Raw genomic sequence first — 57,671 nt, forward strand, 5'->3', positions numbered from 1 at the left:
ACAAGGTTGGCGGGAAAATGAACAGTTCATCCAACGGTTTAAAGGCATTATTGATGACATAGATGAGCGGAACCGCCATAAATGCGCCAAATCCGCCAAGCAACAGGAACAGCAGAATATCGACCTGCCAGGATCGATTGATTTTTCGTTTCATAAGCAGGGCTATCTTCATCGGCTATTCCCCCACTCTCTTCAAAAGCTTTTGAACAAGCAGGTTGGAGCCCAGCATCAGACCAAACAGCACCGTTGCGATGGCCGATGCATAACCCATTTCAAAACGAATCGTTCCGTAATCCATTAAGTGCGTAACAATCGTATGTGCCCCATACTGCACACTCGGGAAACCGGCGAGTGCAGTGGCCACTTCGGCAACCGCCAGAGATGCAGTAATCTGAATAACGGCGCCAAACATAAGCTGAGGGCGCATCGAAGGAAGCGTAATATACCACAGCTCCTGCCAGCGATTCTGCACCCCATCGATGGCTCCCGCTTCATATAACGTACGATCCACCGTTTGCAGACCGGCAATAAATGCAAGGAAGCTCGTTCCCAGACTAAGCCATAGCTGCACAAGTATGATAATGGCAAGCATATATTTCGGATCCTGAAGCCACAGGATCGGCTCATACAGAATGCCCGTTTTCATTAGAAAACCGTTCATAATGCCGTAGGAGTCCCCGGAGAAAATAATCTGCCAAATAAAAAACACATTGCCCGAAATCGAAGGCGCAAAAAATATTAGTGTCATAAACGCTCTTACCTTCGGATTCAGCTCATTGATGAGCCACGCAAATACAAAGCAGGCTATGTAGCTGATCGGGCCAGTAACCACTGAGAAAATAATCGTATTTTTGAGACCTATCAAGAACACATCATCATTCCAGAGCAGCTTGGAATAGTTCTCCCAGCCGACCCATTGCGGAAACTCCAGCATGTTGAAGTTGGTAAAACTGAAAAAGATCGAAATGATGACTGGAAACACGGTGAATAGCAGAAATAACAGCATATATGGCGATAAAAGAATATAAAGATGTTTATCCCGCTTCATATCTCTGACAAAGAGTTCCCATCTTCCCGGCATGCCGGCAGGCGTGCGCTTGGGCTGAGAACCGGGTTTGGTCACGATGTTTACCTTCTGCAAAAGAGTCCCTCCCTAGCGCATTCCGTCCAATTTAAACTCTTTTCGTTTTTGCTGAATTTCGTAATTAATTTCCTGAACGTAATCATATAAAGCATCGGTTGAGTTCGTACCGTTATTGACGACCTCACGTAATGCGTTATCCAGATGGCGACCTGTAAAGTAACCTCCGGGAACCTCAGGTACCCCTTGTACCCACTCCCACTGTTCTTCCAGACTGCGATAATCACGGATCGGCCAAGGCAGCTCCTGTAAAGCTTCGATGTTCGCCGTTGGATAGCGCGCAGCAGCACCCATCAGACCTTCCATTTCCCGTCCAAAGCGAACCTGGGCATCCTTGCTTACCCACCACTTCATGAATTCCCATGCCGCATCTTTATGTTTCGACTGCTTGAGCATCACCGTCGCCGTACCACCGCTTGCCACATCACGTTTGATGCTTCCATCGGGCTGCTTGAGGCCTGGAACCGGGATGAATTCCCACAGACCTTTAATCTCTGGCGCAGATACAGACAAGTAGTTATAGAAGGTATAGTCCATGATGCCCACAGGCATTTCCCCCGTTCTGAAGCGCATGGGAAAATCAAAGGTCAGTGGCAGCTTGTAACTGGTATAGAAATCCGTCCATTCCTTGAACGCCTCCAGTCCAGTCTCCGTATCCATACCACTTCTGGCACCCTTGTCTAAGTAGAAGGAGCCGCCCATCTGATACAGCAGCATGGCATACGCCCGATTAACTTCCAACACGGGTACGCCAGTTGTCTGAGCCAACGGCAGCGCCATCTCCATGTTGTGCTTCTGCAGCACCGGGATCATGGCATACACGTCATCCCACGTCTGCGGCGGCTCCAGATCAAGCTGCTCCAGAATATCTTTACGATAAAACAACATGTTAAAAATCTGCTGTTCCGGAAGCGCGAATACCTGGTCTTCAAACTGATATGGAACCATTGCACTGTCCCTGAACTGCTTGATTAACTCGTTATAGCCTGGATATGTGGACAAATCCTCCGCCGCGTGTCGCATCCCGAAGTTCACCGGCACATCATTGCCAACCTGCATGGCTACATCCGGACCTTCTCCTGCAAGCGAGGCACGAAGCAACACGTCTGCATTAACCAGCTTGAGATTAACGCTAATGCCTGTCAGCGGTGTAAACGTATCATCAATCATCGCTTTCAGTACCTGTGCCTGGTCGCGGCCCGTTCCAATCCAGACGGTCACCGACTTGTCTTCATCGGCGGTGCTGCCAATGGTGTCATAATCTTCGAAAAAGGAATGAAGGAAGGATGACACCTCATGTCCTGTTTTACTGAACACAGACCCATTCGCTTTGGGCAGTTTCTCACCAGGTGAGGCAAGCAGTAGATAGTCAATCTCAAGCGGCTGCTCACGCACTTCAAGAAGCCAGGAGCCGACGCTGCCGACATTGATTTTGAATTGACCAAGCCGCTTCTGAACGGTTTCGGGTTTATCGGCCAGATCAGCAAGCTGATAGGCGGTTTTATTTAAAATGGCTGTTTTGTCGCTTTTCTCCCCTGTCAAACGAATTAACTCTTCAGAGACTGCAGTTAAAATATCACTCTGTTCCCGAAACACATCCACCATATCCGGAATCTGTTTGTCTAATTGATAATCACGATACGGGTCCGGTACATTGCCCGTGATCATCAGAATTTTTCGATACATCGCATTGATCTCGAGCACACTGGCTTCAACCTGACGAATTAGCGGTGCGATGGCCCCGAGACTGACCTCAAGCTGCAGTTCGTGTTGTCCCTTCGTTAAATAAAACAAATAAGGCTCTTCTTCATTGCCCAGCACATTCATCTGCCAATCGGCGTCATAGAAAAATGGAATTTGCATCATTTCCTGGAAAGGAACCTTGTCATCAATCTGCAATGAGCGAGTTGAATATATGCCTCTCAGCAGTTCTTGTCGGCCCTTGATCGCTATCTTGTATAAACCGTCTTCTGGTACATCCATCTCCCATGCAATCCATTGTCCTGGCACCCGCCAGTTGTTTCCACCAATCGTGTTCATTCTGATTTTGGAAACATCATACGGCTCTGTCGATGTACTGGAGCGATCTGTGATGGGATATAGTGTCGGCGATGACTTATATGAAGCCTTCTCCCCTTGAACCTTGATCAAATGCCCGGTTGTTTCCTTGTATCCTTTAGTCTCATACTCCTGCTTGAGTTCTGCATAGGATGGCGGAGCTTCGTAATGATGCAGTTTGATGGTATCAATCACCACCGGCTCACGTGTAGAGACCAACTTGATGGAATGATTCCCCTCTGAAAAATAAAACTGATAAGGCTCTTCATAATAGCCTTCTTTATCTCTCAGGATCGACTCCTGCCACATTGGCTCTTCAACCTGGCGCGGACGTAGGTCATTGCCTCTGTTGTCCTGTTCGATTTCCGGTTTTTCGTTGACCCATACCCGGTGAAAGCTCATGTTACGAGCACTGCTGAACGGCAGCTTTCCATCAATCCACAATTCCCGTTCGATAGCAGAGCTTTTCCCTTGAATTGGGTAATAGCGTAATGACATATGATACATTCCTGATTCAGGAACATTCACTTTCCACTCCACCGATCCACTTTCCTCTGTCCTTATGAACTCGCCTACCTCGCCGCCAAGCTCCGTGATCATCTGCGGGTTCATGCCTTCGGCAGCTGAGTAATCAGCCCCATGGATGACAATGTCCCTCGCAGGCCGCTTCTCGTTCTGAAATTGCTTCAGATACGTATCATAGCTATCCTCAGCAGCAGATTCAGATATCGGCATGACACGACTCGGATCTGATGATCGACTTCCGGTCTTGGCATTGCCACTCGCACCGGAACTGGATATCGCATACACCACGACGAGCATTAGTGTGACGACAACGATCGTCACTCGGGATAATGTGAACTTCACCCAATGCCCCCCTTTAGATGACTTTCGTGAAAGCAATGAGGTGCGGCCCGTATATTGTGCTTCGACTAACCCCACTCGAAAACAATCATCAGGCCGCCCTATTGCTGTTTAACTACCAAGCGTTATTTTTTCTTTTCCTGCTCTCCACTTAACACTTTTTTCACCGCAGCCTCAGCTTTGGAGATCACTTGAGCAACACCCGTGGAAGGCGTAATCTCACCTTTAACAAACTTCTCAGTCACGCTATCCAGTTGATCCTTGATACCCAGACCACCGAAGCGTCCGCCAAACAAACGCTGCACTTTGCCATCATCGTTCATGGCATTGGCAATGGACGTTTCATCCGGCAAAATATTTTCTAGGGAGAGTCTGCGATTATCCTGCCAGTTATCGAAGTCCTGCAGATCTTCCCAAATCTTTACGATGACATCTGCATCCTTCACCCCTTTTGGAATGACATAAGCTGCGGTCTGACCAAAAGGTTCATGGTAAGACTGGGCTTGTGGACCTTTTGGCATATACACATAACCCCACTCATCCTTGAGCTTATCGAGAATGCGGCCTTCAATCTCCCACAGCCCGCCTGGATACATCGCAATCGTGCCCTCCCCAAAATATTTGGCGGGATCTTCCCAGTCGTTTCCTCCATTCGCTTTAACTACTTTATGCTCCGTGTACAAGCTGTGCAGAAAGTTAAGCGCTTCCATAGCTTCCGGTGAATTAAACGTGACTTTACCCGTCTGCTCATCATATAACTTGCCGCCATTACTCGCGATCAGCATCTCAGACAGCACATAATGCGCGCCAGCGAGGCCGTATTGATCCATTTTGCCATCACCATTGTTGTCTACGGTCAGCTTTTTTGCCGCGTCCAGCATCGAATTCCAGTTCCAGTTATCCTCATCCATCAATTGCTGAGGGTCCTTCAATCCAGCTTCCTTAAAAATCCGTTTGTTATAGAACATGCCGCTATCATTTGGCGAATACCAGCTCTCCAGGCCATAGATTTTGTCACCCCCAAAGCGCATCGAATCAATAACATCCTGCTCTACCCGTGTATCCTTGAGATATTCGTCCAGCGGTGTCAGAAACCCGCCATGCATGAGTCCCCAGATGAATCCATCCGGAATTCGGACAATCTCCGCAAAAGGCTCGTTAGCGAGCACGGAGGAAGACAGCTTTTCAGAAGTGGACCAGTATTCTGTGTTCAGATATTTGATCTTCACGTTATACTTTTCTTCCACCATTTTGATCCGTTCCCGCGCAAGCTCATCGGATTCCGAATCACCTTTTGGTGTCGCATCCCACCAGTGAGAGATTCGAATGACACGTCCGTTCAGGTTCGGGGCTGGCTCAACCTCCTCCACTTGTTCTTCCTTCGCTGGTGTTGTGCTCGTCTCGATTTCAGCTGGCTGAGCAACCGGCTCGGCTGGCTTCTCACTTGTACCCGTGCATGCAGACAAAAGAGTAATGAATGCGGCAAACAAAACAAACAACATGATTTTGCTGATCATCATTTTTTTCAACATGGGCTGCCTCCCTCAAGTAAATGATCCTGCTTTGCTTACGCCTTACTTGCTCTTCTCTCCCTTTAACACCTTCTGGATGCCAGCCTGTGCAGGTCCAATAATCTGTGCAACGCCTGTGGATGGTGTAACCTCACCTTTCACAAACTTTTCAGTTACACTGCCAAGAGCTTCCTTCACACCCAATCCCCCGGCACGTGCGCCATAAACCCGTTCAACCTCTCCGTTGTCATTCATGGCATTAGCAATAGAAGCTTCATCTGGCAAAATGTTCTCCAGCCATAGACGATGATTCTCCTGCCAGTTATCGAAGTCCTGAAGCTCCTCCCAAATTTTCACAATGACGTCTGCATCCTTAACACCTTTGGGGATTACAAAGCTCTCTGTGCTATTTACCGTATCGAGATAAGTAGATGCTTTGGGCCCTTTAGGCATGTATACATACCCCCAGTCATCCTTTAACTTGTCAAGAATGCGCCCTTCCACTTCCCATAAACCGCCAGGATACATCGCAATGTTGCCCTCTGAGAAATATTTGGACGGGTCCTCCCAGTCATTGCCTGCGTTAGCCTTCACGACTTTGTGATCGTTATACAGGCTGTACAGAAAGTTAAGCGCTTCCAAAGATTCGGGTGAGTCAAACGCTGCCTTCTGCGTTGCCTCATCGTACATCTTGCCGCCATTGCTTCCGATGAGCATTTCATGCAGCACATAATACGCACCTGACAGACCATACTGATCCATCTTGCCATCCCCGTTTTTGTCTACGGTCAGCTTCTTGGCCGCTTCAAGCATCGTATCCCAGTTCCAGTTATCCTCTTCCATTAGCTGTTGCGGGTCCTTCAATCCAGCTTCTTTAAACAAACGTTTGTTATAAAACATGCCGCTGTCATTCGGGGTATACCACCCTGTCAAACCAAATACGTTATCACTGCCAAACCGCATGGAATCAATGACATCCGGCTGGATTTTCGTATCCTTCAAATAGTCATCCAGCGGTGTCAGAAATCCGCCTTGCATCAACCCCCAGATATAGCCGTCAGGCACACGCACAATTTCAGCGAAAGGCTCATTCGCCATCACGGATGAAGATATTTTCTCCGACGTTGCCCCATAGTCTGTATTTAGATAAGAGATTTTGACGTTGTATTTCTTCTCTACATTTTGGATTCGTTCACGGGCACGTTCATCTGCCTCCGAGTCTCCTTTGGGGGCCGCATCCCACCAATTGGATATTCGAACAGCTCTGCCCTTCAGATCGATGGCCGGCTCCTGCTTCTCTTCAGCAGGCTCAGCTGCGACTTGCTTGTTTTCTTCTGCTGGCGACTTGTTAACAACCTCAGCTGGTGTACCCGCTCCACCGCTACAGCCAGCGATTACGGTTACCACCAAGGTAAGCATCACCAAAAAGGTAAACCGCTTCTGTCTCATAAACTTCATCTTACACACACTCCCCCTTAAAGTTAGATAAAGATGAATCGGGAACTTGAAAACCTGCAAGCACGCTTCAAATAGAAAGCGCTTACTAAGTTGTCTGAGTGATAATGAAACGGCTTTCATGAAACCCATTTCATTATAGTATTGGGAAAAGCCTATGGTCAATACTATTTATGTTATTATTTAGTTTAATTTGATTATTAAGGTTAATATAATTACAACTTAAAGATATTAAACCATTTATAGGAGGTTAATATTAAAACCCTATGCTATAAAATTGAATTTTATTGCATAGGGCTCCAGATGGGATATTAAATTCTATTTTTCGAAGGCTAAGCTTCTTAATTCCTATGCAGAAGTGGAAATTGCATCCTGTTCCTCCTAGATTAGCAATGACTCAACTTCATTAACCCAATCTCCTTCTTCGTCAGCCAGTAGAGTCTTCCAACCAAGTAGCTTAGCCGAATGTAAATTTTTCTCTTGATCATCTACAAATAGAACCTCTTCTCCAGCTGCCAGGAAGGTTTGGACCCGTTGGTATATCTCAATCTCAGGTTTGCATAAACCCACTTGATTAGAGATGGTTACACTTGTGGTGAATGAGCTTAAACGGCTAAGATTCGGCTCAATCCACTCCTTACAATGATTGCTAAGCAGATGGATATCGGCAAACTCACTCCATCGCTCAAGGTATTGAGCCGCTGGTAAAGGAACAATTGAGCTATACAAGATCTCCTTCGCTCGGCTTATTGATAATTCTGGATACATCTCCTTCAACGATTGCCAGAACTCTTCTTCTCGCATTATTCCTGTCCAGAGCTGTCGCTTGATTCCTGTAAAATGTACTTTCAGGGATTCTACGGATAGGTTGGTTTCCTGAATCATATCTCTCCAGCACGTCAATGACATATTACTTAACAAAACACCTGCGATATCTAGAACGATCTGTGGTCTGCCTCTCATTTTATCGACTCCCAAGTTCATCTAATACGACGTATGACAGACTTCAAGTTATTGAAAAGCATCATGGGAAAGGATAGCATGCACACCCTTCACGCCATTCACAATTTGAGTGATACGCAGGTCGATTACCGCGCTTCCAAGTGCAATCGCTTCCACTCGATCTAGTCCGTACAACTCACCCATCAGATTTAACATGCCGTCTAATGCTTGAACGGTAGCCTCATTCAGATCTTCATGAAAACCGAAGGTAATCCAGCCGGATGGCGTATGTGCACGAGGATTGGTCAGAGCTAGATTATCAATTACGTTGATGGTGATATCCACAAGTTCCATTGGACATTCAATCGCCTGACAGCTGACTTCACCATCTCCCTGGCGTGCATGACCATCACCAATCGCGAGATAACCTCCGTCTACGGGGATAGGTACGTATAATTTGCTTCCCTGCACCAGTTCCTTGCAGTCGATGTTCCCTCCACAATAACGAGGCGGCCAAGTCGTATGAATTCCTTTTGACTCTGGTGGCATGCCCACGACTCCCATGAACGGTGAGAGAGATACCGTGAAGGGTTTCCCATTTATTTCACAGGTTCCACTCATCGTGTGGCGATCAAGTGTCCAATTTAGCGACAGTTCTTCAACCTCTGTTAGATGTAATTTCTGGTTCTGCCAGTTCGGATATCCGCCGGCGGAAGTAAACCCGTATTGACCGGGTACAATCTCATTGAAAACAATCTCCAACGTCTGTCCTTTCTTGGCATCATCGATATAGATCGGACCGATTAAGGCATGCCCTCCATCTTTTTCACCTTGTCGATCAAAAGGTTTCATGCGTTCCGCATAACTCACACCCGTTCCCCAGCCCGCATCCAGTGTCTGAAACCGAATGGAATCCCCAGATTTCACGCTCAACATGGGAGTTACCTCATCGGTAAATGAACCGATTAGATTTCCCTGAGTTAATTCAATCTTATAAATGGTCATCATGTCCCTCCCTGGTTTGGGATACATATTATATTCAAAGCACGCCACATGCTATATTCCATGCCGCCCACCGCTTGCTAAATCCTTTACGCTTCAAGGCTGGCAACATACTTTTTCAACGGTTCCATATGATGCTGGTCATGCCATATAAAATCTTTAAGATATTGGGGAATATAAAATACGTTACCCTCTGCATCCAAATACGTCTGATGAAGCTGTTCCTCCGATAACCCTCGAATGTCATTCATAATTTTATAGCGGTACGTGATAGCCTTATTTACGATTTCAGATGTCTCTGTGCGTTTCCCGTACTCAATAGCTTTACGATTAAACTCATCAAAATCCAGATGTTTCAACATAACAGGCTGCCTCAGAGCAATCTTCTCAATCGCTTCCTTGTAAAAATATCGATCCCATAACATGATATGACTTACGATTGATTTTATCGTCCACTTCCCTTCTTCCAAGCTGGAATTCCAGATCTTTTCTTCAAGATTAGTCAACGTTCTGACAAAGAGCGTCCATTCTTCAAAAGTTTGAAGCAAAAGTTCAATCTCTTTGGTCATGATTACATTTCCCCCTTCTTCAAATAATCAAAAAGCTGGAACACCATGCTCATGAATGTCCAGCCTTGTAATAGCATCTTTACATATTTTTCAATGGTTCATGATGGGACTTGAACAACGCTGCAATAATTTTCTCTGCACATTCTTCCGGTGTGTTCATACTTGTATCAATGGAGTACCTGTAGTTAATGTTTTTGGCCATGATCTGATGCTGCTCATCCGATTGCTCTTCTCTGCGATCCCCACGTTCGATGTTCCGCTGACGGCAGATGTCGAGGGGGCAATATAACTCCACAATATCCAGTGGATAGCCTTCAAATATCTGTTTGACTTGTTCATAATGCGGCGCGAGCTCCGGTCTTTCCACAAGTATGCCATCGATCAGAACATGCTTGCCATGGTCTGAGAATACTTTTGCCGTATGATACATCATTACAATCGCTTCACTCAGATACTTCCAGTAATCCGTCTGAAGATGTTTATCACCGATCGTATTTTCAAAAAGATCATTAGCGACAACATAAAAAAACGGATCATCGTATGATTGCATCGCCTCTACAATTGAAGTTTTACCAGAGCTGGTTACACCGTTCAAAAATATAATTTTGCCTTTTTCCATGATAGTCATCTTCCTTTGCTTAAGTATAATTTTATAAATGTAATACAGCGTGTATTATGTGTGTTTCATTGATTTTTTGAGCAGCATGATCTGACCAATATGATAGGCATTATGAATACATAGATTCGATACAACTCCCCACCATGGCGCGTTAAAATAGGAAGGGATTTCACGTGTCAGTTTATGTTCTTCGCTATCTTCGAGTGCCCTGTTCCAATCACCAAAGACGGTTTTCAGTCTATGTAATGTCTTGCGCCACTCCGCATCGTTCAGGTTAGACGGATCTATGTCAAATGTATCCTCATTATTCACTGAATGCTGCCCGTCGACCTGTTTGGCAATATATCTCTCAAGCCACCTCTCATTCCAGAAAATAAGATGATTGACGATCGCCCAAATGGAATGCTCTCCCTCATTCTTTGAATAAGTGGCCTCCGCCGCATTGAGGTCTGTCAATATATCATGAAGCGGAATAAACCAGCTCTTGTCATGATAACAGGCGTTCATTTGGTCTATGAGAATAGCTTTGTAACTCATCACTTCACCTCATTCAGATTAAACTTTGAATCAGCAGTTGTGTAAGAACTATTTTCGTGAATTAAAGCATTTAATTGCATTCCATAGGCACATCCACCATCAATGCCTATTTTATCTTCACCAAACCAAACATCCGAAGTTTCATGAATGTCTATTGTCCTTGTATGTCCAAAGATGATCTTTTGGTGTAGATTTGTGAACGTATGATCAATAAATTTATCTTTGATATACATAAAATCATGCTCTGGTTGATTCCTCCATTCTATGTAATCAGGGTTTAATCCGGCATGAACGTAAATATGTGTCTCATCCTCATGGTATAGAGGTAATTCACTCAAAAAATTAATATGATGACCATAGTCCATTTTTATTGTCTCTCTGGCTAGTTCCAACATTTCATCAGAAATTGCGCCTTCAATATTACAATAGCTCTGAAGTGTTTGAAGCCCTCCATGTTCAATAAACTTGGCTTTAATTAATGAACTTCCCTCAATTATAAAATCAACGAATCGTTGATCGTGATTGCCTCTTAATGCGATCGCATGATGTTCTTTTACTAATTGGATAACCTCTTTGACCACTTCTTTACTATTAGGACCTCGATCCACATAGTCACCAAGCAAAATTAGTTGATCATATTTCGAATTGTAATTGATATCATGCAATAACTGATTAAATGGATCAATGCAGCCATGGATATCGCTAACCATTATCGTCCGATTCATAGAAACTCCTTTTAGAAAAACTTTAATATAAAATTTATCCGTTCATTGATTTCGCAATCTTCATCACAAGATCTTCTGACATATTTCTTCCATTGATTTCGTATTGTAATGCCTTCCCCTGCACATCCTCTTCGATCCATATCAATTGGGAAGTTTCGTTATTGACAATAAAAAATGCTTGGACGCCACGTATGGCTGCTTGTTTAACCGTAGCACCACCATGATCAGGCAATGCGATTCGGCTCTTTGTAGTCCCGAAAATATTAAGTGTATAACCACCGTATTCTTGATACGTGATGCTGATGCCCACAACCCTCTTATTGGGTTTCAAATCTCGTATCACTACATTGCTACCTGACCTGTTACTTTCCTCAACCATTTCTTCGATTTCTTGCGGAGTTAGATTATCAAACCCATAAAATACATGAATGGCATCGATATCAGAATCAAACGGAAATTTCGGCTGCCATGGAGAATAAAGTTTCTTCAATTGTTCCAACCCGTCTTCCCATGGAATGGCTGCATAATTGGTCTGTTGCGTGAATTGGTTCTCTGAAGCATCTGCGGTATAAATCGCCTTCCCCTCACCAGGCTTTAAGTCAATGACGATCCGGTCAATCGCACGATCTTTGCGTAAGGATTCAATTTGAATTTTTCCAAGCACATCTCCGCTTTTGTTTTTGATATCCATTGGTCTTTCACTCCTTTTCTTTCAAAATACTTTTCGATCTTCACACAATAGAAGCTAAGCCCTGCAGAAGATAAAGCGATCATGAGGACTCCAAATATGCAAATGGTCCGCAAGATATCCTCGTAACCATAACTTGTCGTTTATTCGTCTGAGATAAAAACCTTTTGGAAAATCTATATCCTCCGTAAGGGCTTCAGAGGCTATGGTAAGGGAGCCAGACGGAGCCTTTTTCTCCTCTGAAATGTTGGTAGAACCTATCTCGGGCTGATCCAAATATTGCAGTCTTAGATAAGGTCCTAACTCAACCGGACAAGATTCCAATCCAAGTTCATTTGCTATTCGAAATAACTGGAGAGTTGTAGCACCCTCCGAAAATCCAAGTTGTCTGACGGTCAACTCAACCGTTTGCAAGCTTTGCTTTACACTCGAAACTATAAATCTCTCATCATGTAACAACTGTTCTCCATATTTATTCAATAAAATAGAGTGTTGGTCCAGTTTCTGAATAAGCTGTGGCTTTGTTAAGCCGCCAACTTCTACTATTCTTATTTCAACTGAACAGTCAGGATATATTTTCTCGTCTTCAATCAACATTCGTATCCCCCAAATCCCTCGGTTAATGATAGCAGCTGACCAAAGTTCCTCATTAAAAATTCAATTCACAATCATGGTGTTCCCACACATCAAATAAGTTGCCGTCCAGATCTTCTAACACAAAAAACTTCCCATAGTGTCCCTCATCACTAATAGCCCCTACTTTCACATTCTCTGATGTTAGATAGTTATGTAAAGAACCGATGTCATCAGTGAAAAATGTAATGACCCATCTCTTTTTCTGATGCACTTCAAATGTCGCTCGTGTTTCATGATCGCTTTGGATCAAATCCAATATTGGGCGACTCCCCCGAAATAAACTCAAATATCCTTCACGTTGGTGGCGAATGTTAAATCCAAAATGTTTTACAAACCAAGCGGCTGATACATCAAGGTCTTTCACTGGTAACACGTTGTAGGCAATACCCAAAATCCTTCCATTTCCCATATGTCACCTCCACACTGAGATATGTATAAGACCCTACCACCCTTGCGATGTTATACAAGATTTAATTTGAGCAATATGATGCTGCCCGTGCCATACAAATCTTTGAATCGCGATATCCAGTGTAATTGTACCTAACACTTCTGTTCCGAGTTTTCGTCTAAACTGATCCCGATGTAAACCATACAGTAGAGCGAGAAATCGCTTGTGCAGTATCTCCATCAGCAAAATTGATTCTTCGATGGGCGTACTCCTGTAATCATGTAATGATGCCCATAAATCCTCTCGATACGAGCTTGCCATCGGTTCCTCTTCAGTTAATGCTCTCTTGAACCTGATATAAGCGTTCATGTCATTGTCCGCAAGGTGGTGCACAATCTGTGTGATTGTCCAACCGCCTTCACGATAAGGAGTACAGAGTTGATCATCATTGAGATGTTGTGTAATCTCTTTTAAGGTCTTCGTAATTCCGGGAATTTGACCTATGATGTGAATTCGGTCCTCATTAGAGAAGTTAAGACTTGGCTCAAAGTGTCCTATCGGAAAGCGTATATTTTCATCCAAAGTTGAGTACCTCCAATTTCCTACTACAGAACCAAATCATATCCAATATAACCCACAATGTTCCATTTGCGAAGTGTAAAAGCGAAAAAGAAGCAACCCTTATTATCAGGCTGCTTCTTCTATTGAACTTCTCTCATATCTGTACCCTTAACCATTTCACCTGATACGAAGAGTTCCAAACTCAGTTCAAATTCGATGGCATTTCAAGCTCTTTGATAAACTTATAGTCTGCTGTATAGGTACCTTTAGCGAGCACTTTTAAAAGTGTACCTTGATTGAGTCTGGTACTAGTGCTGAATACCACTCGTTTCATCTCACCACTTTCGGTGACCCCCTGCTCCTTATACTTATATCTGCCGTCATCATCTACAGGTTCAGCTTGGACCTTAACATATACATATTCCTCTTTCATCATTGGATTAAAACGATCAAATGGCTCACGCATGAAGAAATAGAGACCAGTAATCATAACAATAGCAACGAAACATGAAATAAGAATTCTTTTTTTCATCAATCTCTTCCTTTCTATAGAGCATGGATAACCATATTTTTATAATACCGAATCGTAACAATCATAAACACTAAATAGATGACGATATACGCTGCCATACTGAGGAGGATTGGGTTAAGCATGCTTGCAGCAATGAGTATAGTACCCACCTTCAAGGCAAAAGCAGCATGAGTTAGCCCAATGACCAGAGGGATCAAATAAACAAAGAGCTGTTTACGGATGATGCCTTTCATGATGTCGTCGATTTGAAAACCGAGTTGTCGCAATGTTCTGTACTGAGGTTTCTCTTGCTCGGCCTCGGTCATTTGTTTAAAGTACAAAATACTTCCTGTTGAAAGGATAAATACCAAACCTAAAAATCCAGCAATAAAAATGAGCAGCCCGAAGTTTTGACGTGATCCCTCGTATGTTGAATAAAAGTCCCTGAGTAACAGATCACTGTCTACGCTCGTTCGAAAGATATTCGACGCGATATCTGTTTTCTCCGTATCCAATACGTTAAACACCTCAAATGTCACTAATTCTTTGGACTCATTCTCCTGAATGCTGTCTCTCATTCGCGCGAAGGTATCTTCAGAGACAACTAATTGGTCGCCATGAAGGATGTAATTCATCACATTATTAAGCTCAGACTTGGAGACAGGTAGCAGATTGGTTTCATCATTTGATGCGTACTGTACTTCCCAGGGAGATGAAATCTCCATTCCTTCTAAAATGGCTCGCTTGCTATGATAGATGGCTTCACCGTCTTGGGGACGTTCCAGATCTAATCCAGCCTGTGCCATCTGCTCTGCTGAGAAAAGCAAAAATGGTCTGTTACGATGGCTCGGTTTTGAATTCTGATTCTGATCCACCCATGCGCCATCAAATCGAATGGCATGTACTTGATGAGACTCAAATTCAATCTGCGCATCTTCTAACTTATTTGTGATCACAGCGGCTTCCTCCGGCATATTTTCCATTGCAAAATCAAAAGGCATCGCCAATCTTACATCCTTTTCCATGGAATAATATAAGGAATAGGACAGGGAAATCATCGTAATGGTCATCGCTGACAAGATTGTGATTAACGTTAATGAATTGGCGTGACCTTTCATTCTGTGCATTAGAGATGCTACCGAAAGGCTATTCATTAAGCCCAGGTTCCCCTTCTGCCTTTTCCGATAGACATAGAATATCCAGCTTATGGTTGTATGGAAGACCAAATAGGTTCCAAGTATGGTACTGACGAGAACAATTAACATTATCAAAATTAGCGCATCTGCATTGTATCCAATAAAGGTGGACACATAATAACCAAACGCGATCAGAACTATTCCCGCTCCCCCTAAAATGGCTGACACACTGCTTGGACGTTTGACAAAACTTTCATTTTGATGATTAGCCTGAAACAATTGCAGCAATGTACTGCGATATACTGTCCATATATTTTGTAAGGTTGTAACCACCAGCAAGCAGGTAAATACAGCAATCGTTTGAATAAGAGCCTGGCCTGAGAATGTTAAGCCAAACTTGGCATCTAGCCCCAACAGGTTCATTAATAGCAAGAGAAAGAGTCGTGAGAGCATAGTTCCAACGAATGTTCCGATCAAGAGAGCTCCTAGGCCAAGTATAGTGTGCTCCAAGATGAGTACTCGAGCGACCCAAGCCTTGGACAAGCCAATGAACTGATACAATCCAATTTCTTGACTTCGCCTTCTGATAAAGATATGTGTCGTATACATCGTAAAAACAATGGTGATGAGGATAAGCAGTATGCCTGCGATCTGAAAAGCCGTTGAGAAGTTTACACTGGTTTGAACGGTTTCCATAACGGTTTGATCATTTTGCAGAGTAGAAAAAATAAAATACAAGCTGATGCTGAAAATCATCGCAAAAAAATAAAGATAATACATCTTGATGTTTTTCCGCATGCTGCGCATCACCAGTTTCCGTATGTTCATTTCGGGCTACCCCCTCCAAGGACAGCCTGCATATCCAGAATGTCTTTGAAGAAAGATTCTCTCGTTTTCTCTCCCCGGTACAATTCAGCAAAAACCTTGCCATCCTTCAGAAAAACGACCCGGCTACAATAGCTTGATGCCAGCGGGTCATGTGTAACCATAACAATGGTCACCTGCCGTAACTGGTTGATCTCATGTAAATTCTCTAATAGATTAGAGGCTGCTTTGGAATCCAGAGCACCGGTAGGCTCATCCGCAAAAACAAGCGAAGGCGAATGAATCAACGCTCGTGCCGCAGAGGTACGCTGCTTTTGACCGCCTGAGATTTCAGTAGGATACTTATCCGCTAATTCCTTAATGCCTAAAATCTCTGCAATCTCATTAAACTCATGTTCAGCTTCCATTTTACTGATTTTGGTTAAAGACACCGGCAGTAATATATTTTCTTTGACCGTTAACGTATCAAGCAAATTGTAATCCTGAAAGATAAAACCTAAATGCTGACGACGAATATCTGAAAGCTGTCTGTCCTTCATTTTGGAAATCTCGTACGCTTGTATGAAAATTTCGCCATCCGTGGGACGGTCAATAGTAGCCAATGTATTGAGAAGCGTGGTTTTGCCTGAGCCAGATGGTCCCATAATGCCAACAAACTCTCCTTCTATCACGCGAAGGTTGATGCCTTGTAACACCTGTTGAGCATTTCCTTTTGAACCATATGATTTACGTAGTCCCTCAGCAAGTAAAACGGTCTTCGGTGTGATCTGATCTTTCATTCCATACACTCCAATCCAGTTGTTCTATACACAGTGTAATTCTTTTATGTCTCTTGGTCGTAAGCTTTAGGTGATAAAATAAGATCTAATGTGATATTTTTGTCACTTTGCCAAAATAAAAAGCAGTCAGGTTTACATCTCCTAACTGCTTCATTGCTTATTAAATCGGTGATCGTCTAATTCGTTCGAATGGATTGTCACTAGAGAATACCATCCCAATCGACGTACCTTCGCCAACAGCCGTAGCAACCTCAAGTCGAATGCGTAACTTCTTGCTTATTTCTTTGGCAAGATAGAGCCCCATACCGGTGGCTGTGTGCTGAACCCTTCCATTTTCTCCAGTAAAGCCTTTATCAAATATACGTGGCAGGTCATGTACTTGAATGCCGGGCCCTTCATCTTTAACGGAGACAGTGACATATTTATTATCTTGGAAATCAATATGGATAGATACTTTTCCATCGGTTGGACTGTATTTAATCGCATTTGTTAAAAGCTGCCTCATCACAAATCCGCACCACTTTTTATCCGTATACACGGCAGCACCGGTATTCCCCATAACCTCGATGGTTATATTTTTTTCCATACACCATGTGGATAGCTCACGCACCTCTTCTCTTATCAAATCTTGCACTTTCAACTTGTCCGGGAGCAAGTCTGAGTCCAAGTTAGCTAATCGTGAAATATATAGCTGCCGGTCGATCAATAAATGCATTCTCAACCAGGGTGAATTTAACCTTTGTGCTAACTCATTAGAACGGTGGCCATCAAGGATAATCTTCATTGCGGTAAGCGGCGTTTTCACTTCATGAACCCATGAGGAAAGGTCATCATGTTCCATTCGTTGGGTTAACTGATCCGCACGACGTTTGTTCAGATCATGCTCATGAATATTTTGCAGAAAGGTATACATCACCTCGTCAGGAAAACGACTTTGGGGTTGGGGAATGTTTTCAAACCAGTCATCTCCCACATCGTTAGTAAGGGTATGTAAAGACTTATAGTAGGCTGTTTCCTTCTTATATCTCCAGATCAAAAAAACAATACAGATGGTTAGAAACAACGTATTCAAATAGATAAGTGAATGCGGCTCCACATCTATACCGGCGTCAAATTGTATCAAAGCATTGGTGAGCAGCAGCAGTAAACCAATTAAGCCGATCCAACTTTTTTTATAAACAAGATAAGCGATGAACAATGAGAAACCTCCTAAAGCGTAACGGCCATATACCCCAGACCTTTTTTAGTTACAATCCCTTCGGCTAAATGGAGAGAAGCGAGCTGTTGCCGTAATCTTGTGATGTTGGCAGTGAGTGTATTGTCATTCACATATTGATCATCATCCCAGAGCCTTTTCATCAGTTCATGACGTGAGATGATCTTATTATTGGACCTTACTAGAATCGAAAGAATAAAAAACTCATTTCTTGTCAGGCCAATCGTCTTCCCATCCTTATGTATTTCACAACTTTTCAAATCAATAATTGCTTGGTTCCATTCCATTACATCGGAGGACACTTCTTCATACGTATACGCTCGACGAAGAATAGCCTGAACCTTGGCTAGAAGTACATCCATATGAAAAGGCTTCTGAACGTAATCGTCCGCCCCTAGGTTCATGGCCATCACCATATCTGTCGGATGATCTCTGGATGAAAGAAAGATAATCGGAACTTTGGACACGGCACGTATTTCTCTACACCAATGAAAACCGTCAAACTTGGGAAGCTATATATCAATAATCACTAAGTGTGGCGAATGATCAACAAAGGAATCCATCACATGAGAAAAATCACTTGGGTAACTTACTTCATATGACCACTGATTTAACGCTTCTCGAAGTGCTTCCAGGAGAAGAAGGTCATCCTCAATAATGAAGATATTCATATTCATGTATTACCTCCTTATCTTATATCGCAGTAGCCCCGATCTTGGGTCAAATGGTGTTTATCTAAAACATCACCGACCAAGAAAGGAGCGAGTTTAAGGTGAGTCTTTACGTCAGCTCTCACAACCTATAATTGAATGTCACATCCATCAAGAGGTTTGCCACTTTCAATACGGTTTACCGTTTCAATAATAGCATTCTTTTGACTATCATTAAGATTCTCTTCATTCCCATCCCAATTGGTAAGCCACCAAAAGAAGGAACTAATATTTCTATATTCCATAAACAAAGGGATCCTCTGGATCCATTCTTGCTCTATGTTATTCTGTTTGATATAACCTTCTAGAAACTCATTTAAGAAATGCTTTGCAAATTCATCTTTCGATCTCCAAGCCTTGAAATGAGAACCCCACCAAACAGCGTGAGTAGCGGCGATTCCAATATCAAGTGCAAACCATCCATACAACGAATCATCAAAATCAAAAACAGTTATTTCTCCTTGATCGATAAGAAAATTATAAGGATGAAAATCATAATGGATCAGACCATATGATTCTTTGTCCTTAGGCAGATTTTTCATTTCTGTTTCAATTGTTCTGAGTTTGTTGAGGAGTACTTGATAATTACCAAAATGTAAATGTGGATTGTTTATTTCCGCTACATCCCATTCCATCCTTTTGTATTTCAAATCGCCAGGATCATAAGATTTGGTCAACCGATGCATTGCCCCCATTGTTTCGCCCCATGTTTTAAACAAGCTTGGTCCCCATAATTCTGGATTGCTATCGAAAAAAATGCCAGGGGCTCCCTCGAACACAGTCGCAATATAGCACTTTTCATAGTGCTTACATACAGCAGTTAATTCACCTTCAAAAGTCTGGATTGGCAAAGATGCATGAATGCCTCTTTCAACTAAATACCGTACCCAATGGACTTCTGCCTTAATATTAAGTTCAAATTCAACTGGTTTTTCTGATAAACGTAAAAAATATTCCTTATCCCCTTTATTAAACCTGTATACTTCATTACAAGAATTGCTTACGAACTTTAACGAATTAGTATCAAATCCAAATGAATTAGCTGCTTGAGAAAGTATTTCATTACCGAGCAAAATGATTCTCCTTTTCTATTGCCGGACCGAGGGAGCAAACCCGATACGTTTAATGTATTGAGATCTAATGAGTGCCCTTATTCTGAAAATTCAATCAAAAATGGATGGCTTTTCTCATCTAATGCATTATGAATTCTGTCATAGAAATTTCCCCATGTTATCATTTGCCCAGCTTCTTCTAAAGTAAAGTAACCCACCTCTTCACTTTCATCACTCGTAGTTAAAGCTCCACCAATCGGTTTTCCAGTAAATATATTGTTGCATACGCCACGCGTTATGTTCTGATACAACCCACAAAATTTAATTAATTCAATTTCAATCCCTGTCTCCTCTTTCACTTCGCGAACTGCTGCCTGCCTAATAGTCTCTCCTTCTTCAACACAACCTTGAGGCATTTCCCAGCCTCTTCGACCTTTCATGAGTAAAATCTCATTATGTTCATTGAGAACGATTACACTTGCAGACACGATAAATTTCATTCTAATTCCTCCTATCAAATTCATCTTTTAAAATACTCATACAAATAACATCCCAATATTTACCTTTCTTATATATCTTATTTCTAGATCTCCCTTCTTCCTTAAACCCACATTTAACATAACTTTTATATGCTCTCTCGTTATATTCGTATACCTCAAGCTCTAACCTATTTAAGTTTAATTCCTCGAAGACAAATTTCTGTAGTACTTTTATTGCTTCACTACCATAACCTTTTCCCAATTGATCTTTTTTCCCTATAACGATAGCCAAATATGCAAATCGATTCTTCCAATCTATCCTATATAGATCTATTTGACCCAAATATTCGAGTGATTCTCTAAACGCTATAATAAAACTTCTATTACTCGACTTACCTTCAACCATTGTTCTAAAAAAGGACTCCGTCTCATTCCTCGAATGAGGATATAAAAATTGATCAGATAAGGTATGGGTAATATCCGGATCGTTTACCCATCCTCGAATATGTTCTAAGTCTTCATTTTGATAATCTCTAAGTGTTATCCTGTCACCAAAAATATATGACAACATTAATCATCCTTTCCATGATTTTCTGTTGTAGATGGACTTCTGCGAATTACTTACATTATCCTTGATTTAAAAAGCCCATCGATGCTCCTCTGGCAAACACTCATCACAGAGTAATTGTCCTTCAATAACTGCTCCATTATTAAGTTCATCCATATGATTTGGTTTTTCCCTATCCGTTGCCCATGAATTACATTTTGCACACCTTCCACAATTCATTACTTCTGGGTCGAGATACACAGAGGAACTACTCTCCCATTGTAATTTCAGATCTTTCCTTATTGTAATTTCTTTCTCTAGTACAGGAGTCAAATCCCCATCGATTTCTTTATATTCTTCCTCAGTTAAGTCAATTAGATAAGCTATATTTACAAGATATGTCTTCTTATTCATTACTTTCGTCCTTTGATTTTCATGGTTGATACGTTTCTTTGCCTTTGGCATAACGTTGTGCACACACCACGCGTCACTATCTTAAGGCCGCATTTTTAACTATCGGTCTGTTAGTAAGTCCCGCTGACTGATTGGGTGATGCAACTACTTTACGAGGAGTCATCTAACCGCCTGGTAGCAGAGACCAATAGCTCCCGACTTGAAAGTTTTATTTTCAATAAGCTTAAGATTGGTCTTCTCTTGGAGTCCTTGAAACAATGGCAACCCGCTACCGATCAGGACAGGAGACACTGTGATTTTGTACTCATCGATTAGATCAAGCCCCATCACGTGATGCGCAAACCTGGGACTGCCGAGGATAACCATATCCTTGCCTGGCTGCTGTTTGAGGTTCCTAATCTCTTCCTCGACATCTTCTTTCACCAGTCTGGAATTGTTCCATTCCACTTTCTCCAGCGTTGTGGAAAATACGATTTTGGCTGTCTTTTCGATCCATTCAGCATGATTCCGTTCATACGGTGAAGCTGATGGGTCTGAAGACACAGATGGCCAGTAATTATACATCATCTGATAAGTTCCACGTCCCCAAAGGACAGTGTCGGCAGTACTCAAAACTTCTTGTGCGTGTTTCTCCAAATCAGCATCGTAGGAAACCCAGCCAATGTCCATTTCACCGTTCGGCCCTTCTACAAACCCATCAAGTGAAGCGTGCAGAAATAAAACGAGTTTTCTCATTTTCAGATCTCCTTTATTAATATGATGTAATGTATTGAATACAAGATACCATGTTTTTTTATTCTTGTACTGATTTCATCTAACATTCCTGCATTCACGACCCAAGCCGACTTAGATAGCTCTTATCTTAGGGGAATAGATGTATATATACCTCATTCATCTTCAATATACTTCTGCCAGATCAAGAACCCAATGGCTTGTAGTGCGAATGTTGTGTTAGATGATGATACCTAGAGTTTCGGTTTCTCACACAATCCTTCTAAGATTATTGCTACTCCATCGTTATCATTAGTTTCTGTTATTTCATCTGCAATATCTTTCAATTCAACTACTGCATTCCCCATTGCTATTGAATATGCAGCTGACTTGAACAATCCTACATCATTGTGATCATCACCAAATACAATCAATGAATCCAGTTCTTCATTGTATATATTGCAAAGCCTAGTAATTGCTAACTCTTTCGATGCTTGAATTGGCATTATTTGAATCAGTTGATTTTTATCCGTAATCAGTATATTTACTTGCTGTCCAAACTTAGAAATAAGTCCTGGAATCTGATGTTTGCCTGAGAGCAATATCTTTGTAGCTTCATATTGTTTTAATTCTCTCAATGATTTAACTATTGGGTTAGACCTTGCATTCATTGTGGTAGTATAGTCATATTGGCGTAAGCCAAACCATTCATCTTTTACTTCCATTGTCATATCGAGTTGCGGATAATGATGTAAGCAATAATCGATGATTTCGGAAGTTAAATCAGATGGAATTGATTCATAAAATTCGGTCCTGGATTTATTACATATTGTTTGTGCTCCGTTATAATACACAAACGCTCCAATATCCAACAACTCTTTAGGAAGAAAAAACTTTACAGCTCTAGGAGGGCGTGCTGTTGCAAAGATTATTCTCATCCCGCTCTCATAACAGGAAAGTACGGCTTCAAAGTTTCTTTCAGAGACTTGATTTTTAGAATTTAAAAATGTACCATCCAAATCTAAGACAACTGTAGAATAATTCAATGAAACGCCTCCTCTACATAATTCATCGGGTTTTCATCTAATGTTTGTGCATTCCTGACGTTCAAGCGGCTTAAAAAACTCAAGGGAACGGGTAGATAGACTTAGCCCGTTGAATGTTATCGCCTATACCGATTTCTTTGAACTTCTTATAAATGATCGAGGGCAAATGCAAAGTGTTTCTTATACCCATGACTCATGAACTACCTACAAATTCTTTCCACATTCATTAAGTACTTTATTTACAAATTCGGTCTTCCCAGCCGTATAAGACTGACGATTTTCTCTATATTTAATAGCAAGTTCTTTCTTTAGGTTGGCATATTCGACTACAAATTCGGAATTGCTAGTCAATGCATCTCTGAATGAAATATGTCTTAATAACTCTTTGCTCTCTTTATTACAAACATATAGATGATGTTCAGGTTTCTTTATTTTCACTATACTATAGGGAACATTTGCATCTTTCCTTGCAAAAGCTTCTCTGTTCTCAACGCCCAAATTTCCTTCATGATCGTAACCTAAACTTTCTAATCCTTGAATTACATCTGGGAGCAAAGCCATAGAATCAATTACCACATCAATATCTAAAATAGGTTTTGCCGCTAGTCCAGGTACTGCAGTACTACCAACGTGCTCGATTCTAAGTACTAGATCCCCGAGTTTATGTTCTAAGATAGATTTCAGATCAAAAAACATTACAGGCCATTCATTGTTGTATTCTTCAATAATTATTGACTATATACGCATCCTTGAGATCCCCCCCGCAAAAAACGAATGTTTACGATAATGTTCCCATTAATCATAATAATCAAATGATCACTCCTTCTGGTTTAGTTTTACGTTTTGTGCGGAGCACTAGCGACGATGCTTAAACATTCAGTTAGGCAATGTCGTTGCCCTCCATGATTACCCTTACATACTCATCCCAATCCTTACCGTCTGTATTGATTTCTTGTGTTGGCACTCTTGAGATTTGAGCTTGATGTCTTAATACATTTTGGACTTTTAATAATTCATTTACCGACGATCTTACTTCTTCTTCTGTTTTATAGATCCATTCTTCGGGTTGTCTGCTTTTGATTCTTTCTTCTACGACTTCGGGCGAGATTGTAAGCAAAATACACTTGGCGTTTAAAGACTCGAGCTGTTCTTCTATTTCATTGATCTCATCCACATCCGAATCTGCAAATGCAGCTCTATGATTTAAGTGAAATCTCTCCAGCACATAAAATAGTCCCCTAGATGCTCTAGATGCAGGACCAAGTTGAATTGCCCAATCGTTAAGTTTCTTTAACATTTCAACCCGCTCTTTAAGTAACTCAATGTGTTCTTCTCGCGTTAGACTCACATATTCTCCATGTTTATTATTCAAAATTTGAGAATAATGTTCTCCAAGAATAACTACGCTCCGTTCTGAGGTTTCTTCTTGTGATTGATATCGTTTAATCGCTTTTAATACTGAAGTCTTCCCGGCATTTGAGTACCCCTCAAGAATTACTCCTCTAATATGCATTTCATTCTCCTCTCACTAACCATTATTTCACTAACGTTCCTGTATTCATAACGTTCAACATTAGTTGAATGGGTTTGATAAAGCGCTTTCAAAATATACATATAGCAGACCAAGGCTCCGTGAGGAGCCGCTGCTTGAATATTTATACGACGAAATCGCCTCTCAGAGTGACCAATATCGTCAAAATGTTGTTAATCCGAGGAAGCCCTGGAAGCAGCCATTGTATTTAATGCATTCTCAAAGTAGCTATATACTTCATCTGCAATTTCCAGAAACTCTTTAACAGATACATCGCTATCCAAGTAACAAGCATACAGATACTCAACTAAAGCTCCGTCAATCGAGCAATATTTTATTATGGCATCCTTCATCTTAAAGATTTCATCTTCCCATATCCCGGTATCTTCTAAAATCAAAGAGTATAATGCACGAATTAATCTTTTAGAGTAACCTTTAATATATCTAGTTTTCAATGAGTGATCACTAACATTAGAAAGTGAACGACGTACACGATCTACTTCATCCTTGGTATCTGTATTCAAGTCTACAATGAATTCTGGAGAAATTATGATCGGGGGTACTTTTTCACCAATGTCCTCCCCATGTATGCAAACACAAATGATCTTAATCCAAAACCCCCAATCATTTGGTCTTCTTAATACATCATCAATCGAGCAAATGATCGTATCCATCTTAGTGACGAATGGATATTCTTCCAAAAGCCTGTCTTTGATCATTGACAATCTTTCGTAATCAATATCTTCGGGATTTGCACATACAATAGTAAAGTCTGCATCTGACTTAAAAGGTTGAGCTGTTCCTTTGGGAATCGAGCCACACATATAAATGCTATGAATCTTATCTTTGAATTCGTTAAGGATATGATCCACATACTTATCAACCAAGTCCTTATATTCACTTTGTATTTCAATTCTATTGATAACTTTTTCTAATATCATATAGACTCCTCCTAAACAATGGGCTCCTTCGAGCTACTTATATTGAATTTACGACTTTCAATGTTCTTATTTTATTAAGATTGAGATATATTCTTCATCTTTAAGCCTTGTCACCTTACAGTTCTCATTGGCTTCAAATTCTACTATTCTCTCTTCAATTGTTTTATTAGTACTATCTTTAAATAGGTCATCTCGATCATAGTGAGGAAAAATAAGCTTGTCGGTTACTCCTAATGCCTTCAAATCCGTTAAATTCATTGTGTTCATCTGTGGAGTAAAGCAATCCACTAACTTAATATTCGGCCCCAATAATAGCGTTCCTGCACTTACTCCAACGATAATTACATTCTGTGCGGCCAGTGTTCTGATAATTTCATCAGCACCACTTTTCTTAGCGTAATACAATAATGTATATGGATTTCCACCATTGATATATATAACATCGCTATGTAGGAGAATTTGTGGATCATCAAATTCAATATCTACAAAATGGATATGCTGAAATCCCATGTCCTTAAACTCTTGCATTGCTCTTTGTGCATATCTATTAGTTTCTTTTGAAGGGGATGCTGTTGTAATAATTGAGACTCTTAATTTAGAAATATCTCCATCAATAAACTCCAAAAATTGATTTTTAATATCTTCAGTATAAAAACCACAAGAGGTTAGTAACAATATACTCATAGAAATCCCCGTCCTTAACTAATAGTTTATCCTACTGATTAAATTCTTATGTAAGGTACATCAGAGGATATAATATCAACAATATGATTTAATCCAGCAACTCCATAATGTTTATATGGACCTGGGTATTCACTTTCATTCCTTATTGAAAATCCTATATAAGAATCAATCAGTGGAACTCTTTTATCCTCTTGGTTAATCAGCCCTTAGGGATACGTTCAATATCTTCTAGATTTGGAACTTAAATCTCCAGGATTGTATATAACGTTCCTGTATTCACGATCCGGCGAATGCCGGATCAAGGGCAAGGACAGACAGCGTCAATACTGTGTTATAAAATGAAGGTGCCTTCTTTGAAACTATAAACAAATATTCCTTAATAAAGTCTCTTCTCGTAACTTTCTTGTAGTCCTTTCCTGATTACTTCTACTGTAAATCCAGTGGAATTTACATGATCTGATAGTATTGTTGGAATTAACGGTAGTGTATCCCCTTCTGGCCAAGACTTGCTTTCCCATACCCCAGACCGCTTAAATGCTTTTGCACAATGAATAAAGCATTCTTCAACTTTCACTCCAATTCCTAAGGTCGGTTTTTTACCTTTTGCTTTCATAAGATCTAGAATTTTTTCATCTTTAATCACAAAAGCTTGTCCATTAATCCTCAGCGTTTCTTCTAGTCCTGGAATGATAAATATAATACCTACTCTTGGGTTAGATAAGATATTTCTTAGTGAATCAATTCTACGATTACCTGGTCTTTCTGGAATAACTAAATGCTTATCATCTATAACTATCACTGATCCAGGTGCATCTCCTCGTGGTGATACATCGCAAAATCCTTGCTCATCCGATGTAGCTAAAAATAATAAGGGTGACAAAGAAATGAAGTTTCGACAATGGATATCTAAATACTTTATCACTTTCTTCTTTACAAGTTCACTTGGATAACCTAGGAGATCTCTAATTTCATCTTCTGAAGTCAAGATTTCTTTAAAGGGATTGTTCATATGGTTTCCTCAGTTCTTATTGTTTTAAATAATATTAAATCATTATTGCACTGGATTTCAGCTAACGTTCCTGTATTCATGTCGTTCCACCGACTTAAGTGACCACCGGGAGCAACCGCGGTGCGGATATAATGTTAGATGATGTTAACAGACTACTCCGAAATTACCCACGGAACGGCCCCTTCGAATTCGATTTGTAATATTGGCTCTGGAAATCCATCACGCACTAAATTTAATTCTTTCGTAAATCCAAATCTGAAGTTATCGATTTCATATAAATCTTTGTCTAATGAAGTTATTGTTCCTGATTCATCATTTTCGTTCCATATCTCAGGTCCACTAATCAATCTACCAACTATATGAAAGAACCCACCATATAAATGGGTTCCATCTTCATTCTCACAGTATTCAGATACTTCTCCTTCTTTTCTTGGATCTATTCCTAAACTATTAAAAAAGGTTACAACATTCTTCGGAAAGAATGGAATCGCCTCAACAAAATTCTTACAATTTAAACAATCACACCCCTCAGTAATTAATTGATAAGATTGATAGAACTCTTTAGTTTTATTGAAATCATATTCAATTATCCATTTGTGTATTCGAATCCTTTTCATGGGTTCACATCACTTTCTCTGGTAATTTCATCTAGCGTTGTTGTATTCCCGACTTTCAAGCAGCTTATCTTAGGGAACGGGTCAGTAGACTTAGCTTGATTGAATGTCGCCTTAATCAACTTTCTTCGATATGCTTCTTGGGACCGAGAAGTAAGTGCGACATTCTATGAATGTACTGTGATTATTATTTCTCTATTCTTTACGGATATCTCTCACTTCCTTAATTAACACATCTAATTTTTCAATAATTCTTTCATCATTTTCAAGTTTCTTTTTTAGTCTTCCTTCTATAATTGCTATTCCGATAACAATAATTATAAGCAGGATCAAAATTAGCAAGTTATCAATTCCCCCTCTAGCAACAGAACGTTGCAATTGAATTAACTCTATAATTAGAAAGAGCGCCTTAGCTCGTGCAGGGTTGTCCGGCTGTCCCCACTTCCCCGAGGTGAAATGCCCCTGCCGGACCGTGAGCCGGATGGAACGATGCGTGAACATGTTTTTACACATCACCCTCTTCTACGAGCAAACTATTCGCTATCTGTTTTTTAGCTTATCCGATAATTCTACCTCCTCTTCCTCTGAAAGTTGTTCTTCCTCTCTTGTTTTTGTTTCATCTATCTTTCGTACTTTTAATCCTCTTTTGATGAGCCATTCTTCACCAGGATTCATTGTAGTTGCTGGATGTGGGTATACATCCTCACTTGTAACTTCCTCATCAATTATATAAATGTATCCACATAACTTACCATTATGAAGTCTTGTGCCATTCTCATCCAAAGCAACCATAGATGGTTTGTGTGAAAAGATTCTTGCTAACTCTCGATCCTGAGTTATTGTGCTTCCGACTAGTAGTTCATCTAAGAGCATTGGAGAACCATGGAACCAAGGCTTACTGTAGTCCCATTCTTTGATAATTATCACCTTCAATTAAGTTTTATTATCTTTCTTCTTTATACTTCTTCTTTAATTTCTTCGGTTTTGACTTTTAGGGTGATGTCAATTTCTTATACCGCACTCCTCATTAATCCCTTTTTACATAATTCGAAAGAATATTTACTTATTGTTTTTAAAATAATCATCTACTAGCTTTATATATTTAGCATACATATTTTCGATTTGAGTATTTACCTTTATAAATTCTGGTGAAGTTTGATCTAACAGTTCTTCTTTTACTTCATCTTGCATATTTACTATGTCTTTACTAATCAGCATGACGGCGTTATTCATATCGGTTATCAATTTTGAAGCTTCTTCTTTATTTAAAGTACTTTGGCCAAGTGATAAATCGGCAAACAACGGATCATAAGCAAGTGCCAGAAGATTTTTCAAGTCTTTTGATAAGAGAGTTGAAACATTGTGAGTTGTTTGATTGACCAATAATCGATATTTACTAGCTTCTCGGAAATCATTTTTTATATAGTATTGGTCTATTGTTTTACATAAATTATAGATTTCATTGTATTCAGTAGTCAGATTTTGTACAGCATCTTTCTTTAACTCATTGATATGCTTGTATAAAAAAACATTATGCACTCCAAGAATAAGCGCTATAAACTCACAAATATAAATAAAAATTCCAATTTTCTATTTTTCAGTTTCTCCATCAATCTCCCTCCAAATATACAAAAAACTATACTTCCAAAAAAATTATTGAAATACTTTATTGCTTGTAGTGATTTAATCTTTATACAATGATACTACCTTCTTCGATTCCACTAATAATATCTCTTACTTCTTTTAGATCTCTACATATAAAGTTGGGTTCTGCAATATCTGTTTTAATCTTATTTAATCGATTTAACCAGACTGTGGCTATTCCTAAATTACCTGCTCCACCGACATCACTCATTAAAGAATCCCCGATATGTAACACCTCTTTAGGAGACAGATTGTGTCTTTCTAGGGCTTCAATAAATAATTCTGGTCTTGGTTTATATGATTTAACGTCTTCACTTGTAATTATTTCATTTACCTTTATGCCATGATAAGCTATTGCGGCTTTTACATCAGCTGTGTCAATATTCGATAAAATGTAGACTTCATATCCTTGAAGAGATTCTAGTAATGGAAATGTATCACTAAATATTTTAGGCTTAATCCAGTGATCGAATTGCTTCTGGATGATCTCATTTACATCACAGGTTGAACTATATTTAGAAATCGTCTCATATAAAGATAGGATCCCGAGTTCGCGCTGAGATTTAAATGTCTTACCATAGCTGTTTTTAAACATACTCGAAAACATCTTCCACCAGTACTTCCCTATATCACTGACTTCACATTCTTCCACACTATTTTCTTGTATTTCCTTACAGATCAATGGGATGATATCGTCATCCTCATGAACCAAGGTTCCATAAAAGTCCAAAAATATTGCTTTAATACTCATCAGCTCATCTCCTTTGGTTAAACTCTCTAAGCCTATTCTGTAGTATTATTGTCGTGTAATGTTCCTGTATTCACGACCCGACGAATGCCGGGCCAAGGACGAATGTCCGCAACGTGAATATCATATTATGTTATGCAATGGTACTGCCTTCGAAAGATATCTACAAATGAGTTTCTTTATTCAACCAATCATCAATAGATCTATGTCTCCCTAATTGAACTGTATCAAATTCATCTTTTTCTTTCAGTCTCATTACTCCTAGTATTTCTAGTGACTTATTGATTGCATTATTGCTAAGGTCTCTTCAAAAATCACTTCTCCTATTTCCTAAACAATACCATTTTGCGACCCGACTCCACCAAAATATTCTGCTTCAACATAGGCTGTCCTACTAGACTGTGATATTTTGTAGAAGTTTCCTATTTACGTTCCTGTATTAATGACGTCTCACCGACTTAAGGCTGCACCAGCAACCGGTGACGTTTGCGCAGTTAATCGGTGCTGATGTGTCTGGCTGATTCTGCTTCCTCGCTGATGAATTTCCTCTCCGAATCTTCTTCTAACTTCGTGCCGGACCGGGGGCGAATGCCCAATGCGTGAATACGTTGTTATGTGGAGTATGACTCTTCATGGAGTTGCTGACGAAAATGTTTGAATCGGTCCTTCCCAATCATCATCTCTTATTTCCAAGTAGTTTCCATTCGTATATCTTTCAATGGTCTTTCTCCAAAATGCCTGAGCTGGCGTATTTGCTTCTATCTGAGCGACCTTCCAATGACCATTGAAGTTATCAAATAATTCATAGGCAACAATCTGTCCGACTTTCATTCTTCTATATTTCTTCATAACAAAAAACTCTGCCATCCAGTATACAGTTTGATCAGATTCATTTTTCCCAATATCTCTAACAAGAACAAAACCAGATAATTTATCATCTACTTTGATTAAAAATGGATATCTTCCGTCTTCTGTCCAATAATGATCTAAGTACTTGTACTCATAAAGTCCATTTGGGTTTAAATCATCATCAGGATCAAACTCACTAAAATCATATTTATATAATTCAAGAAGATTCCGTAAAATAGATTTTTGTTCGTATTCAACTTTATGAATTGTAATCATCAAAGTTTTCTCCTTTTGTAGCCTTTAGTCATATTTCAAATAACGTCCCTGTATTCACGACCACGTTTTGCAACTTCCTCAAAAGGCTCCATTCCCAAACTTTTCAAACGCCATTCAGTTCCCAATTTCATAATTCGCTCTTCTTCGGTGGTGCCTTCAATTTGACCACAGTAAATTTCTCTTAACCGGTAATCAGTAGTTACCGAAGTTATTCCTAATGCATTACTAATAACTTCAGCTGTTTGCAAAGCCCTTATTAAGTCACTCGAGTAAATAAAATCCCATTGTTCACTATAAACTCTTTTAGCAGTTGCTATAGCTTGTGCCTTACCGAGAGAGTTCCATTCAGTTATTCCATGCCTTATTAATCCAATGGTTCTCGTCGAACGACTACGCGACCGCGGTTGGGTGGTAGGATGTGTCGCCTGAATCCACTTCTCTGACTTATCTCCTGGCGACCGAGGCGGCTTGTCCGCCAATGCGTAAACACATTGTTATATGATGGGTACGCCTTCCTCGACTACGCTAACTTAGAAAATCGATCTTTTATTAAATCATTAATTAATTTGTGTTTGACTTTACTTGTATATAGTATTGTAAGATTCTGACCATCATTAAAATGAATAAAGTAATTTTCCTTGTCACTTCTGATAGCTAGTTCCCCAATCTTCCTCAGTAAATTAAAGTCAATCCAATCACTTTCAAAATGTATTTCCCATTCATATTTCTGATCATCTAAAATAAACGATACTTTAGCATCTTCATTATCAAAATCTATATGGCTTTTTACCTGTTGTATTTGCAACTTACCACGAGTTAAACTTACGAGTTCATTAATGATTGTCGAATAAATCTCTTCGTTCTCAACGCATTCGGTATCAAAGCTCCAAACATCCTTCGACAATCTAACTTCATTGTCATTTTCATCAATAAGATCTGAACCCATCATCGAAAGTAAGAGAGAATAGGGATCGTCTTCGTAAGTTTCTCGATCAAAATGATGCAACAACTCTTTAACAACACCACCATCATCAGTTGTGAAAGATATACCAATATCTTTGAGAACCTCTATTTGGTTTTCTAGTGAGATCTTTGTTTCTTTCGATTTCTTACGAAAAAAATTAAACATCCTTGATCCCCCTTAATATTAGCTAGCGTCCCTTTCGCATAACGTTCCCGTATTCACGACCCGACGCATGTCGGGTGGCCGGCGAATGCCGGGCCAAGGGCGTATGCCCGCAGCGTGAATATTATGTTATAAGATGTTGGCGCCTTCTTGAATTACTCACACGTACTATAAATTAAATTCATCTTTAATTAATCTTGCGACTTCATCTGCACTTAAATTTGTATTATTGATTCTCAAATAGTTCTCTCTAGTAATTTCTCCCTCTTTAGAATTGAGTCGATGTTCTTCCATCGTTTTGATTAAGTCCATTTCAGAATATTCAATATTTCTTTTTGTTGGTTTTTGATCAAGTCTAAACGCCGTTTTATTTCGTTTTAATCGTTCTTCTATATCTGACTCTAATTCAACAAAATAAATTTCTGCCCCTTTCGATTCAAACAAGTCACATGTTTGCTTGACGAATTCCCAGTCCTTCTGAAGATCAAACCCCCAAAGGTAAGTAAAAATAAGTCCATACTGGTTGCTGCTTGCGAACGATTCAAAAAGCTCTCTTCTTACGATACTTGATAACCTCCAAGTTTCACTACCAAAACCAAAAAAGGGATGAAATAGCTCTATCGACATGTGATTGTGAAACAATTTCAATTCCGTTATTTTCGTTAATTCATGACCAACCGTCATCTTTCCAACGGCCTGTGGGCCAAATATCAATATGAACTTCATAGGTATCACCCCGGTTCTTAATATCTTGCGCCAATGTCTTATAACGTTACTGTATCCACGACGTCCCACCGACTTAAGCCCCGCCAGGGGCGGCCGCGATGCGGTTAGTCGGTTCGGATGTGTCCGCTGATTCTACTTCTCTGACAATCTCCTCGGACGGGCCGAGGAGCCGCAAAGCTCCGATGCGTGGATATGATGTTATAAGATGTCGGTGGCTTCCTTGAATTACTCAAAACGCTTCTTCTTATCTATCTTCGAACCATGCCTTATCTATTAACTCGTCCCATTCAATTATTAGTTTCTTGTACTTTATGATCCAATATCCAAAATCCGCATTGTACTTAAGTGAAGTTGATCCATCAAATCTATGAATATAAATATTTTCCTGAGTTTGTATTTCTTCATTCTTCAGCACTTCAAAATCAACCAATAATTCTGATATGTCTAATACTTTTTCCTGCGCATCATCTTCAACAACAATTCTCTTCTTACTCTTAATTTCGGAAGTATCATATAAAACTGATTCCAAGATTTCAAAATTAATGAACTTTAGAACTGCTTTCCCTGAATACATTGCCTTTCCATTACTGTTTCTTGGATGAGTGGACAAGACATCTATATGTTCAAAGAAAACAGACAAACTCTGCGTATCATTTGAAATTGAGTCAATAACACAATCATGCAATGATATATGTTCTAATGTGTTTTCAGAAGTGAATTTAATAACTTGTCACCTCAATTTCAGTTTTTGTTTGATTGGTATTCGCCGATTTCTTATAACATCATATCTACGTACTTCGTAAATGCCTCTCTTTTTAACGAATATCCGAACTACATATAATATAACCCATAATAATCCATCTGCGAAGTCACCAACGTACTCAAAAAAGCAGCCCGAGTAAACTGTCCCACATGTTAGCCATAACTAACATGTGGGATGCAGTTTAACATTTGGGCTGCTCTTTCCTCACTCAACAATAGAAGAATTAACGATATTCTTCAGTGATCTGAGTTTGCTCCTTTTGCTCCCCTTCACCTAAAACCTTTACTTCGTTCCGCTACTCCACACCACGCGCTCGCTCATCGCTTTATGTTGTGCAATCAGGCAGAGTTCTGCCGCTTTGAAGGCATGTTCCTGCGTCATGGCTGTCTCGGTGCGATCCAGGCAATCGCGAATGAGTTGGCCGAAGAACGGGTAACCGACCTTTCCTTTTACATTGTAGCGGTACTCTCCTTCATGATTGACCAAGTACACTTGATCCCCCTGAGATTCCCTTGCGATGTCGATATACTTCCGCAGCTCGATATAACCGTCCGTTCCCAGAATAACGGTACGTCCATCGCCCCATGTGCCCAGACCATCCGGTGTGAACCAGTCCACTCGGAAGTAACCGGAAGCACCGTTATCCCCGATCAGCGAAGCTTCGCCGAAGTCTTCCAATTCCGGGAACTGTGGGTGATTGAAGTTATGCACCCGGCTGAACCCTACCTCAGCGTCCGTACATGATGCAAACGTCAGAAATTGTTCGATCTGGTGACTTCCTATATCGCAGAGAATGCCGCCGTACTGCTCATGCTTGAAGAACCAGTCAGGTCTTCCTCCTGCATTCAGTCGATGCGGGCCTGTACCCATAACTTGCACGACTTTGCCGATTGCCCCTTGTTCAATGAGTTGTCCGGCATAGATCGCACTTTCTACATGCAGTCGTTCACTGTAATACACCATGTACTTTTTGCCTGTTCGCTTCACTTCTTCTCGTGCAAGCTTTAATTGCTCCAGCGTGGTGAATGGGGCTTTGTCTGTAAAATAATCCTTGCCTGCGGCCAGCACTCTCATGCCAAGCGGCGCACGATCTGAAGTGATCGCTGCACTTGCCACCAATAACACCTCATCATCTGCAAGCACTTCTGCCTCAGATCCAGCGGCTTGAGCCTGCGGGAACTGCTTTTGAAATGCCTCTACCTTCTTCGGGTCCGGATCATATACCCACTTGAGGGTAGCCCCTGCCTCCAACAATCCCCCAACCATGCCGTAGATGTGTCCATGATCCAGCGCAACAGCAGCAATCGTGAACTCACCCGGACCACATACGACCTCTTTGGTAACACTTTTCGGTGCATAGAACATTCCGTCTTTAGCCATGTCATCCCATCCTTATTATAAAATGTTGTTTACAATGAACTCGCCTATATAAGCTGAACTAAAGATTATCTACACTGATACTACAACGACAGAATTACCTTCCAATCGCTGTTATCCCCAGATTTTTCGATTCTCTTTTCCAGAGGGGAAAATTCGGGGATAAGCGTATGCTTCCGATGTAGCTTTCTTTCAGAAAGCTTTTAGGCGAACGCTTCGCTTTTCCAGGTATTTTCTGTCCTCTCCGTTACGTGTAAATGATTAGTTCAACTTATATAACAAATCTTCTTCATTTAAACGTCTGACTCAAATCAGCAGGTTGACTGCCGCTTATTGCTTTGTCTTTCTTCGTCGTTGAACTAGCAATGCGTTCCTGCAGATGCTCGTAGAACAGATCCTCATCGATCGGCAGATCCACCCAGTTATCCGTCCAGGTAGACAGCAGCATTGCATTCGATAATGTTAATCCGTGAATACCATCCTCACCTGGAGCAATAAGGGGTGCGCCTGTACGAATCGCATCCACCCAGTTACGAATCAGACCCGGGTGCCCCGTTTCCACACCTGTAATTGGAATCTCGCATTTCCAGCATTCCGGCTGTCCAAAACCTCCGGTAAACCGCTGATTGAATTCCGGCTCAGATTCACGAAGTCGCCAGAACGTAAGCTTTCCATCTTCGATGACGATTTTACCCCGGTCTCCGTTAACCTCAAATCGGTTCGTACCTGGTGCTTCGCCCGTAGTCGTTACGAAGACACCTGTTGCTCCATTTTCATACTCCACATAAGCGGTTACATCATCTTCCACTTCAATGTTCCGATACTTGCCAAACGAACAGAACGCACGCATTCTTACCGGCATCATGCCGATGGTCCACTGCCACAGATCCAGTTGGTGCGGGTCCTGATTAATCAGTACACCTCCACCTTCGCCTGCCCAAGTTGCCCGCCAGCCGCCGGAATCATAGTAACTCTGGGATCGGTACCAGTTCGTAATAATCCAGTTGGTACGCCGTACCTCACCCAGCTCCCCCGAAGCGATCAAATCTCTTAGTTTAATGTAGAGTGGGTTGGTCCGCTGGTTGTACATCATGGAAAAGACTTTACCGCTGGCTGCGGCCGCTTCATTCATCTTGCGTACCTGTTTCGTATACACACCGGCTGGCTTCTCGATCATGACATGCAAGCCATGCTGGAAAGCCTGAATCGCCTGTTCGGGATGATCGTAGTGCGGCGTTGCAATAATGACCGCATCAATCGTACCCGAAGCCATCATCTGCTCTGCATCCTGCCAATAGGTGACCGTAGCCGGAAGATGACTGGATACCCAGCTCTCCATTTCTCTTCTTACATCACATACAGCAACCAATTCTGCACCCGGTACTTCTCCGGCAACCAATGTTCTGGCATGAGCTGCCCCCATGTTGCCTATACCAATCACCGCTACTCGTACGATACTCATGACTGCTCCTCCTCGTCCACACGACGCTCAATTTCGGCAAAAACGTCTGCAAAATGCTGTAACATCGCCTTGGATTTCAAGGCCCCACTAAAGTCTTCAATTCCGTAATATCCGTCATACCCGACTGCACGAAGATCCCGCACCATCTGTACCCAATCGACCATGCCTTCAGTCAGGGGGGTCCATTGACATTTCCATGCTGTATTCAGAGCCAATCCGCTATTCTTCTCAGTCACATTATCCTTTTGCGTATCCTTAACTTCGGGTTCAAACCACCCGGCATTCTTCACATGCACATGAGCGAGATACGGACCTAGCAACTCAAGCCCCATCCGATGATTCTCATAGCCTTCATGCACCATGTTGCCTGGATCGTACAGCACACCCACATGCTGCGGGTCGAGCGACTCAACAAGACGATAGGCAAGCGATGCCGTCGGTGCAATCGTCTGATGATGTGTCTCTACAATTGCCTTGATGTTGTACTGTTTGGCCAAATCCTGTACTTCAGTCAGGTAATCAACGGCTTTGCGATACAACTCAGAATAATGGGTCTTGCGATCATATCCAGGAACACCCACACGCATCATGGATGCTCCCAACCCAGCCGCAGCCTGAAACGCCTGCTCGGTGGCAGAAATATCTCCGCAGTTCAGATACGGTACAAGTGCAATGGATTTCCGACCTTGCCCTGACGCTGCTTCACGAAAAACAGGAACCTGTTCCTGCCAGCGGCTCGGATCTACCGAACATCGATTATTTCTCCAATAAGACGGCTCTTCCGACATTGCCTCTTCAGGAATTCCGCGGAAACGCCACTCTATTCCATCAATCCCCGCTGCTGCCGCAGCAGATGCCAGTTCTTCTGCATTCAGATCAGGGGTAGCCACAGTGAATACAGACAGTTTCATCATGCTCCATCTCCTTATGTAAACGTATTCATTTTATGTCGTAAAGGCATTGTATCACTCCACTGAACGTCACCATAGGGGAAAACCGCAACAGATGAATGACAGATAACGAACAGAGCACATTCCCCATTCAGAGATAACTTCCAAGAGAATGATGTGATCGCATATCAAAAAGACATCCCTGAAACAGAATTCAATTCTGTTCAAAGATGCCTTGTACCATAACTATATATAGGATGAAATCATCTCTCTCTAATCCCGATCAAAAAAAACGTGCTCAGCCTGTATTTTACCCTGATCTATTGTCATGATGCCAAATGAGTATTGCTTCTGAAAACGTTTATCCGTAGGCGACCCCGGATTAAATACTAGTGTGTTGTCCACGGTATGCATCACTGGGATGTGTGAGTGTCCGTAGATCACAGCATCCACATGCTGACCTGCAAAGGTATGAATTGCATTCTGCTCCGTACCCTTGGATCCCAGATGCCCATGCACAAGACCCAGACGAAGACCTTCCACTTCAACAATACGGGAATACCCCAGTTTTTCAGCAATTTCAGACGGGTCCGTATTGCCAGCTACCCCTTCAACAGGCGCATACTCGCTAAGCAATGGGTATACGCTCCAATCCGACCAGTCACCCGCATGAAGAATGAGATCGGCACTCGCAAGTACATCAACGAGCCTGGCAGGTAACTTCTGTGATTTACGTGAACAATGCGTATCAGAAATGACAACAATTTTTTTCATATCACAACCCACCTTCCTTTAAGAGGTTGTTCAAAAAGTCCGCTTTTGATTACGTAGGATGCCTAATAACATCGTAGCATCGAATATGGAATTCAGCCGAAATGTCCGTTCCTCACGTGGTTTCCTACGCTCCGCTACTCCATTTCTAGCTTCATCCCATCTTCACGGTACTGAAAACGCCCTTTTCGAACATGTACTTTAAGTCCTGATTACAATCTACTCTGACTGCGATGACACAGCTTGCATCTGGGAACTGGAACGTTCCATATCTTCAAGTGTAATCGATGCAAAGAATTGCTCCACCTTCTCCTCGGCAACCTGATACAGATTGGTCAGCAAGCTGTCTATATGCAAGCCCACTTCACAATCCGGGTTACAGTTGCCGTGAATCGGAAATAATGGACCTTCGTCCTTGGCAGCCTGGTAGATCATGGCTAACGTAATTTCACTTGCCGGCTTGGCCAGATAGAAACCTCTTGTTCCAGGAGAAGAGTTCACTAATCCCGCCTTTTTCAGCCCGCCCAGAATACGTCTGACGACGACCGGGTTGGTATTCACGCTACCTGCAATATGTGCAGACGTGATTCGTTCAGGCGCGCTGAGTGACAATAACAACAAACAATGCACACTGACCGAAAAATGAGTACTCATGATTAACCACCTTTATTTAATATAATCCTAGAGTTGCTGAGCTTATTCAGAGAACAGATCCTTCTCGGGACGTGCTCTGATCTTGAGCTGCCGCACACTGTATTCCAGTTGTTTCACAATATCATCCAGCTGTTTGCGATCAATCTTGGTTGGATCTTCCACCGGCTTCGCGGATGATTTGAGATCTCGAATCGTTAACTGCTGTTCTTGCCATTTGTCCATCAGATCTGCAATATTGGCATAAAAACGTTCGTAATCTTTGATGACCAAGTCGAGATAAGCATCTACCTCATCCGGATCATAACCACGAAGTTTATAATTAAATTGTTTTTCATGAATAGATAACGCATCAAGCTGTACTCCCAATTGTTTGAACAATTGTTTCTGTTTATCCAATCTTCGTTTCATATGTTCATCCATATTGACAACCTCCATTATAAGCCAAGCCGTGGTTCCTTTATCCAGTGAAGAACATGCGGCATTTTCTCTCTCTATTTTTTATAACACATTATTCGTCAGATATAAAACGCTACGGCCCTATTCCTCACGAAAATGATTGCTTTTCATGCAATTGGGGTAAAGACTCACTACACCCCACAACGGGAAAAGGAGCGTGTTTTTTATGAGTACATTAACCAAAGATCAACACCAAGAATTGAAAAAGGCCCTTTTGGAGCAACGTGAAAACTTGCAGCGCCATTTTGAATCCAGCATGGAAGACGGTGCTCCGGCCCAGTCGCTGAAAGATTCAACTGGTGAGCTGTCCTCCTATGATAATCATCCGGCAGATGCCGGTACGGAAACATTTGAACGCAGCCGTGATCTGGCGATCGACGATACATTAACAGACGAATTCAATCAAGTGAACGATGCATTGGAACGTATGGAACAAGGTACATACGGAACCTGTGTAACGTGCGGAGAAGATATTCCTTTTGAACGCCTTGAAGCTATCCCATATACCGCTTACTGTATTGATGACACGCCTAACCGGGAGATCAGCAACGATCGGCCCGTTGAAGAAGAAGTCATGACCATGCCTCCGAGTGGTGCTGGCGAAGGAAGACAGCAGAACGCCGGCAAGTTCGACAATGCAGATGCTTGGGAAGCGGTCGAAGAATACGGTACTTCCAATTCACCCGCAACCGCTGCCAAACGTGATGTAAAAGACTATGATGAGAACATGTAACATGATAGCGAACTGAAACGGTTATGCTTCTTCATGAAATTAATGTTGTAATGAATTCAATACAATACACAACATACGACCGTTTCTCCCTCGTATCATGCGATAAAAAGCCGCCTATGGCGGCTTTTTCTTGTTATCTCCAACATGTCTGACACATAAGCCTTACTTGTCTTCAAGGTATAACTAACACTTAACTCATGCATACCGTCTGTTTATTCTTCTGACTCACGATCAGATGATGCAGATTTCTGCCCCTTAGCAACAGAGCGAGACGTTTTCGAAGTTGATTTGCCCTTACTCGACGCAGATTTCTTATTCTGTTTCGCATCTGTCTTGGAAGCAGGTGTCTGCATTATAGGTTTAGAGAGGGCAGAAAATAATTGAAAGACCTCTTGTTCCCCTTGTTGATTCTCTTTCGTTGTATAGGGTTGACAGAGTTTTATGATGTTGTTATATAACTCCTCTACTTCCTCACGAGTTGCATACAGCGTCATGTCCGAGAGAAACATCCGATCTTCGTTTTCCGCCTGATGCATGAATCGCTGACGACTCTGTTCGAACATCTCATTTAATAATTTGAGTGTTTCAGACCGAAACACCTGTTTCAGTGGTGAGCTCTCATTGTCTTCATCTTCATGACGAAGATGGATTTCTCCGGAGAATGGTTCGTAGTATTTTGCGATAATGCCATTAATCTCACGCGTGGAAACGATCGTCAGCAGACCAATTTTCTCCAGCTTTTTTACATGATAATGAACTTTGGCTGGAACCTCACCCATCTGGTCGGCAATTTCTTTGACAGTGGATGGTCTGCCCTGCCTGTTAAACATATTCATAATCTGTATCCGATACGGATCGGAGTAGATCTTAATTTCTTCAATGGTTGAAAGAACCTTGTGCTCCATTCCTGTATCCTCATTTCCGGGGTACCTATTGTCCATCGATATCTCTATTATACCGCTGCGTCAGGACTTCGGTCAAAGCAAGCCGGCGATGACATGTTATCACATAATCAGATCAGGTTCTTTCTAAATATCCTTCACATCGCACTCCGAAAGCTTTTGCTAAATAACAGCATACCTGCGGACATGGCAAGCATAATCCCAAAGACGATAAACAGAACAGGCATGCTCATCCAATCTGCAAGTGCTCCCGAAACCAGACTCCCAAGTGGTGCGACACTCACGACGAGCATACTCTGAAGAGCATACACTCTGCCTAGCATCTCCGAAGGAGTAACTTCCATTAGATAGGTACCTAGAGGGGTCGTAGCCAGTGGAATCCCCATCCCCATCAGAAGACAAAAGGCAGCCGCAACGGGCAATTGGAAGGACGTCATATAGGCGGGTAGTGCCGTCATGGCATAACTGAGACCCAGCATGACAATACCGCTGATCACAAGCACACTTTTACGATAATGTGCCCCTTTTTGGGTCAACCACACACCACTTAACAGCATGCCTCCCACCATTAGCCCACTAAGCAGACTTAATCCCCAAGCGCCAGCGTGCAACGTTTCAATTACATAGGGTGTACGGAGAACATTGAATGGCATCAGACAGAAATTAACGAATGCAAACAGGAAGGAAACGATTAACAATAAGGTATGTTTACGGAGAAAATGAAAAGCTTCCGCCATTTCGGAGAATATACTACGTTTATTGGATGGAACAGAATCCTTTTCAGATAATAATTTATCTTCATTGTTAGCAGATGATGAACCTTGAGGATAGCCCACTCGGCTCATTATTAACGCACTTAGCGCAAACAACCCCGCATCAATCAGGATCGTCCAAGCAATACCTATTGTGGCAATTAGCGCACCAGCCAATGCAAGTCCTGCAAGTTCAGCCACTCTGGTTGCGGAAGAGGACATGGCATTACCCGAGAGCAACATCGATTTGGGAAGCAATCTGGGGACACTGGACACTTCTGCAGGAACAGTGAAGCATTCCAGCAAAGAATTAAGAATGGTTATTACAAACAGATGCCAGACTTCAAGTTGGCCCAATCCAAACAACAGCGCTGTAATCCCTACGAACAACCCGCGACCGCTATTCGTAATCACGATTACTCTTTTGAGAGACATGCGATCTACCAAAGCCCCGGCGAACAGACCCAGAAAGATACTCGGCAAAAAATTCACCGCCAGCAATGTCCCCATCAGCACTTTTGAACCGGTCAGAATATACACCATCCAGCTGTATGCAATCGAATCAATGGAATCACCAAATCTGGATACTACTTTACTAAGCATAAACTGCATATACGGTCTGATTCGTATTAACTCACCCATACCTTGTTTGCCAACTGCTGTGTTATCGTTCATGACTTCCCACTCCCTAACGTTAAAATATTTTTCATGTTAATTTTATTTTAACGTAAGTTATGCAGAAATCAATACCTCCGTGAAAATAATTTTAACGTTAGGTGAGCAAAGTAACATCTCACTCAGCTTTCAGATCAATCGTAATCAACACAAGGGCTTTTTGAACAACCTTTTTGAACAATCTGCTACAACACAAAAAACAGACCACATGTGGTCTGCCTGCTGGAATGAATGTATCTGAAACTCCTTTATTTGCTGCTACTTCTCAACACGCAATATAAATCCAGACTGTTCCGCCTGTACCTCCATCATCAGATCACGCACCTGTCCTGCTTCATACTCCATGCGTTCCTCGCTGATTCGGTAGTTGGTCCATCCTCAATTCAGAATCACGGTGTTCACGACTGCTCCTTCCTCTATTTCATGCGTGTGAATGATGCATAGTGATCTGTCGTTTTGTAGATGAGTCCATCATTGGAGTACACAATCCGATCGGAATTACGGAAGCCGGATGTGTAGTTAATATCCGCTTCACGCCATGTACGTCCACTGGCCGCTGGCAGTAGCCCTTCCCGATTGCCGAATACGTCTCCGCCGATGCTTTTCCCAGGAGCCACTACAGCCAAGTTGCCTTGTGACGCTACCCAGCCGAGTCCTGTGGCCTGTGATTTGGTAATAAAGTTACATGGCAACGTTCCGTTTGCACTCAAATAGTTGGCCACACCGGTAAACGTATTGATGATGGTACATGTTGCAGCAGATGCTTTCTGCTGTGGGGCTGGGGTGAACTGTGAACCTGTGAAGAAAACAAACGTTAACAAGAATGCCAGTAAAGCGGTCGATAACAACTTTTTCATAATCTGGCCTCCCAAACCTTCAAAGTAGATGAACATTGTCTCGATATGCTTACTGCAAACGGTAACTGTCTAGTTGCACGTTCTGCTAGATTATAGTAAACAAGTCATCTCATGACTATTTATATCACATCAATTTGGTAGAAATATCAAATCCGAACGTTTAAATTGTAAAATATTATAATTATAACATTTTGTGACACAAAAAAAAGACTCTCATCCCTCAAGATGGAGCCTGCACGTTCTGATATATTTAAACGGACCTGACCTAATCGATCAGTTGAACACGTTGACGAGTCCGAGCCGATTCCAGGCACGCATCAATTACCCGCATGTTTTGAATGGTATTTTCCGGACTGAAAGGTAGGGCCGCTCCTTCAAGCACAGCCGTTGCAAACGTCTCCACCTGAAGCACATAGGAATTAGATACCGATACACGTTCCTCACGGCTGACCGAATCGGTGTGCACAATAATCTGAGGTGGAATATCACTGTTCTCCCAGCCAAATACTTTGGGCAGTTCAATCCGCCCCTCCGTCCCGAGAATCTCCATCTCCGCTCGTCCTGAAGCCCACATGCCACAGTCAAAAGTTAAAGCGACCGAATTCGGAAATTCTACCAGTCCCGACGCCATCATATCGACTCCATCATGTTCGTCCGAGAATAGAGCGTGCACCGTCACCGCTTCGGGTTCCTGTCCCAGATACATCCGGGCTGCAGAGATCGGATATACGCCTAGATCGAATAAGGATCCGCCGCCCATCTCTCTTTTGAACCTTACATTTTCCTTGTCATCAGCGGTATTACAGGTAAAGTTGCCATGGATGGCTCTGACGATACCAATCTCTCCACTGGCTATAATCTCTTGCACACGTCTGTGCTTGGGATGATATCGATACATAATCGCTTCTGCAAAAAGAACGCCATGCTGCTCACACGCCTCAATCATTTCTGCCGATTCATCAGCATTCAGGGCAGCTGGTTTCTCACACAACACGTGTTTGCCAGCCTGTGCCGCTTTGATGGTCCATTCTTTGTGCATATGGTTAGGCAAAGGAATATAGACGGCTTCAATGTCCGGATCAGCGATGAGCTCTTCATAACTGCCATACGATCTGGCAATGTCAAGTTCTTCGGCAAGGGACTCCGCCTTTTCTTTGCTGCGGCTGGCAATCGCTAACACCTCACCGCGTTCGGACTGCTGGATCGCCGGAATGACTGCATTTTTGGCAATGGTTGACGTACCGAGTACCCCCCACTGTAACTGTCTGTTCATGCTCATCTTCCTTTCGTACCGTAATTGTCCTCTTCTGCCTTGTGTAACATGCCGAGACAACGATCCAGATCCGTTTTGACCTGTTTCTTGTATAACTCAGCTTTCTCCGCACCATCATCCGTGAAATGATATAGAACGATTTCCTGAAAATCGACCTTCGGATCATTGCCCTTCAGCTTCTTCGTTCGATAAAATACCCCCTGCTGTACCAGTTCATGCAGTGCCCGATATACCTCGCTCTGGGGTGGAACATAACCGTAGTCTTTGAACTCCTGCTTCATCGCCTCCAGCATCTCATAACCATATCCCCTGTGCTGTTCAACCATCGTAATTAAATACAGCTTGATAAATGCCCGCTGTGCAATCATAAAGGCCACGTTCATTTCCCTCCTATCAGAACCTATATATCTAGTATTATAAAACTTATGTTCGGGTTCTGCCATCTTTCTCCGCTTGGTCTCCCCTTTATCCATCTTCATAGAGGACGAGCAAGAAATCGTGAGAATACGGAATGACTTGTGGGAGCAGGAAAAAAGGTTTTCTATTGTGAATTTTTCATGCATTGAAATTTTAATTCATACTCAAAAGTTTGTTTTATTTCAGGAACTTAGCGATTCGTTCAATCGAATTTTAATCATAAGACTGAGCAAAGGCTGTTACATACATAGTTACTCCTGAATCCTTTATCCTGCATACGTGAATCCTGAGTGGCCTGTATTACTGAGTTTCTCTGTTGTCTTTATTATTGAATCCTGTGTAGCCTGCATTAATGGGTTCTCTGTTGCCTATATTACTGAGTTCTTTATTTCTGTACCGGCATATATCCTGTACAATCTGTACTGCTGCGATTCTGTTGAGAATTTTTCATATGATGATATATTCATTTTTTGTGGACAGATTTTGGCACGGCTCCCACAATCCATTTCCCCCAGCTTACGCGAGAGATGAGCCATGTCAGTACACAGGATAATGCAAGAGCGAGCAACCAAGTAATGATCATGCGAACGACAGGGTTCCAGCCCATCGCAACATAGAACAATTCATCTGGAATATAGCTAAACCGAAGCATCAACATATGCATCAGATAACCGCCATACGACACACCACCAATCCACCCTAGCAATCGTGTAGCCCTAAGGTTGTGCAGTTTCCCGGCTAGCTGGTACATGACCATAATGGACGCAATCAGAAAGAGTGCCATATCAGGGCGGATCAGGCTGACCGTGTAAAACGTAATTTTGATGCCCTCCGGCTTTTGAAACTCCAGCATTAATAAATAAGTAAACCGAAGACCCAGAACAATAAACACAGTCCAGTATATCCAGCGCAATCGATAAATCCATTCATTCCAGTGCTGAACGGATAACCCCGCTGCTGCACCGAGCACAAAATAAATAAAGAAATAGAGGAAATTGCGATCTGCATACGTTGTAAAAGCATCTGTCAGTACCGGGATATTCAGTCGTTCCATGAACTTGGCGATGTTTCTTAATTGATCCGCAAGCACAAGATACACCACACCCGAAATCAATAATGCGATCATGCGTCCCTTGGCCTCATATCGGTTATATACATAACGAATTGCACGCAAGAAGAGCGGAAATAACAGATAAAACTGGATCAGCATAATGATGTACCAGAAGTGTGAAGTCGTTTTGCCCGTAATCAGCTTCAATCCTAGATCGGGGATATCATTCCATCCGAAACCGGTCCAGCCTCGTGGTGCAAGTGTAAAGTAAATGAGTGACCAGATCAGGTAAGGCACGATAACGTCATTTACTCTTTTTCTCATAAACCTGCCATAATGCAGCTTGTCTCCCGTGTTATAAAAAAGCACCATACCTGTTATGAATATGAATAAAGGAACTGCAAATTTGGAGAGCATCAGCAGTATGGCCAGCAACACGCCATCCTCCAGTCTCGTTTCCGGGACCAAAGAGTAATGTGCAATGGAGTGCTGGAGAACCACCGCTCCAAAGGCGATTCCCCGCAAGCTCTCTATTTCTGTAATTCGTTCTTTGCGAGGCATACATTCAGCCGTCCTTTCTTGCTTGGTTTTACAATAAAAACAAAGTACAATGAAGCCGTATATCTTAATGAGCGGGGTGATTCACATTTCTAGAACAGACACAGACGTAACCATAACCACCATCGATTCCAAATATGTCCAACAGCACCTGGCTAACGAGCGAACTTTTCTGGCCTGGGTACGCACGGGTATTGCCATGGCAGGTATCGGCTTTCTTGCAGCTGGATTCGGCTTCAATTCCTCGGCGTATGATCGACTAGCACATATTGCCGCGATTATTACAGGTATCACATCTCTGATTGGCGGTATATCCATCATTCTCTATTCGGCAGCAGCCTACCATCGGAAGCGTACTCAAATTAATGAGCAGACGTTTGAGGCTTCGACCGGCTTAATTCGGTTTCTCACATTGATGCTACTGGTCATAGGACTCGCTTTGGCTGTACTGTTATATGTATTGTTATTCCCTGCTTGAATGGGTAAAAACACCAACCGCCATTATTGACTCAAACATGCAACACAGGGACAAAAGCCGGCTTCCCTTAAGGAAACCGGCTAATGACCATCTTGTGGATCATCTATTTCATTCCATTTTGCAGGTATTAAGTCATTAGGTTAACCAGCTCAGCCGGAAGATTACAAGAATGTATTGTTACCCAATCGAGCGGCCTTGCTCTGGGCATCCAATCTGCGTTCTTCCATATCCAGATCTGGACGTTCAGCAGGTACTTCTGTACCATGAACTTGAGCTCTGTCCCGATTAAGTTGGCTGTTGCTGCTAAACACATCGTACACATCGGTGTCCCGATCCGTGGAGTCTACGAGAAGCAGAATTTTGCCGTTCTGTACATACTCCTCATACTGTTTAGCGTCCTCTTCCGGGATACCAAGACCTACCAGGCCACCAACCAGTCCTCCAGCTCCTGCACCCACAGCTGCACCGGTAAATGCTGCTGCGATAGGGCCTGCGGCCAGAATGGGTCCTATGCCGGGTATGGCTAGTGCACCGATACCTGCGAGCAGACCGGCTACGCCACCAAGTACACCACCTGTTGCTGCACCCGCAGCCACGCCCTCAGGGGCTTTTGTACCTGTCTCTTCCCGAATCGCCTTCAGTTCATCCCGATCCTGAGTAACAACGGAGATTTCGTCTGAAGTAAATCCTTGTGCTTTCAGACCCTCGATAGCCTGCGATGCTTCACGTTCTGTATTAAACACACCTACGATTTTCTTTTGCATAATGAATCCCTCCTCATCTGATTGAGTGGTTCGCTATGTTATTACCCGCCTTATTTTCTTTCAAACGCTTGCAAGGCAATATAGTATGTGTTAATAGCAATGAACGGCTCGTTATTCAACCAACTATAGAGTGTCAACGATAGCGAGTTTCAGATTCCTTAGAATGTTGCGGGCGCTTCAAATCACTGAATAAAATGTCACAGGTTCATTAGCGCTCCAATCCATGTTCTGGTGATACATTGCAGGATATGTCCGGGACCAAAACATCTTGAAGTAGAGGCTGTGTAACTCTGGTGAATCTAAAGACAATTTTTCTGGAGATTTTCTAAGAAGATCTCCAAAGGGATGTTCCAAGAGATGTTCTACGGAAATTTTCTAAGGAACTGAGGGCGTCTTATTTGGCCTTTTGGTCCACATTCTATTTTGTAACGAACTTGAGACACGTTATTTATCAAAATCACCTGGAAAAGACGCTCTAAATGGCTTGTTGTTCAACTATAACGTGTTTCAGATTCCTTAGAATGTTGCGGGCGCTTCAAATCACTGAATAAGACGTCACAGGTTCGTTAGCCTCCGATTCATGGTCGATCGATCATAGGTTGAAGGATGGCGGTTCCAAAACATCTTACTATCCAGTTCTTCCCGACTTTCCCTAGGGTTGAAGACACGCTCTGGGACGTGCCCTTAACCTCTAAAAAAGCAGATTTTGCCCGAATCTCGTTCTATGCCGGAAGTTTGCCACAAGCGAACCGAGGGCACGCCAAGCCTAAAAACGCAGCAGTCGAAAATGCAAAGTGACGCAACATGGGTTCAAAAGGCAAAGTGACGCAGCAAGTGGCGAAAAGGAAAATTGACGCAGCAAGTGGCGAAAAGGAAAATTGACGTAACACGGTACGAAAAGACAGTTCACTATGCGGTCAGCGAGTTTGGAGACACATCCTGATTAGAAGGTGATTACTTAGTTAAAGTAGAGTATGATTCGATCAGTTACAATACGGATTGTTGTGGTTCATCCGAATCTAAGCCTGATGTAATGCACCCTTCGGGAACCCGGTGTTGATATCTAAAAAAACGAAATCATTCATCTATTTCCCCCGTGGTTTGGCCCGATTAGTGGCCACCGCTTCAAGGGGATTATCCGGCCAGTAATGCTTCGGATAACGTCCTTTCAGATCTTTTTTGACGTCAAAGTAGGTCTCACGCCAGAAATTGGCCAAATCTCGTGTGACCTGTACAGGTCGCTGAGCCGGCGATAACAAATGAATGGTCACTGGGACTCGCCCACCAGCTATACGCGGTGTCTCCTGTTGTCCAAACATCTCCTGTAATCTCACCGCCAGAGCAGGAGCCTCGGGACGGCTGTAGTCCACGGGAATACGCGATCCACTGGGCACCTGTATATGCGTCGGAGCTTCATCGTCCAGTTGTTGTCGTTGCCCCCAGCTCAGACCACCAAGCAATACATCTTGCATCGACAATCTCTTGAGATCGGCTGCCGATCGCATGCCTGTCAGATAAGGTGTAAGATGCTCAGCCAGCTCTTCGGTCAGATCATCTTCGATCAGGTCGGGCCACTCAGGTAGATGGAGATGCAGGAACCGCAGCCTGTCCGCAAGTTGTCTGGACGTTTTAGTCCATGGCAGACAATCCAGCCCTTCCATCCGTATTCCGGCCAACAGTGCTTCCAGCACCTGATCTTCAGGTGGCTGTGCAATACTGCTCTCTTTCATCACAAGGGCTCCAATACGAAGTCTCTTATGCGCTCGCACGCTGCGAGTATTGGAATCCCAGGCCACTTGCACTTCATCGTGCAGCAGGTGCTGAGCTGCCTGTAACAATGTCTGCTCCTGCAACGGCGCAGCCAGCAGGATGCGCGCATCTGCGCCCTGGTCGTCTGCCTCGGCTGCGACCAGATACGCTGAACGGCTCAGCGATTCTGTCGCTGCGAGCCGTACGCCGCGGCCGCTGCTCAGCAGATAGCGGCCGTCTTCCCGGCGTTGCCCGATCCGGTCCGGATAGGCGAAGGACAGCAGCAATCCGCAGCTGTCTTCATCCGGCCGTACCGGATCGGCCGCCGGGCCGAGCGCCGAGCGCAGCTGGCGGCTCTCCTGGAGCATGCGCCGCACGGCCGCGCCGTCTAGGGCAGCCGCTGCCGCTTGCGGCTTGCCGCTGCTGTCCGCAGTCAGCAGCGCCTCTACGCGCGGGCGCAGGTCCGTGCCCGCGCCTGCACTGCCACTGCTGCGGAGGCCCGCAGGCTCCTGCAGCAGTGCCGCCAGCATGCTGGCGTAGCTGGCCAGCCCAAGCTCCGCCGCGCGGAGCAACATGCTGGCCAGTCGCGGATGCACGCCGAGCGTGTTCATCCGCCGCCCGAAGGGCGTGATGCGGCCTGCGTCATCCAGGCCGCCCAGCTGGCGCAGCAGCGCCTGTGCCTGGCCGTAGGCGGCGTCAGGCGGGGTGTCCAGCCATTGCAGCTCTGCTGGGGACTGGACACCCCAGACGGCAAGCTCCAGCGCCAGCGGCGCAAGATCCGCGGAGGTGATCTCCGGGCGAGCTGCCTCAGGCAGGCCCCCATGAACCTCTTCGCTCCATAGCCGGTAACACACCCCCGGGGCAATTCGCCCCGCACGACCCCGCCGTTGATCGGCTGACGCCTTGGACACCGGCAGGGTGACAAGCCGGCTCATACCCGTGCGCGGCGAGAATGCCGATGCTCTGCTCAGCCCTGCATCCACCACAATCTTCACTCCAGCGAGAGTAAGGCTAGATTCCGCAATCGAGGTGGACAAGACCACCTTGCGTGAACCCTCAGCCGCAGGACGTATGGCCTCATCCTGTTGTTCCACGGGCATGCTGCCGTAAAGAGAATAGACGTTCACATGTGCAGGCAGAGAAGCATTCGATAGCTCCCGTTCTGTACGATGTATCTCTTTTGCGCCAGGAAGGAAGACAAGCACATCCCCCTCCTGTTCGGCTAATGCTCTCTTGACCGTCTGAGCTGTGAACTGTTCCAGTGGCATAGATACCGGTCTTGGCACATATCGTGTATCCACCGGAAACGTACGTCCCGGACAATGAATCGATCTTGTACCTTCGCCCAGTAATGCACAGACAGGATCTGGATCTAAAGTAGCCGACATGACTAGCAATTTCAGATCCGGACGTAACATCGCTCGGGATTCCAGTGCCAGAGCCAAACCCAAATCTCCATGTAAGTGACGCTCATGGAATTCATCGAATATAATCATGGCCGTATCCTCAAGACCCTGGTCCTGCTGCAACATTCGGGTCAATACCCCTTCCGTCACAACTTCGATACGTGTCCCTTGGCTCACCCGGGTATCCATGCGCACACGATATCCTACAGTCTGCCCCGCTTTTTCCCCAAGCGTAGCTGCCAGTCTTGATGCAGCCAAACGCGCGGCGAGTCTTCGGGGTTCCAGCATGATGATTTTCCGTCCCGCGACCCATGGCTCCTCCAGCAAAGCCAGCGGTACAACAGTTGTTTTTCCCGCTCCGGGCTCTGCAATTAACACCCCTGTATCTTGATCCCGAAATAATTGTCTTAACTCCGGAATAACCTCTTGTATCGGTAACTCTATATGCATATAATCGCTCCTAATGAATGTACCCTACTGCTTTTCAGTATCTCTATTCGAATGTTAGCATTATAACAAAAAAAGCCGTTCCAGAGGAACGACTATCGCAGACACACCATAAGACACGCCTTAGTAAAAATGAAATTTATCCCGTATGCTCACTTAGCTGAGCAATGACTCTGCACCATCAATGACGATCTCTGCTCCGGTAATATGTCTGGATTCGGACGATGCGAGGAAACTTACCAGATCGGCAACATGTTCCGGCTGACCCGGTCCGTCCGCAAGCGGCTGCTGTCCTTCCGGGAACTCCATCGGGATAATGATCTGTTGCAGATCATCCGTTTTGACCGTACTTTGATCAATATTCGTCGCAATCGCTCCTGGGCAGATCACGTTCACACGTATCTTGAACTTCGCCAGCTCAAGCGCAGCCATCTTTGCAAAAGCAACCTGTCCTGCCTTGGATGTGCTGTACGCCGACATGCCAAAGCTTGAGAAGCGTTGATTGCCGTTAATCGAACTTGTAATGATAATGCTGCCGCCACCCCGTTTCTTCACGTGAGGCAAAGCATATTTTACGGTGAAAAATGTGCCGTTCAAGTTGGTTGTGATAATTTGCTGCCAATCTTCAACCGAAATTTCCTCAATAGGTGCTGATACACCATTAATGCCCGCATTGGCAAAAACAATATCCAAACCGCCGAATAACTCAACGGTTTCCAGCACAGCCTTTTCCACACGTGCCGGGTCGGAGATGTCAACATCAAATGCTCTTGCCGCACCCGGGTGCTGCGCATTAATCTCTGCTTCCGTTTCCGAGATCCGATCATTCACCAGATCAAACAATGCAACATGTGCACCCTCTTTTGCCAGCTTGACCGCAGTCGCCTTCCCAATACCGGAACCTGCTCCGGTAATAATCGCAACCTTGCCTTGAAACCGTGACTTGCCGTTATGTTGTGTCATTATCCATTCCACTCCTTCATTTTAGCAATTATGTAAGAATGTACGTTGAAGCTATCATTAGCCAATTCTTCACAAGATTACCCAAAAAGAGTGTCTTTTAAATCAACACCAACAAGTTTTTTCACGTTTGGACTTCAACAAAGTCACAGCATCATTCGGATCAATGCACAATTTGATATCCGGCGCTCACCATTCCAGCTCAATGAAAGCGGCATCATCTTCAAGACCGCCGGTATGTGCAGCATCCAGCAGTACCTGAATGTGTTCATCGGGGACATAGGCCTGGATCGCATCCAAGTCGTTTAATCCATCTGTATATAATTGAAGACGCAGTGAATCGTTGGCGGACCCTTTGGTCTCGTAGATGTGCGGCTTACCACCAACAGGGCCTTCAAGTGTAGACCAGCGCTCATTGGTCCTGCAGTGAGTCTGAAATAATTCAGAATCTTCCTGGCCATTCCGCCACAGGCGAATACGGGAATCTCCTTGCCAAGCAAGCCACAACCGACTTTTGCGACCGCCTCCCGTAAGCTCAATCCGTCCACACACATACATGGCCTGGCTACCTCGACTTCGCTTTTCCATCAACACTTCACGAAGCAACAAAGGAGAGCTTTCCAGGGGCTGTAATTTCTCCAGCTGCTCAGATGCAGGAAGGGTCAGATCCTGAAGCAGACGCTCAACGCCCTCTTCTGTCGGGTGTTGCGTCGTTTCCAACCAATCCAGTAAAGCATTCCCCAGAAAACGCGCTGCAAAGTCTCCGAGATAACTCATGCCTACCCCATCACATAGTACAAAATTACAGATATTTCCTTTCATACGTACCGCAGCAAAGTCCTGTCCGGTATCTCCCTGATGTACCGTCTCAGCCGCTCTTCCATAACCATATCTGCACTTAAATGTGCCCTGATAGCGGGTTAGTGGCTGTTCTCCCGTCTGTACACTCACATAGCGAAAGTTGCCATGCCGCTGCTCGGCATGGCCCCCCTTATCTCCAGCAGACAATGTTGCCAAACGCATTGCTCTCATGATTCCCCTCCTATCTCACAGGCGTAGCAGCGGACATCTGGAATCCAATCGATACCAATTCTGCACATGTACCTGGAAGCATCATGAGTGCACCGGGTGCAAGCAAATAATCAGCTTCAACAAGCATTTCCCGATAACTTTCAGGCAGAACGGAAGACATATTCCGCAGCTTCTCTCCATGCTCATCCTGTAGATTTGTTTCGGAAGAGATTCCCTTCCATCTTCTAGGTTCAGCAATCGGCCCTTCCAGCAGATGATCGGATATAAAAATATTCTCCACCAGCACATTGCCATCAGGTACACTCATGCCCATGATTCTTTTCGCAATGGGCTCGGGATCTTCACCTGTGGCTACCCCATCGGTCATGTGGCATACAAGTGGAGCAGGACAATCCTGCATATTCGGAATTTCGGCCTGGAGAATCTTTTCCGCCTGCAGAAAAGCCTTTGCCGAGTCCGAGAACCGTTTCGGGGTCAGGTCAGGCAAAGATCCAACTGCAGCGATCTCGTCGATTCCTTTGATGCCGTTCAACAAGTCGTATACATCATCGCTGTAAGCCAATATGGCTATGCGATAGCGAGGTGTCAGACGATTTCCCTTGGTGGACCGAAATACCATTTGGCGTATCGCGAGAGATAAGGCATCATAGACGACGTCAATCCGCCGACGATTTTCCAGAACCATGTTCATGGAGGCGCTAATATCAATTAAATAGATAATGAGTGCAGGTGTACGCTGTGATGCTTGAATTGTGTAGTTCATCTAGGATGAGTCACCTCCGTCAATTACTTTATAAGTTAGGCAACGTATAACTGGTGTTGCTCAGGAATTTGTTAATGGCACTCATTCGAGCGGCCACTTTGCCAACTCCTTTGAAATAAGCCGCATCGGTATTGTATAGATTTTTAAAATCACGGGCATACGCTTCCGCATTTTCAATTTTTCTGCCTTTTTGTGCGTTATACGTTTTATTGTAATGAGCAATCAACGTGACCACATTCTCGGCACGCTTTTTCTTGAGTGCGGCTTTCTGAGCAATCTCCTGTTGACGTTTAGCTTCAGCTGCCGCTTTACGCTCCGCTTCCTGTCTTGCAAGCTTGGCATCATTCTCTTTTTTCCAGACGAGATAAGCTTCATATTTTGCCTGTTTATCGTACTTCTCCTGCTGTGCTCTCTTGGCAGCTTCTTTCTTCTGCTGTTCCTGCTTCACCAGATAGGCCTCATATTTCGCCTGTTTGTCGTACTTGGCCTGTAATGCCTTGCGTTCTTCTTCTTTTTTCTTCGCTTCTGCTTCCTTCTGTTTGGTTTCAGCGAGCTTTTTCTTTTCCTCAGCATCCAGTTTTGCAGCTTCTGCGGCCTTTTGCTTCTCCTGCTCTTCCTGCTGCTTGATCGCAGCTGCCTTTGCAGCTTCAGCCTCTTCCGCAGCCTTGACCTCTGCCAGTCGTGTAGCTTCCTGCTGTTCTTTCTGCTTCACTTCTGCCTGATCGGCCAGTATTTTGACCGTTGGAACACCACCTGCCAGCAATACAATAAGCACAGCGGAAGAAATCATGAACTTCTTGGATCGGTAGAATGGCACAGGTACAGGCTTGTCTGTGTCTTCTTCTGGATTAAGCTTGGCGTCCAGTTCCTTGATTGCAGCCTCCACTTCCATCTGCATCGCGCTGTTATGAGGAATGAAATGATACAGCGAACGATACACTTCCAGTGCAGCAGCTGGTTTATCTTCATCCTCCAAGGATCTTGCCTGTAAGAACAGACGGTTCACAATCGCTTCCTGATCGGGAGAGTGCGGCGTTTGGGGAATGTCCCCCTCTTGCGTATTCACAGGTTCACTTACCGGTTCTGAGCTCTCCTTCAGATTTCCATCCGCTTCGGACGGATTGCCAGCTTCTTCTTCCGACAATGCAGCAGCAACCGCATTGGCCTGTTCCACGTCTACCGCAGCCAATGCAACATACCACTCACCAAACGTCGGACAACTGCTCAGATCATGACTTTCCCAAGCTCGAATAAAGAGATCGGACAGTTTGGAACCCCAACGCTTCTCAAGAGACTCACGCATCGCATAATACCGTTCACTCACCGTTTGCATTTCATGTTGGTCAAAATAACTTTCGCCCCACGCTTTTTCTACAATCACAGGGTCCGACCAGCTTAACATTTCAGCAATGATAACTGCTCCGGCAAATCGGTCAGCATATGAACTCCACAAACCGCTGTGCACTGTGCGATGGGCTGCATAACCGGGTGACCCGGCAAGCAGGGCATCCGGACGATCCATCTTTGAACCGTACATCTGCTCGACATCCACAAGTTCTACCGCAGACGTCTTCCCCAGATTCTCCACTTCGGAAAAAAACGGAATCATTACATTGGGAGCGGACATATCGCAATGAGCCAGTCCACGTTGTTCCATGGCCGAACCCGTCCCAGCAAGCGCTCTGGCCAGCTTCAGGCTTTCTTCAGCCGTCAACTGTCTCTGATCACTGATCACATCGAACCAGGTCTGACCTTGCACCCATGGCATCAACACCGCATATAACAGATCGGGATGTTTTCCAATGAGCGCTCCGTTTCTTTCCGGAGTGAGCACATCACGCTTGCATACTTGCAAACCTGGCAGTTCACTATAAGACTCCATATGCTCAGACTGATATACCATAGCTGGAATACGGAATTTAGGAAAAAATACTTTTAGTGCTTTGGCCCCATGAAGGGAACCGTTTCGGGGTAACAACTGATAAACAATCCCCTGCCTTCCAGCTTGGGCATAAGCTAGACCCGGCGCAGCCGGATGTTGCCCAATCGTATAGGCAATGTCGTTAATCACCACTTCATCCCCGGGATTCGGTTGAAAAGACATGCTTATCCCTCTCTCTGTCCTAGTGTCATAGTTGCAGCAAAAACCGGGTGTTGTGACAACGCCCGGTTTTTGCTGTAGTTGTACATCTTCAGCTTGCTACCCGCCAATGATTCAGGGCGAATTCAGACTTCAACTCGGCCTGATCTATGTAAAGCAGATTAACGAGCTTGGTCAGCTGTACGGAATTTGTTAGCAATAGCTGTAAGTTCAGCGCTGATGCTGTTCAGCGTTTGAACGAATGATTGCATTTGTTTGCTAGCTTCTTGGAACTCCTGGAAGAAGCGTTGCTTTGTCATACCTTCCCATTGTCCTTCCATGCTTGTGATGGATTGAGTCAATGTGGATACGATTTGCTGACTTTGCTCACCGCTTTGTTTAAATTGGTTGGAAACCTGATCAAGCTGCTCTGGGGTAACTAAAATACGTCCTGCCATTGGTAAATTCCTCCTTGGTTTGTGCAATTAAATTTTGACTTGTTCAAATTGTACTATACCAGGATCGATCGAACAAAAGTCGAAGGACCTAATCCTATTTACCCCATTTTCAGTCCTTGAAACTTCTCCTAACAGCCTATTTACAAAAAAATTCACTTCCTGCTGTTACTTTTATTCACCCTGTTCAGGAAACCACAGGCTCGGTCCCTCTTCTTCCCCGAAAGGAAGGATCTGTGAATCTCCATGCTACCGGCTCAGGCTGCATGGCCTGAACCAATGTAGCAGGGGAGCCATCAGGCGGTGCGACATCCTGTACACGATATACGGCCGCCATTGCGGAAAGGGGATCGGATACTACAGCTACAGTTGCAGAATGTGCAGGCATGATTTCTCCTGTACGATTGTTCTGAAGAACATTCAGCATATTGACCGCATTACCATAGGCTGTGTTCACATGACTCAGCACGGAACGATACTCCATGTCTGCCTGCTGGAATAACAATGCTTTGCGTCCCAGCTGTACGCTTAAGTCCATTAATCGACGAAGCGCATCCTCGCCCAGTCGTTTACTGTGATTCCATTCACTCATCACCGCTGCGCGGGATTCAACCTCCCACTCCAGCGAATGAATCGCCTGATCCAACACTGTCATCTTTTGCTGTATTTGCTCCGC

Annotated in this window: 62 protein-coding genes and 1 pseudogene (2 of these 63 running past the window's edge); 2 read left to right on the forward strand and 61 right to left on the reverse strand. The window is 43.3% G+C overall.

What is annotated here, in order from left to right; translation table 11 throughout:
- The 47 genes and pseudogenes from ACX9NY_RS11595 to ACX9NY_RS11825 form a co-directional block, all read right to left on the reverse strand.
- Window positions 1-172, reverse strand: partial view of a carbohydrate ABC transporter permease gene (locus tag ACX9NY_RS11595; RefSeq protein WP_339241806.1) — the 5' portion only. Its footprint begins 692 nt before the window's first position; 172 of the gene's 864 nt are visible here — the first part of the coding sequence; the start codon lies at window positions 170-172; its stop codon lies beyond the left edge, outside the window.
- Window positions 173-175: 3 nt separating this feature from the next.
- Window positions 176-1,081: a carbohydrate ABC transporter permease gene (locus ACX9NY_RS11600; protein ID WP_472479276.1), complete on the reverse strand. Its 906-nt coding sequence runs from the start codon at window positions 1,079-1,081 to the stop codon at window positions 176-178.
- Window positions 1,082-1,153: 72 nt separating this feature from the next.
- A complete protein-coding gene (locus tag ACX9NY_RS11605; protein WP_472479278.1) occupies window positions 1,154-4,021 on the reverse strand; it encodes an extracellular solute-binding protein in 2,868 nt (955 codons plus the stop codon).
- A 167-nt stretch (window positions 4,022-4,188) separates the two neighbouring features.
- Window positions 4,189-5,595: an ABC transporter substrate-binding protein gene (locus ACX9NY_RS11610; protein ID WP_472478649.1), complete on the reverse strand. Its 1,407-nt coding sequence runs from the start codon at window positions 5,593-5,595 to the stop codon at window positions 4,189-4,191.
- A gap of 42 nt (window positions 5,596-5,637) precedes the next feature.
- The gene (locus tag ACX9NY_RS11615; protein WP_472478650.1) at window positions 5,638-7,032 is read right to left on the reverse strand and encodes an extracellular solute-binding protein; all 1,395 of its coding nucleotides are present in this window, start codon (window positions 7,030-7,032) and stop codon (window positions 5,638-5,640) included.
- Window positions 7,033-7,410: 378 nt separating this feature from the next.
- Window positions 7,411-7,992: an HAD-IA family hydrolase gene (locus ACX9NY_RS11620; RefSeq protein WP_472478651.1), complete on the reverse strand. Its 582-nt coding sequence runs from the start codon at window positions 7,990-7,992 to the stop codon at window positions 7,411-7,413.
- 48 nt (window positions 7,993-8,040) lie between these two features.
- A complete protein-coding gene (locus tag ACX9NY_RS11625) occupies window positions 8,041-8,976 on the reverse strand; it encodes an acetamidase/formamidase family protein (RefSeq protein WP_472479280.1) in 936 nt (311 codons plus the stop codon).
- 86 nt (window positions 8,977-9,062) lie between these two features.
- Entirely contained in the window at window positions 9,063-9,542 is a 480-nt protein-coding gene (locus ACX9NY_RS11630; RefSeq protein ID WP_339241795.1) for a DinB family protein, read from the reverse strand.
- 79 nt (window positions 9,543-9,621) lie between these two features.
- Window positions 9,622-10,161: a phosphotransferase-like protein gene (locus tag ACX9NY_RS11635; protein ID WP_339260578.1), complete on the reverse strand. Its 540-nt coding sequence runs from the start codon at window positions 10,159-10,161 to the stop codon at window positions 9,622-9,624.
- 54 nt (window positions 10,162-10,215) lie between these two features.
- Window positions 10,216-10,698: a DinB family protein gene (locus ACX9NY_RS11640; protein ID WP_472478652.1), complete on the reverse strand. Its 483-nt coding sequence runs from the start codon at window positions 10,696-10,698 to the stop codon at window positions 10,216-10,218.
- Window positions 10,698-11,423, reverse strand: a complete 726-nt coding sequence (locus ACX9NY_RS11645; RefSeq protein ID WP_472478653.1) for a metallophosphoesterase family protein — start codon at window positions 11,421-11,423, stop codon at window positions 10,698-10,700. Before ACX9NY_RS11645 ends, ACX9NY_RS11640 begins: the two co-directional genes overlap by 1 nt.
- Window positions 11,424-11,457: 34 nt before the next feature.
- Window positions 11,458-12,114, reverse strand: coding sequence for a DUF4367 domain-containing protein (locus ACX9NY_RS11650; RefSeq protein WP_472478654.1), 657 nt, complete (start codon window positions 12,112-12,114; stop codon window positions 11,458-11,460).
- A 54-nt stretch (window positions 12,115-12,168) separates the two neighbouring features.
- Window positions 12,169-12,708 carry a helicase gene (locus tag ACX9NY_RS11655; RefSeq protein ID WP_472478655.1) on the reverse strand — a complete coding sequence of 180 codons (540 nt, stop codon included), beginning with the start codon at window positions 12,706-12,708 and terminating at the stop codon, window positions 12,169-12,171.
- Between the two features lie 52 nt (window positions 12,709-12,760).
- Window positions 12,761-13,156, reverse strand: coding sequence for a VOC family protein (locus ACX9NY_RS11660; protein WP_472478656.1), 396 nt, complete (start codon window positions 13,154-13,156; stop codon window positions 12,761-12,763).
- Between the two features lie 33 nt (window positions 13,157-13,189).
- Window positions 13,190-13,717, reverse strand: a complete 528-nt coding sequence (locus tag ACX9NY_RS11665; RefSeq protein ID WP_472478657.1) for a YfiT family bacillithiol transferase — start codon at window positions 13,715-13,717, stop codon at window positions 13,190-13,192.
- Between the two features lie 181 nt (window positions 13,718-13,898).
- On the reverse strand, window positions 13,899-14,228 hold the full coding sequence (locus ACX9NY_RS11670) for a YxeA family protein (RefSeq protein ID WP_342572644.1): 330 nt from the start codon (window positions 14,226-14,228) through the stop codon (window positions 13,899-13,901).
- Window positions 14,229-14,242: 14 nt separating this feature from the next.
- Window positions 14,243-16,171, reverse strand: a complete 1,929-nt coding sequence (locus tag ACX9NY_RS11675; RefSeq protein ID WP_472478658.1) for an ABC transporter permease — start codon at window positions 16,169-16,171, stop codon at window positions 14,243-14,245.
- Window positions 16,168-16,947: an ABC transporter ATP-binding protein gene (locus tag ACX9NY_RS11680; protein WP_472478659.1), complete on the reverse strand. Its 780-nt coding sequence runs from the start codon at window positions 16,945-16,947 to the stop codon at window positions 16,168-16,170. The genes ACX9NY_RS11675 and ACX9NY_RS11680 overlap by 4 nt, the downstream gene beginning before the upstream one ends.
- Window positions 16,948-17,107: 160 nt before the next feature.
- Window positions 17,108-18,145 carry a sensor histidine kinase gene (locus tag ACX9NY_RS11685; protein ID WP_472478660.1) on the reverse strand — a complete coding sequence of 346 codons (1,038 nt, stop codon included), beginning with the start codon at window positions 18,143-18,145 and terminating at the stop codon, window positions 17,108-17,110.
- Window positions 18,146-18,156: 11 nt separating this feature from the next.
- Window positions 18,157-18,834, reverse strand: a pseudogene (locus tag ACX9NY_RS11690) (response regulator transcription factor).
- A gap of 128 nt (window positions 18,835-18,962) precedes the next feature.
- On the reverse strand, window positions 18,963-19,946 hold the full coding sequence (locus ACX9NY_RS11695) for a phosphotransferase enzyme family protein (protein ID WP_472478661.1): 984 nt from the start codon (window positions 19,944-19,946) through the stop codon (window positions 18,963-18,965).
- A 77-nt stretch (window positions 19,947-20,023) separates the two neighbouring features.
- Window positions 20,024-20,425, reverse strand: a complete 402-nt coding sequence (locus ACX9NY_RS11700; protein ID WP_339241781.1) for an NUDIX hydrolase — start codon at window positions 20,423-20,425, stop codon at window positions 20,024-20,026.
- A gap of 1 nt (window position 20,426) precedes the next feature.
- Window positions 20,427-20,972 (reverse strand): GNAT family N-acetyltransferase, encoded by a 546-nt coding sequence (locus ACX9NY_RS11705; RefSeq protein ID WP_339261386.1) that lies wholly within the window; start codon window positions 20,970-20,972, stop codon window positions 20,427-20,429.
- A 69-nt stretch (window positions 20,973-21,041) separates the two neighbouring features.
- A complete protein-coding gene (locus tag ACX9NY_RS11710) occupies window positions 21,042-21,365 on the reverse strand; it encodes a hypothetical protein (RefSeq protein ID WP_472478662.1) in 324 nt (107 codons plus the stop codon).
- A gap of 159 nt (window positions 21,366-21,524) precedes the next feature.
- Complete coding sequence (locus tag ACX9NY_RS11715) at window positions 21,525-22,100, reverse strand: dihydrofolate reductase family protein (RefSeq protein WP_472478663.1); 576 nt, start codon at window positions 22,098-22,100, stop codon at window positions 21,525-21,527.
- Between the two features lie 230 nt (window positions 22,101-22,330).
- Window positions 22,331-23,122 carry an HAD family hydrolase gene (locus ACX9NY_RS11720; protein WP_472478664.1) on the reverse strand — a complete coding sequence of 264 codons (792 nt, stop codon included), beginning with the start codon at window positions 23,120-23,122 and terminating at the stop codon, window positions 22,331-22,333.
- A gap of 204 nt (window positions 23,123-23,326) precedes the next feature.
- Window positions 23,327-23,854, reverse strand: a complete 528-nt coding sequence (locus ACX9NY_RS11725) for a GrpB family protein (protein WP_472479282.1) — start codon at window positions 23,852-23,854, stop codon at window positions 23,327-23,329.
- A 148-nt stretch (window positions 23,855-24,002) separates the two neighbouring features.
- The gene (locus ACX9NY_RS11730) at window positions 24,003-24,635 is read right to left on the reverse strand and encodes a hypothetical protein (protein ID WP_472478665.1); all 633 of its coding nucleotides are present in this window, start codon (window positions 24,633-24,635) and stop codon (window positions 24,003-24,005) included.
- 191 nt (window positions 24,636-24,826) lie between these two features.
- Entirely contained in the window at window positions 24,827-25,594 is a 768-nt protein-coding gene (locus ACX9NY_RS11735) for a nucleotidyltransferase domain-containing protein (protein WP_472478666.1), read from the reverse strand.
- A 66-nt stretch (window positions 25,595-25,660) separates the two neighbouring features.
- The gene (locus tag ACX9NY_RS11740) at window positions 25,661-26,278 is read right to left on the reverse strand and encodes a Type 1 glutamine amidotransferase-like domain-containing protein (RefSeq protein WP_472478667.1); all 618 of its coding nucleotides are present in this window, start codon (window positions 26,276-26,278) and stop codon (window positions 25,661-25,663) included.
- Between the two features lie 376 nt (window positions 26,279-26,654).
- Window positions 26,655-27,287, reverse strand: a complete 633-nt coding sequence (locus tag ACX9NY_RS11745; protein WP_472478668.1) for a pyridoxamine 5'-phosphate oxidase family protein — start codon at window positions 27,285-27,287, stop codon at window positions 26,655-26,657.
- 152 nt (window positions 27,288-27,439) lie between these two features.
- Window positions 27,440-27,904, reverse strand: a complete 465-nt coding sequence (locus ACX9NY_RS11750) for a hypothetical protein (RefSeq protein WP_472478669.1) — start codon at window positions 27,902-27,904, stop codon at window positions 27,440-27,442.
- Between the two features lie 192 nt (window positions 27,905-28,096).
- A complete protein-coding gene (locus tag ACX9NY_RS11755; protein ID WP_472478670.1) occupies window positions 28,097-28,402 on the reverse strand; it encodes a hypothetical protein in 306 nt (101 codons plus the stop codon).
- A 39-nt stretch (window positions 28,403-28,441) separates the two neighbouring features.
- Entirely contained in the window at window positions 28,442-28,834 is a 393-nt protein-coding gene (locus tag ACX9NY_RS11760; protein ID WP_472478671.1) for a hypothetical protein, read from the reverse strand.
- 126 nt (window positions 28,835-28,960) lie between these two features.
- Window positions 28,961-29,440 carry a hypothetical protein gene (locus ACX9NY_RS11765; protein WP_472478672.1) on the reverse strand — a complete coding sequence of 160 codons (480 nt, stop codon included), beginning with the start codon at window positions 29,438-29,440 and terminating at the stop codon, window positions 28,961-28,963.
- 151 nt (window positions 29,441-29,591) lie between these two features.
- Entirely contained in the window at window positions 29,592-30,296 is a 705-nt protein-coding gene (locus ACX9NY_RS11770) for an HAD family hydrolase (RefSeq protein ID WP_472478673.1), read from the reverse strand.
- Window positions 30,297-30,923: 627 nt separating this feature from the next.
- Window positions 30,924-31,418 carry a GNAT family N-acetyltransferase gene (locus ACX9NY_RS11775; protein ID WP_472478674.1) on the reverse strand — a complete coding sequence of 165 codons (495 nt, stop codon included), beginning with the start codon at window positions 31,416-31,418 and terminating at the stop codon, window positions 30,924-30,926.
- Window positions 31,419-31,453: 35 nt separating this feature from the next.
- Window positions 31,454-31,897 (reverse strand): histidine phosphatase family protein, encoded by a 444-nt coding sequence (locus ACX9NY_RS11780; RefSeq protein WP_472478675.1) that lies wholly within the window; start codon window positions 31,895-31,897, stop codon window positions 31,454-31,456.
- 41 nt (window positions 31,898-31,938) lie between these two features.
- Window positions 31,939-32,547 (reverse strand): hypothetical protein, encoded by a 609-nt coding sequence (locus ACX9NY_RS11785; RefSeq protein ID WP_472478676.1) that lies wholly within the window; start codon window positions 32,545-32,547, stop codon window positions 31,939-31,941.
- A 165-nt stretch (window positions 32,548-32,712) separates the two neighbouring features.
- Window positions 32,713-33,270 (reverse strand): DEAD/DEAH box helicase family protein, encoded by a 558-nt coding sequence (locus ACX9NY_RS11790; protein WP_472478677.1) that lies wholly within the window; start codon window positions 33,268-33,270, stop codon window positions 32,713-32,715.
- Window positions 33,271-33,514: 244 nt separating this feature from the next.
- Window positions 33,515-33,910: a hypothetical protein gene (locus ACX9NY_RS11795; protein ID WP_472478678.1), complete on the reverse strand. Its 396-nt coding sequence runs from the start codon at window positions 33,908-33,910 to the stop codon at window positions 33,515-33,517.
- A 405-nt stretch (window positions 33,911-34,315) separates the two neighbouring features.
- On the reverse strand, window positions 34,316-35,413 hold the full coding sequence (locus tag ACX9NY_RS11800) for a Gfo/Idh/MocA family protein (RefSeq protein WP_472478679.1): 1,098 nt from the start codon (window positions 35,411-35,413) through the stop codon (window positions 34,316-34,318).
- A 286-nt stretch (window positions 35,414-35,699) separates the two neighbouring features.
- A complete protein-coding gene (locus ACX9NY_RS11805) occupies window positions 35,700-36,872 on the reverse strand; it encodes a Gfo/Idh/MocA family protein (RefSeq protein WP_342572625.1) in 1,173 nt (390 codons plus the stop codon).
- Window positions 36,869-37,783, reverse strand: coding sequence for a sugar phosphate isomerase/epimerase family protein (locus tag ACX9NY_RS11810; protein WP_342573336.1), 915 nt, complete (start codon window positions 37,781-37,783; stop codon window positions 36,869-36,871). Before ACX9NY_RS11810 ends, ACX9NY_RS11805 begins: the two co-directional genes overlap by 4 nt.
- A gap of 252 nt (window positions 37,784-38,035) precedes the next feature.
- Entirely contained in the window at window positions 38,036-38,536 is a 501-nt protein-coding gene (locus ACX9NY_RS11815) for a metallophosphoesterase family protein (protein WP_342572624.1), read from the reverse strand.
- A gap of 216 nt (window positions 38,537-38,752) precedes the next feature.
- Complete coding sequence (locus tag ACX9NY_RS11820; protein WP_342572623.1) at window positions 38,753-39,187, reverse strand: Rrf2 family transcriptional regulator; 435 nt, start codon at window positions 39,185-39,187, stop codon at window positions 38,753-38,755.
- Between the two features lie 42 nt (window positions 39,188-39,229).
- Window positions 39,230-39,607, reverse strand: coding sequence for a DivIVA domain-containing protein (locus ACX9NY_RS11825; protein WP_253434023.1), 378 nt, complete (start codon window positions 39,605-39,607; stop codon window positions 39,230-39,232).
- A 202-nt stretch (window positions 39,608-39,809) separates the two neighbouring features.
- Between ACX9NY_RS11825 and ACX9NY_RS11830 the strand changes: the two genes are divergently transcribed.
- Complete coding sequence (locus ACX9NY_RS11830; RefSeq protein ID WP_472478680.1) at window positions 39,810-40,376, forward strand: TraR/DksA C4-type zinc finger protein; 567 nt, start codon at window positions 39,810-39,812, stop codon at window positions 40,374-40,376.
- Window positions 40,377-40,588: 212 nt separating this feature from the next.
- Here the strand turns inward: ACX9NY_RS11830 and ACX9NY_RS11835 are convergent, their stop codons facing one another.
- From ACX9NY_RS11835 to ACX9NY_RS11860, 6 genes are all read right to left on the reverse strand, one after another.
- Entirely contained in the window at window positions 40,589-41,281 is a 693-nt protein-coding gene (locus ACX9NY_RS11835) for an ArsR/SmtB family transcription factor (protein WP_472478681.1), read from the reverse strand.
- 134 nt (window positions 41,282-41,415) lie between these two features.
- Window positions 41,416-42,705: an MFS transporter gene (locus ACX9NY_RS11840; RefSeq protein ID WP_472478682.1), complete on the reverse strand. Its 1,290-nt coding sequence runs from the start codon at window positions 42,703-42,705 to the stop codon at window positions 41,416-41,418.
- 416 nt (window positions 42,706-43,121) lie between these two features.
- Complete coding sequence (locus tag ACX9NY_RS11845; RefSeq protein ID WP_339260524.1) at window positions 43,122-43,562, reverse strand: ribonuclease; 441 nt, start codon at window positions 43,560-43,562, stop codon at window positions 43,122-43,124.
- Window positions 43,563-43,827: 265 nt separating this feature from the next.
- Window positions 43,828-44,835 carry a Gfo/Idh/MocA family protein gene (locus tag ACX9NY_RS11850; protein WP_472478683.1) on the reverse strand — a complete coding sequence of 336 codons (1,008 nt, stop codon included), beginning with the start codon at window positions 44,833-44,835 and terminating at the stop codon, window positions 43,828-43,830.
- Window positions 44,836-44,837: 2 nt separating this feature from the next.
- A complete protein-coding gene (locus tag ACX9NY_RS11855; RefSeq protein WP_036609188.1) occupies window positions 44,838-45,212 on the reverse strand; it encodes a helix-turn-helix transcriptional regulator in 375 nt (124 codons plus the stop codon).
- Between the two features lie 503 nt (window positions 45,213-45,715).
- Window positions 45,716-46,864: an acyltransferase gene (locus ACX9NY_RS11860; RefSeq protein ID WP_472478684.1), complete on the reverse strand. Its 1,149-nt coding sequence runs from the start codon at window positions 46,862-46,864 to the stop codon at window positions 45,716-45,718.
- 67 nt (window positions 46,865-46,931) lie between these two features.
- Here ACX9NY_RS11860 and ACX9NY_RS11865 point away from each other — a divergent pair, with 67 nt between their 5' ends.
- Window positions 46,932-47,339 carry a YidH family protein gene (locus tag ACX9NY_RS11865; protein WP_342572618.1) on the forward strand — a complete coding sequence of 136 codons (408 nt, stop codon included), beginning with the start codon at window positions 46,932-46,934 and terminating at the stop codon, window positions 47,337-47,339.
- Between the two features lie 161 nt (window positions 47,340-47,500).
- Here the strand turns inward: ACX9NY_RS11865 and ACX9NY_RS11870 are convergent, their stop codons facing one another.
- The 8 genes from ACX9NY_RS11870 to ACX9NY_RS11905 form a co-directional block, all read right to left on the reverse strand.
- Entirely contained in the window at window positions 47,501-48,103 is a 603-nt protein-coding gene (locus tag ACX9NY_RS11870) for a general stress protein (RefSeq protein WP_339241724.1), read from the reverse strand.
- 1,085 nt (window positions 48,104-49,188) lie between these two features.
- Window positions 49,189-51,708 carry an ATP-dependent helicase HrpB gene (gene hrpB / locus ACX9NY_RS11875; protein ID WP_472478685.1) on the reverse strand — a complete coding sequence of 840 codons (2,520 nt, stop codon included), beginning with the start codon at window positions 51,706-51,708 and terminating at the stop codon, window positions 49,189-49,191.
- Window positions 51,709-51,861: 153 nt separating this feature from the next.
- Window positions 51,862-52,668, reverse strand: a complete 807-nt coding sequence (locus ACX9NY_RS11880) for an SDR family oxidoreductase (protein WP_339241720.1) — start codon at window positions 52,666-52,668, stop codon at window positions 51,862-51,864.
- A gap of 186 nt (window positions 52,669-52,854) precedes the next feature.
- Window positions 52,855-53,697, reverse strand: a complete 843-nt coding sequence (locus ACX9NY_RS11885) for a hypothetical protein (RefSeq protein WP_472478686.1) — start codon at window positions 53,695-53,697, stop codon at window positions 52,855-52,857.
- Window positions 53,698-53,707: 10 nt separating this feature from the next.
- Entirely contained in the window at window positions 53,708-54,460 is a 753-nt protein-coding gene (locus ACX9NY_RS11890) for a vWA domain-containing protein (RefSeq protein ID WP_076330724.1), read from the reverse strand.
- Window positions 54,461-54,488: 28 nt separating this feature from the next.
- Window positions 54,489-56,564 carry a protein kinase family protein gene (locus tag ACX9NY_RS11895; RefSeq protein WP_472478687.1) on the reverse strand — a complete coding sequence of 692 codons (2,076 nt, stop codon included), beginning with the start codon at window positions 56,562-56,564 and terminating at the stop codon, window positions 54,489-54,491.
- 158 nt (window positions 56,565-56,722) lie between these two features.
- Window positions 56,723-56,998: a WXG100 family type VII secretion target gene (locus ACX9NY_RS11900; protein WP_017689071.1), complete on the reverse strand. Its 276-nt coding sequence runs from the start codon at window positions 56,996-56,998 to the stop codon at window positions 56,723-56,725.
- Between the two features lie 184 nt (window positions 56,999-57,182).
- On the reverse strand, window positions 57,183-57,671 hold the 3' portion of the coding sequence (locus ACX9NY_RS11905; protein ID WP_472478688.1) for a WXG100 family type VII secretion target. The gene runs 60 nt beyond the window's last position; only the last 489 of its 549 coding nucleotides appear in the window; its start codon lies off the right edge, out of view; the stop codon is at window positions 57,183-57,185.

This window comes from Paenibacillus sp. CB74 (genome assembly GCF_055687625.1).

Bases quoted from the DNA above. Each gene is read 5' to 3' on its own strand.
- ACX9NY_RS11865 (WP_342572618.1), top strand. From the start codon at position 46,932: ATGAGCGGGGTGATTCACATTTCTAGAACAGACACAGACGTAACCATA.
- ACX9NY_RS11895 (WP_472478687.1), bottom strand. From the start codon at position 56,564: ATGTCTTTTCAACCGAATCCCGGGGATGAAGTGGTGATTAACGACATT.
- ACX9NY_RS11740 (WP_472478667.1), bottom strand. From the start codon at position 26,278: ATGAGTATATTGTTACTAACCTCTTGTGGTTTTTATACTGAAGATATT.
- ACX9NY_RS11755 (WP_472478670.1), bottom strand. From the start codon at position 28,402: ATGTTCACGCATCGTTCCATCCGGCTCACGGTCCGGCAGGGGCATTTC.
- ACX9NY_RS11890 (WP_076330724.1), bottom strand. From the start codon at position 54,460: ATGAACTACACAATTCAAGCATCACAGCGTACACCTGCACTCATTATC.
- ACX9NY_RS11735 (WP_472478666.1), bottom strand. From the start codon at position 25,594: ATGATATTAGAAAAAGTTATCAATAGAATTGAAATACAAAGTGAATAT.
- ACX9NY_RS11650 (WP_472478654.1), bottom strand. From the start codon at position 12,114: ATGGATATCAAAAACAAAAGCGGAGATGTGCTTGGAAAAATTCAAATT.
- ACX9NY_RS11825 (WP_253434023.1), bottom strand. From the start codon at position 39,607: ATGGATGAACATATGAAACGAAGATTGGATAAACAGAAACAATTGTTC.
- ACX9NY_RS11835 (WP_472478681.1), bottom strand. From the start codon at position 41,281: ATGGAGCACAAGGTTCTTTCAACCATTGAAGAAATTAAGATCTACTCC.
- ACX9NY_RS11785 (WP_472478676.1), bottom strand. From the start codon at position 32,547: ATGTTTAATTTTTTTCGTAAGAAATCGAAAGAAACAAAGATCTCACTA.
- ACX9NY_RS11730 (WP_472478665.1), bottom strand. From the start codon at position 24,635: ATGCATATTAGAGGAGTAATTCTTGAGGGGTACTCAAATGCCGGGAAG.
- ACX9NY_RS11885 (WP_472478686.1), bottom strand. From the start codon at position 53,697: ATGAGAGCAATGCGTTTGGCAACATTGTCTGCTGGAGATAAGGGGGGC.
- ACX9NY_RS11620 (WP_472478651.1), bottom strand. From the start codon at position 7,992: ATGAGAGGCAGACCACAGATCGTTCTAGATATCGCAGGTGTTTTGTTA.
- ACX9NY_RS11900 (WP_017689071.1), bottom strand. From the start codon at position 56,998: ATGGCAGGACGTATTTTAGTTACCCCAGAGCAGCTTGATCAGGTTTCC.
- ACX9NY_RS11630 (WP_339241795.1), bottom strand. From the start codon at position 9,542: ATGACCAAAGAGATTGAACTTTTGCTTCAAACTTTTGAAGAATGGACG.
- ACX9NY_RS11670 (WP_342572644.1), bottom strand. From the start codon at position 14,228: ATGAAAAAAAGAATTCTTATTTCATGTTTCGTTGCTATTGTTATGATT.
- ACX9NY_RS11775 (WP_472478674.1), bottom strand. From the start codon at position 31,418: ATGATTACAATTCATAAAGTTGAATACGAACAAAAATCTATTTTACGG.
- ACX9NY_RS11750 (WP_472478669.1), bottom strand. From the start codon at position 27,904: ATGAAAAGGATTCGAATACACAAATGGATAATTGAATATGATTTCAAT.
- ACX9NY_RS11645 (WP_472478653.1), bottom strand. From the start codon at position 11,423: ATGAATCGGACGATAATGGTTAGCGATATCCATGGCTGCATTGATCCA.
- ACX9NY_RS11675 (WP_472478658.1), bottom strand. From the start codon at position 16,171: ATGAACATACGGAAACTGGTGATGCGCAGCATGCGGAAAAACATCAAG.
- ACX9NY_RS11660 (WP_472478656.1), bottom strand. From the start codon at position 13,156: ATGGGAAATGGAAGGATTTTGGGTATTGCCTACAACGTGTTACCAGTG.
- ACX9NY_RS11845 (WP_339260524.1), bottom strand. From the start codon at position 43,562: ATGAAAAAGTTGTTATCGACCGCTTTACTGGCATTCTTGTTAACGTTT.
- ACX9NY_RS11635 (WP_339260578.1), bottom strand. From the start codon at position 10,161: ATGGAAAAAGGCAAAATTATATTTTTGAACGGTGTAACCAGCTCTGGT.
- ACX9NY_RS11805 (WP_342572625.1), bottom strand. From the start codon at position 36,872: ATGAGTATCGTACGAGTAGCGGTGATTGGTATAGGCAACATGGGGGCA.
- ACX9NY_RS11700 (WP_339241781.1), bottom strand. From the start codon at position 20,425: ATGAAATTTATCGTGTCTGCAAGTGTAATCGTTCTCAATGAACATAAT.
- ACX9NY_RS11605 (WP_472479278.1), bottom strand. From the start codon at position 4,021: ATGCTCGTCGTGGTGTATGCGATATCCAGTTCCGGTGCGAGTGGCAAT.
- ACX9NY_RS11640 (WP_472478652.1), bottom strand. From the start codon at position 10,698: ATGAGTTACAAAGCTATTCTCATAGACCAAATGAACGCCTGTTATCAT.
- ACX9NY_RS11715 (WP_472478663.1), bottom strand. From the start codon at position 22,100: ATGAGAAAACTCGTTTTATTTCTGCACGCTTCACTTGATGGGTTTGTA.
- ACX9NY_RS11600 (WP_472479276.1), bottom strand. From the start codon at position 1,081: ATGCCGGGAAGATGGGAACTCTTTGTCAGAGATATGAAGCGGGATAAA.
- hrpB (WP_472478685.1), bottom strand. From the start codon at position 51,708: ATGCATATAGAGTTACCGATACAAGAGGTTATTCCGGAGTTAAGACAA.
- ACX9NY_RS11610 (WP_472478649.1), bottom strand. From the start codon at position 5,595: ATGTTGAAAAAAATGATGATCAGCAAAATCATGTTGTTTGTTTTGTTT.
- ACX9NY_RS11830 (WP_472478680.1), top strand. From the start codon at position 39,810: ATGAGTACATTAACCAAAGATCAACACCAAGAATTGAAAAAGGCCCTT.
- ACX9NY_RS11880 (WP_339241720.1), bottom strand. From the start codon at position 52,668: ATGACACAACATAACGGCAAGTCACGGTTTCAAGGCAAGGTTGCGATT.
- ACX9NY_RS11655 (WP_472478655.1), bottom strand. From the start codon at position 12,708: ATGTTGATTGAAGACGAGAAAATATATCCTGACTGTTCAGTTGAAATA.
- ACX9NY_RS11710 (WP_472478662.1), bottom strand. From the start codon at position 21,365: ATGAATAAGAAGACATATCTTGTAAATATAGCTTATCTAATTGACTTA.
- ACX9NY_RS11615 (WP_472478650.1), bottom strand. From the start codon at position 7,032: ATGAAGTTTATGAGACAGAAGCGGTTTACCTTTTTGGTGATGCTTACC.
- ACX9NY_RS11840 (WP_472478682.1), bottom strand. From the start codon at position 42,705: ATGAACGATAACACAGCAGTTGGCAAACAAGGTATGGGTGAGTTAATA.
- ACX9NY_RS11625 (WP_472479280.1), bottom strand. From the start codon at position 8,976: ATGACCATTTATAAGATTGAATTAACTCAGGGAAATCTAATCGGTTCA.
- ACX9NY_RS11810 (WP_342573336.1), bottom strand. From the start codon at position 37,783: ATGAAACTGTCTGTATTCACTGTGGCTACCCCTGATCTGAATGCAGAA.
- ACX9NY_RS11680 (WP_472478659.1), bottom strand. From the start codon at position 16,947: ATGAAAGATCAGATCACACCGAAGACCGTTTTACTTGCTGAGGGACTA.
- ACX9NY_RS11815 (WP_342572624.1), bottom strand. From the start codon at position 38,536: ATGAAAAAAATTGTTGTCATTTCTGATACGCATTGTTCACGTAAATCA.
- ACX9NY_RS11790 (WP_472478677.1), bottom strand. From the start codon at position 33,270: ATGAAGTTCATATTGATATTTGGCCCACAGGCCGTTGGAAAGATGACG.
- ACX9NY_RS11850 (WP_472478683.1), bottom strand. From the start codon at position 44,835: ATGAACAGACAGTTACAGTGGGGGGTACTCGGTACGTCAACCATTGCC.
- ACX9NY_RS11770 (WP_472478673.1), bottom strand. From the start codon at position 30,296: ATGAGTATTAAAGCAATATTTTTGGACTTTTATGGAACCTTGGTTCAT.
- ACX9NY_RS11745 (WP_472478668.1), bottom strand. From the start codon at position 27,287: ATGAACAATCCCTTTAAAGAAATCTTGACTTCAGAAGATGAAATTAGA.
- ACX9NY_RS11870 (WP_339241724.1), bottom strand. From the start codon at position 48,103: ATGCAAAAGAAAATCGTAGGTGTGTTTAATACAGAACGTGAAGCATCG.
- ACX9NY_RS11860 (WP_472478684.1), bottom strand. From the start codon at position 46,864: ATGCCTCGCAAAGAACGAATTACAGAAATAGAGAGCTTGCGGGGAATC.
- ACX9NY_RS11820 (WP_342572623.1), bottom strand. From the start codon at position 39,187: ATGAGTACTCATTTTTCGGTCAGTGTGCATTGTTTGTTGTTATTGTCA.
- ACX9NY_RS11800 (WP_472478679.1), bottom strand. From the start codon at position 35,413: ATGGCTAAAGACGGAATGTTCTATGCACCGAAAAGTGTTACCAAAGAG.